This window comes from Pseudarthrobacter sp. NamE2 (assembly GCF_005796205.1).
In the GTDB taxonomy this organism is placed as follows: Bacteria; Actinomycetota; Actinomycetes; order Actinomycetales; family Micrococcaceae; genus Arthrobacter.
Window position 1 is genome coordinate 171,972 of the sequence record NZ_VAHN01000006.1, and the last position, 55,610, is coordinate 227,581.

A 55,610-nucleotide genomic window follows, 5' to 3' on the forward strand; every position below is an offset into this window, starting at 1 on the left:
CAGGCGTTCGCTGAAGGTTTTGTCGTTGGGATCGTATCGAGTGGACAGTGGCACGGCTTGGCCAGTGCCGCGGGCCCGCCGTTGAACATCGACAAGGATCTTGACCAGTTCAGGGGACATGGGGATTAGTCGCTCCTGGTCAGTCTTGGACGGCACGATGTGCAGGAGCGGCACGATGGTGTTGGTCGTGGGGGCCACATAATGGCGGAGCGACAGTTGGGTCAGCTCCAGTAATTCTTCGATCCTGACGCCGGTTTCCTTCAGGGTTGACGCCACCGCCCAGCCCCAAAAGCTGTCGGCCTCGACAGAGGTGACGTCGGCTCGTTTCCCCACAGGGACAGGTGGTCTGGAACCTGCCTCGGCGCTTATCACCTCCGCCCAAATCCTGGCGCGAGTGTTCGCCTTGGTCCGAACGGGCGGGTCGTGGCGCCGATAGGTCACCCCGTCAACGGCGTAGGTCTCCAGATGTGTGGCTGCCACAGTGCGTTCGAGTAGCCGGTGGCCTTTTTCCTTCAGGTCCTCTGCGGAGCGCATGAATGCCGGCAAGAGAGGTGTGAGGGATCGGGTGCGTTGCTGCATGCGTGCCTCGACTTGGCGTCGGCGCTTGGAGGAGGCCTTGGATTCGGCGCGTGGAAGTGGAATTGGTGCAACCCAGATGGCCCAGCGCTCGGGTTGCTCGTGCGACCACTCGGCGATGTCCCGGTAGAGGGCCCTTACGGCGAAGAACGTTGAGGCTGTTTCGTTGCGTGGTGTTCCCTCCAACGTGGTCTTGACACGCTCGCGCCATTTAACAGCGACGTCAGGAGCAAGATGCAGGTTCTGCTGGGCGGGGTTGATGTCGAGTACCTCGGCCCAAAAAAGCCGGATCAGTCTGTAGGAAAGGCTTTCGAGCGAGCCGTAATCCATGCTGGGTTTGAGCTCTTCGAGGTAATCGATGAGCAGGTTCCTGACTCCTGATTCCGGAATCCCGTACCGTCGTACCAAAGTTTCAACGGTGTGTCTGCGGTTCACCACGTTTGCGTGCCAGGCTGCCCGCAGCGTCGCGGGTTCTCCGGCGAGGGGCCCGAGACTAACAAGCAGTTCCCATGCCAGGTGCTCTTTCGCGTGCCGGGTGCTGGTACGAGCGGTGTGTGAATATGCCAGGATGTCTTCTCCGGTCAGCTGACCCAAACGTTTGCCCGTTCTCACCATCACCCTTGCAATGGCGTTCTCAGCGTTGCGGCGCACGAGGTGATGCGCGGCCATGTATTGGGGAAGGCTACGCATGCGCGGCGTCTCCACTGGTTCGGCAGCGTCGAGGAAGCTGACAGCTCCCTGGCTGAGGTTCCACTGCTTCGAAGAGAACATCCACTCATAGGATGGGCGGACGAGCCGGGCCCGAACGATGCTCGTAATGCCCAGGCTAATCTCCTTCCTCGGTCGTTCCAGTCGTTCACTGAGTCCACTCAGGCCAGTTCTCGGCGACTGGTCCAGCCCGGACGCGAACCAGCGTTCTTCCCATGTCTCCCCCGGAAAGAGCAGCAGCCATTCCAAAACGTCGCGGGTAGCACGGCTGGTGGATCTTGCACGCTTTGGACTCCTCCCGTAGGCGCCGTTACAGCTATCAACCCATGCGAGGGTTTCCTCAGCTCCAAGCGACTGGAGATGCCGGAACTCCCAATGTTCGTCCTGCGGACCCAGAATGCCGGCGTCGTACGCTGGACGGGGCATTGCCTTATTCCGTGCCGTAAAAGTACTGTCCGCCTGCAGCCGCAACTCGTTGACCCGGGCAGAGGTCTGGGCTGCGGCGACCTGGGCCGGGGACCGCAAGTCCTGCCTAACGGCTTCGCCGGTCATTCCTGCAGCCCCAGCAGTTCGCGCAACGCCGCGCCGTCGTACTCCGGTTCGATGCCCGGCGCCTCTTGCGGAGGTCTGGCGTAGTGCTCCAGGACTTTCTGCAACACGTCTTCCATCCGGGGCTGGGTGTAGATGCTTGTTGTCGTGACGTTTACGTGGCGAAGCACGGTTTGCACGTCGACAAGAGTGAAGGCGGGATCGGCGATCATCCGCTCCGCGGCCGTGTGCCGCAGATCGTGGAGGGTCCAGTTCGACCCCAACTTTTTCTGCGCTCTGGCAAACATCTGCCGCGCGGCCGCGTACTCAAGCGGTCGCCGGTTCTTGGGGTGCAGCGTCCACCAGACGCGGTCCCCGGGAGAGGCCGGCTGACCTTCGCGCATGTACAGCGCTAACCACACGAAAGCATCAGCGCTGGCAGGAATGAGATCGCGATTGCGGGTTCCCTTGCTCGTCACCACCAGCGTGTGTTCCCCGAAATCGTAATCCCCGTGGCGCAAGCCCAGCAGTTCCTCCGCGCGGGCACCGCTGCTAAGCCAAAAGGACAACATGGCCCTGTCCCGATGACTCGTCAGTCCGTTGAAGATAGACGCCATAGCGGCGTCCGGAATGCCCCGCCAGGCTGGTTTTGGAACACGTTGCCGGTATGTCCCCCGCCGGCTCGGCCGAAACTGCTCCATTGGGTTGTGATGCGCGTAAACCCTTGCCCCCGAGACCCGCTGCCGGGGCACCGGATTAACCAGTGGACCCAGATTCATCTCGAGGGCGAAGTCGTAAAAACTGGATAAGACCGTGAGCTGATGATTGATGGAATTGGCTGAGAACGTGGTCCCTGGTCCTCGTTTTCGGGTCACAGCATTGGTAGTGACGGTCTGATCGCTCCCCCTTCGCAGACTGTTAGCTGTGGGGGAAGCCCGCATGTGTTCTACCAACGCCCTGACATCGAGTCGTTCAGCCCGTTCCCAAGGCACGAACCGGTCATGAAGAAATCGGAACCAGCGCAACAAGTCATAGGCATAACTGCGCAAGGTGGCAGGAGAACAGTCGGAAGCCGACAGGTCACGCAGGAACGACGAAGCAGCCAAGTGTTCCGTGTCCGGGAAAATCAGCCTGTACGGAAGACCAGCATCTGCCTTCATCACCTTGCCCATATTGCCTGTCACAGGTTCCAGCCTTCCTGATGAGGGTTTCCAAGAGACCAACACAAGGTGCAGTTAACATGCCGATGTGTTGCCGTAACGGGCGACCGGGGGGCCACGCTGTGGTCCCGGCAAGGGAAGGATCTTACCGGGTACTTCCCTGAACTGTCGGCTGCGGTCGCTTCGGCCGTTCCCCCGGGATGCGTGATCGACGGCGAAGCCGTGATCTGGACACAGGGCCGGCTGAACTTCACCGCCCTGCAGCAACGCCTGGGCGCCGGACCAAAAACCCTCCCCGGGCTGGTCGCCGCGACGCCGGCCAGCTACGCAGCGTTCGATGTCCTGGCCGTCGCCGGGCACGACGCCCGGGACCTGCCGCTCAGCGACCGGCGGGCACTTCTGGAAGAACTGGCAGCCGGCTGGGAACCGCCGCTGTCCCTCTCCCCCGCCACCACCGACCGGGACGTGGCCCAACAATGGCTGGAAGACATGCCGCGCACCGGTATCGAAGGGCTGGTCATCAAAGGGACAAACCAGCCATACACCCCTGGCGTCCGGTCCTGGCTGAAGCTCAAACACAGGGAAACCCTGGAAATCATCTGCGCGGCTGTGATCGGGCCGATCACCCAACCCTCAGAAGTCGTCGCCGGCCTCGTCCTGGATGGCGAGCTGCGGATCGTTGGCCGGTCCACGCCACTGAAGACGAGGGAGAGCCGGGAACTGGCGCGGTGGCTTCATCCACCAAAAGGTGAGCATCCGTGGCCGGCCACCATCAAAGGTACGGCCCTGGACAGGTTCAACCGGGACAAGGAGCCCGTGGCCCTGACACTCGTGGAACCCGTGGTTGTTGAGGTTTCCGCCGACACTGCCTGGTCTGGGAGGTCCTTCCGGCATCCGCTGCGGGTGCTCCGGGCACGGCCGGAACTGTCCCCTGCCGATGTCGTCCTGCCGGACCGGCTTCAGGCAGGTTAGCGGTCCGTGCGGATTGTTATGGGGTTTTGGCTCTCTTCGAGGAGCGCGTAGAGGTTTTCCCGTGCTTCTTCGTAGGTGTCGCCTTCTGCCTCGAGGTGCCCGTAGCTGCCGTCCGGGTGAGTGATGGTGCCGGTGAGTATCACCCCCTGAGCCTATGTGGCTGCAGGTTCCGCGGGCTCGATGAGTTCCGGCCCGTTGTTCCTCACGCTGTTGACCCGAGGGCTGACAATCCTTGGCGTCAGGGTCGGCTCCGGCAGGGAGTCCAGCAGGTGTTGGATGTCGTCCTTGGCGGTCAGGTCCGGGTCCAGCCACTCCGCGAAGCGGTCCCGCGGGATGATGACGGGAGACCGGTCATGGACGTGCCCCAACGCGTCCTGCGTCGTCGTAGTGAGCACGGTGCAGCTCAGCAGCCACCTCTCCGGGTCGTCTTCGGGCAGAGCGGGGTCGGCCCACCACTCGTACAGCCCGGCGAAGCCCAGCAACGGCTCCTTCTCGGAGTACAGGTAGTTCGGGATCTTCTTCCCGTCCTCGGTCTTTTGCCACTCGTAATAGCCCTCGGCCGGGACGATGGCGCGGCGCTTCGCAGCGGCCTTTCGGAAGGACGGTTTCTCCAGGATGGACTCACTGCGGGCGTTGATCAGCCTGGAGCCGATCTTGATGTCCTTCGCCCAGGACGGGACCAAGCCCCAGCGGGCTATCAGCAAATGCCGGTCAATGGTCCCTTCATCCAGGCGTTCAGCAACGATCGGCACACTCTGGGTAGGTGCCACGTTCCAGCTCGGCGGTGGCGGGCTGCCCTCGACCTCCTTGGCCTCAAAGTGGCTCAAAAGATCGCCCGTGGCTTTGGACATCACGTATCTGCCGCACATGAAGCCATTCTGCCCGACAAGGGCGACAGCACCCGACCTGTCCTGGTGATGCTTCCCCTACGGGCAGGCCAAAGGCCCGGACGGCTCGTCCGGGCCTTTGAACCAGAGCATGGTTAGCGGCGGGTGTCGTCGATTCCGTCGGTATCGATGTTTTCCTTGCGGACTTCCTCGTTGACGGTGACGTTCTCGGTCACGGTGTCCTTGTCCAGACGAACCCGTTCGACCGGGACGGCTTCCTTCTCGACGACGGGTCGTTCTTCATGGAGGACGACCTCGTGTTCTTCTTCACTGATCGCCGGACCGTCCATCGCCGCACCGATGTTCGCGTCAGTGATGGGTTCGCGTTCGATTCTGACTTCTTCGCGCTGCACGGGAACCGTCGTGGTGACGTTCTCGGTGGTGACGTACTTGCGAAGCCTGGCCCGGCCAGCGGCCTGCTTTTCCGTTCCGACGTGGAGCTGCTCTTCGGAGCGGGTCATGGCGTCATCGGTGTTGGGACCGGAGGTGTCGTGTCCGACCGTGCCGGCCCGTTCGCCGGTGTCGGCTGTGCCGGTCCCGGAGGTGGTGCCGGTGTATGAGGTGCCGCCACCGAGGTTGTAGTGGGCGTACAGCCGGTCTTCTTCAGCCGGTTCGAGGTGGCCGTCTTCGGCGACGCGGGGTGCGTCCTTGACCTGGTCCTTGCTGTAGGGAACAACGATGTCATTGCCCTCGGTCCGTGCTCCTTCAAGCGGAACGAACGATTCGGACGTGCCGAAGAGCCCGGTTTTCACCGTGACGAAGGTGGGCTGGCCCGTCTCATCATCGGCGTAGACCTGGCCGATGGAACCAATCTTGTCCCCATCAGCGCTCAGGACGTTGCCGTCGGCGTTGAGCAGGGTGTCAATGTTTTCCTTGGCGAACATGTACCGTCTCCTTGGATTGGTTTTTCTGAGGCCTTTTGGCTTCCCCCAAGACCAATACTAAGCACGCTTACTATCGTTCTGGCAAGGCACCTTGGTCGGCATCCGGGCAGTCCTGTGTCGATGCCAGGCATACAGGGGCCATGTTTGGCCCGGTTTCAAGAGGACCGGAGGCGCAGCGGATACAGCCTAGAACTCGACGTCGACGGTGAACTCAGCACGGGATCTGCCAGTGTGCTGCGCGGCCGCGGTTTGCACGACGTCGAGGATTTCGCCCACGTTCCGCGCCACAGCCCTGAGTCCGGGCAGTTCAACAACTCCCAGAACCAGCTGCTGGTCGGCAGCTGTGATGATGTAGGCCGTGAGCTGCACGAGCATTTCCTTCCAGCGGGAACTAGAGGCTACCGGACGGCGGGGACGGCTGTGGCGCACTTGGACGCTGTTACTGCCCGGAACCCTTTTCGTGTGGGGACTCGCAGGGCTGGTCGGATGCGTAGCGGAGCCAGCCCGGCAGCGCGGCGATGAACGCTTCCTTCACCGCCGGGGTGTTCGTGACGGTCCAGTCCACCCTGCCCTGGACTTCGACCTCATTCTTGTCCCATTCGAACCAGTTGATCATTTTCAGCTGCGGGAACTGCTGGACAGTTCCGGGTTTGAACAGCTGCTCCCACCATGCTTCCTTGATGGCCAGTTCGGGCTCGCCTCCGGTGCCGGGGGAGAAGAGGGCTGCGGTTTCGGGGATGGCCACGGGCTTGCGGTGCTGTTCCCCGTAGATCTGGTAGAAGTCCGGCAGTGCGCTGTCATCACCGTTAGCTCCGGCGTAGGTGCCGGTGAGCTGGTCAGCGAACTTGTCCGGTTCGGGCAGTTCGTTTTCGCCCCACGGGTAGTCGCTTCCCCAGTGGTACAGGGACATTCCCACCCAATCCACCGCATCGTCCCCGGGATAGTACGGGGCGTAGGCGTCATCGTTCATCGTCAACGCACCGTCACCGTCGGTGTCCAGGGCGGTGAACGCTGCGGTGCCGGGTTTTTGGCTTCGAACGCACCGCCGGCGAACGGGTAGCCGCCGCCGTAGTTCGGCGCCCACATCATCGCTGACCCCGGAGCGTAGGCATGGATCGCCGCGGCGAGGGTGCGGAACGCGGAAATGTAAGCCTCGGGCTGCTGGGACCAGGCGTACCAGGAGCCGTTCATCTCATGGGCGAACCGGACGATGACCGGGACCCCGTCTTCGTTGAACTCGGACAGGAGCTTGGCCAAAGCCTCAGCAGTTTCGGGGGTGACAGTGCCCAGTCCGTTGGCAGGTTCCAGGGTCAGCAGCAGCATGTGCCCGTCGACCCGGATCTGCTGAACCGCCCGTTGCAGATCGCCCTCTTCCAACGGTGTCGCGGAAAACCGGTGAAGGAGACGCTCACCGCGGGTTTTTGGCCCAGGTCTTTGGCATAGGTGGCGAGGGGTTTGGCATGCCAGTCCAGGTTCACCCCAAACAGCGCACCCTCAGCGGGAGCAAGGGACTCACGCCCCAGCACCTGGCACCTTGGCAGCGACGGGGTCACCGCCACTGATGCCTGTGTCCGTTCATCCTTCCGCCGTTCGTCCGCCGTGCTGCTGTAGATACCAGCTGCTCCGACGCCGGCCGCGATTAGACCAATGACAACGGGAAGGGCGAAGGCCCTGATGATTTCTGATAAATTCTCGCGCCGGACCCGGCGGCTCCCTTCAGGAGCTTCCCCCACAACGACACCCTTCTGACCTGCAGTTACACCCATCGTAAGCATGCCTGTGACCCTCCAGTACCGGAGGCAGGAGCCTCGGAACGGAAGCGGGAGCCAGTGCTCCCGGGGCATCGTCTCGCGCGGACGCTGAGAAATTCGAGTACTCACTACTCGGGTGCTCTCCTTCCCCCTTCCCGTAGGGTCGTGAAAAGGCTTCCCAGGGGGCTTTCGTGTGTTTTCGGGCTGTCAGGGGGGACAGGGTATGGGCTTGGAACTGCGGGCGCGCAGAGCCGTACACCATCAGACGGGGGCCGGTGACGGCGGCAGCAGTACAGCGCGGTACCGCGGGCAGTCACCGGCCCCAACATCAGCACAAGCCCACAAACCCATCCACATGCCTGGCAGGGGAACCGTCAGGGAAACGGAAACCCGCGATGCGGCTTCGGACCTGGTAGGTGCAGCGTCACCCGATGTTCTTTTGGACATCAGGGCAGACACCAGCGAAGCCTCCCTGACCCTGCTGGCTCAAGCGGCGGCCGCCGAAGTGGCTGAGGTAGCCGGATGTGCCCTTGACTGCACCGTCTCGCTCCCCCGCCCTAAGCGGCGGCCATTGACTGTGGGTACCAGCGACTCCGCCCTGGCACTGGCCCAGGTTGACCAGGACAGCGGCCACGGTCCAGTGACCCAGGCACTTGCCGGGAACCCTGCGGTCATTGCCAATAACTACTCGGCCGAGCCGCGGTGGCCGAATTATTGGCGTTTTCTCCAGGAAGCGGGCTACCGGTCCATAGCGTCGGTGCCGTTGACCCTGGAACCCGGATGTTCCGGGGCCCTGACGCTCATGGCCGGCGGGGATGACGTGTTCACTGGGTCCGTCCTTACCGCCCTCACAGACTTTGGTGACAGGGCAGGCCGAAGCTATGTGATGGCCGAAGAATTCAGGACAACCCGGGCCGCTGCTGATCAGTTGCATGCGGCACTGGAAAGCCGGACCATGATCGATGCTGCGTGCGGTGTGATCATGGCGCAAAGCAGGTGCTCGTACGAGGAGGCTTTTCAGATCATCGCCAAGGCCTCAAGCCACCGAAACATCAAAGTCCGGGTGATTGCTGAGACCATCCTGGCGAACGTCCCGGGCGGGCCGGCCTCCACCCGATTCCAGTCATGAAGTCTCCTGCCCGACCTGCACCCATGACCCAAGAAAACGGCTTTACCCTCCCCATCCTGGATAAGGCCGTGCTCGACAGGCTCCGGGATGAACTTGAAGACGATGAAGGCATTTGGAGATTGTTCGTTCAGGACTTCATCACGCAGTTGCCCCGCCGGACCGAAAGACTGCGTGCGGCCCTAACCGGCGGTGATATGGCTGAAGCCGTGGATGCAGTGCTTAGTCTTCGCACCTCCAGTCAGATGGTCGGCGCCGAACGGCTGGCGGCCATTGCCCTCCACGTCGAGGAAGCCCTGCGCCAAGCCACCGGCGCTGACCCGGCCGACGCTCTCCCCCGACTCGCTGCCACTTATCAACGGCGCATCAACCAATGCGGCGAGCAAACCCGCAATCTCCTGAAAGCACTCCTCCGGGACCGGCCAAACAAGACTTCCTAAAAGCTGACCCCTGCGCGTAATGCCCCTTGACCAGCACTTCCTTCCATAGACCGGACTCGTACTGGTCATGGCCTTTCCTCATGAAGGATCGTCCGGCAGGTAGATTGTGACGACCAGTCACAGACCGTTTGGGGGCGGACTCAGTGGAACCAGTAACCGTTAAGGGCGGCAAAGGCACCGTGGTGCTTTCTGACGGGGTGATTCATCTTCTGTGGAATCCCAAAGTTCGAATTGAAGCTGCCGACGCCCGCGCCGCGATGGCAACCGTTAATGCCGTTGCGGCCGGAGTGGAATATCCGATGTTGGTGGACATGACTACCACCGAATCTTTGAGCCGGCAGGCACGCTCCGTTTTTACCATCCGGTGCGCCGCCTCCCGCATCGCACTGCTCGGCAGAAGCCCAGTGGACCGGATAATCGCCAACTGGTCTTTGGGTGTGCAAACCCTCCCCTGCCCCACCCGCTTCTTCAACTCCAAAACCGAAGCCGTGACATGGCTGATAAACAAAGGCGCGGCAGAAGCTGGGACAGACAGCAGGAGTGATTCCTCATGACTTGCCCCTCCCCGAACGACACAGCAGCGCATGTAGCTGCGGCGCCCTCTCGGTCGATCACGTCCCGGTAGAGGATCCTTACCGGACACTGTTTCGTGAGCCAGCCTGGCTGTTTTCGCGTCTGGTCTTCCTACAAGATGGAACTATGCATCTTATTCGCCCACATTGTTGACTCGGTCAACCGCTACTGGGCTGACGAGGTGCAGTCTCGGCAGGTGACGGTGCCGGGGTGCGTCTGACGGTTGACTCTGCGCCAGGCAATCCGCTCATCGAAGCGTTGCTCGGTGATTTCCGCGTGATTTCCGCGTCAACTTCGCGTCGGGCACCGCCGGCGTTCACTACCAAGTAATTCCTCCGGTCATCGAGTCGGGCCCACAGAGTCCACCCTGGACATGAAGTTGGGAAAAAACCCGAATTGGGTCCACTGGTTATATGCGGTGCGCATCGGGACCGCGACGTCAATGGTCTAGGGGCAGGTTGTGCCGTTGATGGCGTGAAGTCTGTCCGGTGGTACGGTGACGCCTATGCACCTGAAGGCTTACCAGCGAAGCCCCAAACCCCGCCGCCGGAGACGGAACGCAGGCCTGGTGCTTGCCGGTTACAGCCGGTCCGTTGCAGCCTTCCAGTACCAGCAGCTGTCTACCCTGCAAAGGCTCGTCCGCCGCCTGATCCCGCGGCACCCGGCGCAGCTGATCGTTCTGGGCTTCGTGCTTGCCATCGCGGCCGGGACCGGGCTGCTGATGCTGCCGGTTGCTAGCAGCGGGGATGGCGGCGCTCCTTTGCTGGAAGCTCTGTTCACCGCGACCTCAGCGGTGTGCGTTACGGGACTGATTACCGTTGACACCCCGGTGTACTGGAGCGGGTTCGGGCAGGCCGTGATCCTGGGGCTCATCCAGGTGGGCGGCTTTGGGGTGATGTCCTTCGGCACGCTCCTGGGCGTGCTCACCGCGCGGCGCCTGGGCCTGCGCTCCAAGATGCTGGCGGCCGCTGAGACCAAAAGCCGAGGCTTCGGGGATGTCCGAAGGGTGCTGCTGGGCGTCTTCCTAATCTCTGTTTTAGTGGAGACCCTCCTGGCCGTGGTCCTGATGCTGCGGTTCCAGCTGGGCTACGGGTACTCCCCCGGCCAGGCACTTTGGCACGGCGTCTTCCACTCCATCTCCGCCTTCAACAACGCGGGGTTCGCCCTGTACTCGGACAACCTCATGGGCTTTGTCAGCGACCCCTGGGTGTGCCTGCCGATTTCCCTCGGCGTGATTATCGGCGGGCTCGGCTTTCCCGTGCTCTTCGAACTCCGCCGCCAATACCGCCGGCCCATCTTCTGGAGCATGAACACCAAGTTGGTGCTCCTGGGCACGGTCGTCCTCCTGGCCGGCGGAACTGCCTTCTTGACGGCAGCCGAGTGGACCAACAGGGCCACCTTGGGCGGTCTGGCTCCGGGCGAGCGGATCCTGGCCGGGTATTTCCAGTCCGTGATCACCCGTACCGCGGGCTTCAACAGCATAGACATCGGCCAGATGCACCCGGTGTCCTGGATGGGCATGGACATCCTGATGTTCATCGGTGGCGGCCCCGCCGGAACCGCAGGCGGGCTGAAAATCACCACGTTCGCCGTCCTGTTCTTTATCCTTGCCACCGAGCTACGGGGCGGCACCGCGGTGAACGTCTTTGGCAAACGGCTATCCCGCGCCGTGCACCGCCAGGCCATCACCGTCGTCCTGCTGGCGATTGCCCTGATCGTGGGTTCGACCATGTTCCTGATGCTCATCACCGACTTCGGGCAGGAACGGATCCTCTTCGAAGTGGTCTCCGCGTTCGCCACCGTGGGCCTGTCCACCGGGATCACCGCCGGGATGCCGCCGGCCGGTCAGGTGGTGCTGATCCTGCTGATGTTCATCGGCCGGCTTGGCCCGGTCACCCTTGGCACGGCCCTGGCTGTGCGCAGCCGCCCCATCATGTACGAATACCCGAAGGAAAGGCCGCTCATTGGCTAAAGACATGTTCTCGCGCAGATCCGGGCGCATTGCGCAGGCCGACTCCGTCGCGGTGATCGGCCTGGGCCGGTTCGGCGGCGCGCTGGCCCTTGAGCTCGAAGAGCAGGGAACGGAGGTGCTGGGCATCGACAGCGACGAGGAAATCGTGCAGTCCTACAACGGCAGGCTGACCCACGTGGTCCGGGCCGACTCGACCAAAGAAGAAGTACTGAGGCAGCTTTCCGTGCACGAGTTCGACCGGGTAGTAGTCGGGATTGGCACCGACCTTGAGGCCAGCATCCTCACCACCTCGAGGCTGCTCACCTTCAAGCACCCGCAAATCTGGGCAAAGGCCATCAGCGAACCCCACGCCGAAATCCTGGGCCAGCTCGGCGTCGAAAACGTCATCCGCCCCGAGCACGACATGGGCAGGCGCGTCGCACACCTGGTCCGCGGCTCCATCCTGGACTACGTGGAATTCGAGGACGACTTCGTGATGATCCGCACCCGGCCCCCGGCCGAGGCTCAGGACCGCCCGCTCGGTGTCCTGGGGCTTCGGGACCAGTACGGCATCACCATCGTAGCCGTGAAAAGGCCCGGCGGCACCTGGACACACACCACCGCCCAGACGGTCCTGTATGACGACGACCAGATCATCGTGCAAGGACCCAAAAACCTGGCGGAGAGCTTCAGCACACTCCCATGAGCTTATCCCCGGGTCTAAGAAACGGACGATTTTGCCGCGTTACCAATCGGCGCTGGAAGCGGGACTGGGCGCGGGTGCTTTTCTGTCTGGAGCACAGGCCCGGCTTCTGGCCGTTTCGCATGGAGTTCTTTGTCGGGTGGGTGGGGCCGGAGTTGCCGCAGGGCCCAAGGGAACAGGTAGTTCTTTGCCCATTGCAGGTCCCCGGTCCGGGCTTGACGCCAGCTGTTTTCGGGCAGGTCCTTGGGTTCCATCGGTTGTGCCGATCTCGTTAGGCAGGGTCGGCTTCGTCTCGATCGCCTCGGGGTGTATGTACTCGAAGAGCTCGATGCGGCCGTTACCGTCTGGGGTCTGAAGCAAGGCGATGTTGGCATGGTTACCGTCGAGGCCGACGGCGGTGTCGGTCCACTCTCCACTGACCGTGTCACGTCCGAGGACGGTGAGCCCGAGGTCGGTGAAGAAGGCTATTGTCGCTTCGAGACTGCGGACCGCGATGCCGACGTTCTCGAGTTTGATGGGCATGCGTCACACGTTACCCAAGCAGCGCCCGTAAGCCGGTCGCTCATCGTGCGCTCCAGACCGCAGATTCGACTCAAGCGAGCACCGGCAGGGCTCGTCCGGCATACCTCGCCCGAGGCGAGGGCCAGCGATGCAGGTGGGGCTAAGGGGCTTGCCACAGTATGGTGAGCGGCCGAAACGCGCGTGTACTCGGCGTCCTGAGCCGTCACGGGCACCCGGTCGCCCCCCCGCGGCCGGCCACGTCGAGGAGGGCACCGACGAGTTCGGGACCCAGCCCCAGTGCTGCATCGTTGTGGTCCGCCGCCGCTACCTCCACCTCGATGACGTAGTTTCCGGCGTCCCTGGCCGCCTGAGCCACGTCCCGGCTCTGCTGTGCGGGCACGATAGTGTCCGCGCTCCCGTAGACCACGGCGATCGGGATGTCCGCTCGCACTACGTTCTCGCGTACCGGGTAGTGATCGCGAAGCATCCAGCCCACCGGCACGCCGTAGGCTGCCCGGCCGACGTCGGCGAGCGAGGTAAAAGGTGAGCGCAGCAGCATCGCGGCTGGAGGGTGCTCGGTGGCGAGCTCCGTAACCACCCCGGCGCCGATGCTCTCCCCGAAATAGACAAGCGAGCCCGCCGGTACTCCTGCCGCACCTGTCAGGAACTCGCGAGCGGCGCGGACATCGCGCGCGAGACCGTCCTCGGACGGGTGCCCGGGATTCGTCGCGTAACCGCGATAGTCGAAGAGCAGCACGCCGAACCCAAGCTCGCTGATCGCTCGTCCCAGCCCTGCCCGATAAGCCCGGTTGCCGCCGTTGCCCGGTGCGACGAGCACCGTCGCGCGGCAAGCGACTGCGGCTGGCAAATACCAGGCACCGAGCTCGAGGCCGTCACTCGTCGTGAGCGTGACTTCCTGGGCTCCGGGCAACAGCTCGGCGGCCGGGCGTGGCTGGCCGCGGTCGGGAAAATAAATGAGCGAGCGTTGGAAGAACCACGGCATGCCAACCAAGAGCCCGACGACGACGAACACGGTCACGATCGGCACGATCCTTCCCACCGTCAACCTTCTCGCCACCGTCTTATGATCGCAGCGCGGTTCCCGCCGCACATGGCACGTGACCCACGACCTGATCACCGACCGCTGACGCACGCCGTCGAGCATGCCAAGACCAGACCGAGAATCATGATGCACTCGAGATACTTCCGATGGCGAGGCCTTGGCCCTTACTTAATCCTTATCTTGGCCCTTACCTAATCCTTAAATGTTGCATCCTTCAGGTCCGAAGCGGCAAACAGCAGAGGAGCAGTGACTTCAAATGAGCCGTAAGCTTTCGACATAAGCGAACCGCAGGTTTCCGTTACAAAATCTGCCCCCTAGGGTTGCCCCGGAGCTGACCACAAGCACGGCCGCTCACTCCCCACCGTCCAGTAAGTGATTACGCTGCAAGCATCAGGGCATCTCACGGCAACAGCGGGAGCTTAACCAGTTGCCGGGTACAACTACCGAAGGGAATCGGCATGCGCACCGTCATTGTTAGCAACATCGTTTCTTTGGACGGCTTTTATGCCGCCCCTAATGGCAGTCCACTCGTACTGAACATGGATGAAGCCTTTGACGAATACAACCGTGAACGAATTGAAGCCGCAGATATTGTTCTCCTGGGCCGGAACTCATTCGAGGGATTCAGCGCCTACTGGCCTAACGTGGCCAATGCCCCGGCAGACCCCGGCAACCGCGCACTCAGTGAGAACAACCGGCGAATTAGCAGCGCGTACAACTCCCTTTGCAAAGTGGTCGTCTCAGATAACCTCAAAATCTCACCCGACAACCCATGGGCAAAAAGCACCACAGTCATCCCGAGAACGGCCACTGCTGCATGGCTCGAGGCAGCCCAGAACGAAGGTGACCGGGACATCCTCATCTTTGCAAGCCGGATCATGTGGAACGGCTTGCTCAGCCGAGACCTGATCGACGAGCTGCATCTTATGGTGAGTCCGGCAGCGCTCGTCGAAGGCGTGCCCATCTTTGACGTCCCTGCATCGCTCAACCTGATGGATAGCCGCAGGTTCCCAAACTCGAACAATGTGCTCCTTCGTTATTCAACAAGGGGACACCTCACTTGAGTTCCGGTAGCTGGCCTACAAGTGAATTATGTACGGGCGGAACATTTTGTAGGGGACGCCCACTGTCTCATCTATGGATCCTTCACCAAGACCGAAACGGCCTGGTTGCCAGGAGCCTTCGGAGCCCTGCATTCCAGCGTTCAGCGAACCCTTCATCGTCTCAACAATGTGTCTCCTCTGGTCGATTCTCAATAAAAGGGAAAGTGGCCTTGGATGAGCCAAGGTAGGCGCTTTGGGGAGTATCTGATGTCACCCATTTGCCACGCTCGCACTTGCCATCTCAGCGAAGGCACCAGGGCCTAACTGTCCTGGCGCGCCAGAGCTCGCGTCAAGGACGAAACGCTTACGCTGAGCCGCTCAGCAGTTTCCTTCAAAGTCTTCCCTTCACTGCGCAACTGCCGGGCCGTTTCCAGTTTCCCTGGCGTCATCGAACGGGGTCGCCCTCCGAGCCGGCCCCGCGCTTTCGCTGCAGCCAGCCCGGCCTTTGTTCTTTCCGACAGCCGAGATCGTTCGTATTCGGCAAGGGAAGCGAACATGTCAAAGATGAGCTTTCCATGGGCACTGGTTGTATCCAACCAGGGTTCAGCTAGGGAACGAAAGCCTATCCCCCGCTGACCCAGCACCGTGACGATGTCAGCAAGATCGGAGGTACTACGGCCTAGTCTGGTCAGGTCCGCGACCAACAGCACATTTCCCGGCTGCAGATAATCCAAGCAATCCTTCCACCGGGCCCTTGCCTGAGTGGCGCCGGATGCGTACTCCTGGAAGACGCGAACTGCTCCGGCTGCCACCAGCGCGTCCACCTGCGAATCGAGCGACTGACCACGAGTACTGACCCTTGCATAGCCGATTATGTTCCTGGACACGTCAAAAACCCTCCCATCAGCCTTTTGACCGGTTTTCTTTTCGGCAACCAGTTTTGACTAAGACTAGGAGCGCTTTTTTCAACTTTTTCGAAGGCTTGCCGACGGCAAGTCAGAAACGGTCGTTATTGGCCTCTCCGGATCCTTCTGCAACAGCTGAAGACTGCGCTCACTCCTGCCTACCCCTCCCCCACTGCGCCACTCAGCGTTGGCAGTGCCAGCGAACGACCGATTCGCGGGAAAGTCGAACGGAGGTGCGCGGGCACCATGCCAGCCCAGAGGCCGCTTCATCAGTTAGCCCGTTAACGGCCACCGTGTGGCACCCGCCGGTACAAGGCGGCCCGCTTGAGCTTGCTGGGCTAGGAATACAGTGAATGTGGTGTTCCCAGGCCGCCCAGCAAAGAGGCTCCCTAACGGCCCCCAAGCGGCATGCGGCGTTTGGGGGTAGGGGCCAATCTCCCGCTTCCACTATCGGGCCACAGGAAGCGCACGGTTTGATCTAAGTGACATGTCTGGGTTAAATCAGTCGCTTCCCCGCAGCCACAGCGGTCTCTGCCGCAGATAAACTACGAGTCCATGCGTAAACTGCCGCTTCCGTGTTCTCGCTATGTCATTTGCTGTACCAAGATCATCGAGCTTCACGCCATAACACATGCCATAGGTCTTATTGGATCAGACATAAGCAGACTTGTTGCTGCGCGAGCAGTACGTCGGGCGCGGCCTCTCATACGGTGACAGGCAGGGCGACGGCCATAAGCTTTATTGCCATAACCTACGCCATAAGCCCTACTGGATAGAGGATAGGCAGCCTTGTTGCTAGGTAGGTAGTGTGGCATGCGCGGCCCGCGATAGGAAGGCAAGCATATCGGAACGCCACAGCCGCCATAGGAAGCTAAGTAGATAAAAAAGCCGTATCCACAATGGGATCACGAGCGATTAAACAAGCGGGATAGACCACTAGACCGCAGATTGGCATAACCATGGGAGTCAACGCTAGGTCCACCGCGGGAATCGCTGTTGCTTCTTCCACGTCAACACACATAGGAGGGAAAGTATCGAAGCCAGTCATCTTCATAACGCGGATTACCGCCATTCCCACTGCATAGCAACAAATGCCCACTCCTATCCGTGTCACTGCCAGCATTCGTAGACGACAGCACATAGCGTTGAAGGCAGAAGAACATGCACCACATTAAGTAGGAGACTCGTCGGCCGATGGCACGATCGCTGCAAACCCCAGTACCCCCGAAACCACAGGCAACACGCGCAATTGAACGTGTCATCTCCCTAGCGAACGGCAAAGGCGGAGTCGGCAAGACGACCACCGCAGCCAACGTTGGCGGGTACGTTGCGCTGGCAGGCTCCCGTGTGCTGCTGATTGACCTTGACCCCCAGGGCGACTTGGCCCGCGATCTCGGATACGACAGGCAGACCGGGAGGGAATTCTTTCAGGCCCTGATCGCCGGCACGCCGCCGATGATCCTGCGCGACGTGCGGGAAAACCTCGACGTCATCCCTGGCGGCCAAGACCTCGAAGACATCCAGGGACTGATGGTGTCCCGCTCCAGCCGCTCGGACGCCGGCGACTTCGGCGACATGCTCTATTCCGTTCTGGCCCCGCTGGCGGACGATTACGACTTGATCCTGATCGACACCCCACCAGGGGAGCGGATCCTCGTAGAAGGCGCCTTCGCGATCTCCAGTGCAGTCGTTATTCCTACGCGTTCTGATGATGCGAGCATCGACGGTGTGGAACGCGTCGCACGCCGCTTCATGGCTGTACGTGATCGGAATCCCTCCCTGCAATTGGCGGGCATCGTCCTGTTCGGTGTCGGCCCGCGTTCCATGCGTCTCGAACGAAGCGTTCGAGAGACCTTGGAAGAAATGCTCGGCACCGTCGCCCCGGTTTTCGCAACCCGCATTAGGAACCTGGAGAGCGCAAGCGCGGACGCCCGCCGCAAAGGCCTGCTCTTTCACGAACTTGAAGGTGCCGTTACCGACGCTCAGAAAAACCGCCTGAAGGCGCTCCGGGCGGGGGAGAAGCCGGCAGAAGGCTTCTTCTCACGCAATGCGGGGGGACTCGCTGAAGAGTACGAACAGCTGACCGGCGAGATCCTCGCCCGACTCAACGAGATCGAAAGCGGGAACGAAGCATGAGCGGCCGACAAAACCTTGCCGCGGCATTCGCACCTGCAGCGCCTGCTCGCGGTGCAGCACTGCAAGGGTTGCTGCCTTCGAAGCGGGGGAGGGGCACCCGCGAATTGGAGCCGAAAACGGACGACTCAATGCAGGCATCGACCCAGAATGTCCGGATGCCCGCATCAGCAAAATCCGAGCCCGCTGACACGCACGTACCTACTAAGCCACAAGCAGATAATTCACCCACTGAGCAGGAAATAGTCGAAGAGGCGCCCCTTGAAGCGGCGGGAGAGCGGGCGGAACCCACACCTACGTTTATCAAGCCCGCAAAGGCCACCACGCGGCACCAGCCTGCTGCCAAGAAAGCCGCTAACGCAAACAAAGCCTCCGAACTAGTTCCCGGAGCGCTACGCAACGTCGGAGTGTACCTGCCGCCGGAGCTCCTGGCGCAGGTCAAAGATTCCGTCTACAAGGAACGCACGACCTACTCGGACCTGTTAATCGACGCTTTCGAAGCCGTTGACGACGAGCAGATCGCCAAGGAGTTCACTCCCGAAACCACGGTGACAAAATCCGGGATGCCCCGCCGGGCACCGCGTAAAAGGGGAGAAGCCGGCATTCAGATCCAGCTGCGTCTCGATGGGATGCAGGTCGCTTGGCTAGACGAGAAGGTCACCGAGTTCAGCGCTCCATCACGCAGCGCACTCGTATCGGTCGTTTTCAAGCTTCATATGAAGGCGGCACAGTCGGCCGAGTAATGCCCGCCTCTTGATTTAACCATAGCTTGTCTTCCTATAGTGCTTATGGCATGCCTTATGGCACAAAGGCGAGTGTCAACGTTTCTGACGAGTGGCAGCCCAGCCTTGTCAGCCTGCTGAGAAGTGCCGACTGAGCCTATGGGTAAAATCAACTCGCAGGCCCTTAGCACCGATGTCATCCAACTCTGCTGAAGGCCATGTCGGACAGTGACCATTCATCTGGTGGCCCCTCGAACATCTCCCAGGGATAATCTTCGTCGGGGGAGAGGAGCTCCGGAACGGTATTGACGTTTCTGGCCAGCCATTCGCGCCAGATAATCCGATCGTTACGGTAACGCTGTAACTGAAGGGCAACCGCTTCGAGTACCCCGAATTGTTCGGCAAGCTGTCTCAATGATGTCTCGGCCACGATTGACCAGGCCCGGCCGGGACTGCGGACAACCAGGTTCCAAGCGGCAAGAACTTCCAGTGCTTCGTGGACGGCGGAACGAGACAGGCGCGTAATGCGCACAATCTCGACTGTGGACATGGCGGGGGAGTGCTCTAGTGCTTCGTAAACGAAAGCGGCCGGCAGCCCCAGCACACGGAAAACCGGGCGAAGGGCGTGAACTTTACCCTTCTGCCATCTAACGTCTTCAGCTGCTGCCTTAAGCTCTTCCGGAATAGTCAGCATGTAGAGGTCACCCTTGGTCCCCCGTCCCTCCTCAACAAGAGTGACCAGGGGATCCTTCTCGGCACGCAGCTCTCGCAGATGCATGGCGACGGTCGTGTGGTCCAATCCCGTGGCGACTGCAATGGAACGGACACCGAACTCAACAAATCTGGAGCCTGTCATATGGGCTGCCTCCCCCAGTGACCGTAGAACCATCCTCCTAGCCAGACCAGTCTTGGATTGCTGATATTTCGCCTCCCTGATCCGCAGAGCATTTCGCCAGGTACGGATGTGCCGATGCTCCGCATCGGGGTTCGAAATTTCAGTTATGCCCTGTAGTGCGGGGGGCTGTGTAGTTGGTTGGCTTGTGGGGGATCTGCGGACATTGTTATTTCCATCCCTGCTGGTCTCGTTTTTGCTTAGGTATTTGATGGCGTTCTGCCAGTCACGACGCAGTGAGGCCAGCCTGTGTTTGGCTGAGTAGCGCACATAGAAGGAGGCCAGCCCGGGCCACGTTCCTTGGAGCATCCGGCGCTCAACATCCGTGAGATGTAGGCCGGCGGCTGCAGCCGACAGGATGACGGCCTGGCGCGCCTCCGAGTCGGAGGCGTACTTGTTGGTGTCATAGATGCCGGTCTGAGCGAGCACCTGCATGCTCCGGGACATGCGTCCAGCGGGCTGGTGGATGGCGAGTGTGTCCGCGGTCGCCGGGGTGAAGAACTCCTCCTGTCGGAGCGCCCGGACTGCCTTGATTTCGGCGGCTAGGTCTTTGGTCATGGCGGCCCAGACAGTGGGGCTGTTGGGGCGGCGGGCGATGTCGTAGGCCATGGATAGGCTCATTGCCAGTTCCTGGTGGCCGCCGCGCTTGTGCGGTGAGCCGGGAGTTCGCATGCAGCCGTGGAGCAGGTTTTGGTGAGGGGCCTTGTCTAGGGTCCGGTACCGGGTGCCCAGCGCCTCGACAAGATCCCGCGCTTCAGAGAACGTGATCCGCCGCGCTAATGGGACGTAGACGTGACGGCCGCCGTTCGGAGAGTAGTCCTCGATCCAGCGGGCACCGACCGAATGCAGCCAGGTCTGAACGGCGCGAACGTCGGCTTGGACCCAATCCGTACCTGCTACCGAGGAGTCGAAGTCGAGGAAGATTGCCGCGCACGTGCCGTCCTTGCCGAAGATCCTCACCGCCGCGGGTAACGAGGGAAGTGCTTCCGTTAGGTTTCGTTCGTACTTCTGCGGATATGTCTTACCTGCGTCGCGCGAAAGCCGCATCCTAGGCTGGCCTGCTAGCAGGGGGGCCAAGGCTGACCAGACAGTAGCCGGGGTGTCCCGTTGGTTTGACACGCCTGAATCCGGGCATGCTGGAAGCACGGAGATGTGCTGATGTACGATGTGAGTAATCCTTCCGGGGATTGAGGTAACCAAAAAGGGCCGATCCTGCCAGATCGGTTTCATAGCAACACAAGGGATGGGCTCTTATGGCCCTCCACGACTTACAATCTGATCCGCCGGCAAGCAATCCAGATGGTAAGTCTCAAGCTTCGAAGGCCCGTCTTAGTACGGGCCTTCTTTGTATTATGAGGCGATGCGAATGGGCAGCTCCTGCTGGTAGTCGTCCTGGTCAAGTGCAGCCAGGTCTTCTTTCAGTCGTGGCTCAACAACGGACAGAAGGTATTCCGTAACGGTCAGGCCCTTGTGCGCTGCCACTTTGGCGATACCGTCAGCGGTAGGTTCAGGTGAGCGAAAACCAATGAACTTACGCAGCCCTTTGCTAGGACGCCCGCCGCCTCGATTTACTGCTACTGCCGTCATTTGCTGTGTCCTTTGATTTTGTAGCCGCCGCCAAAGCCGCTACAGCTTCATCGTTGTGATACCCGCCCCGCTGAATCACAGAATGATCCTTTGCGACTGCTCCGAAACTATCACCGGCCCAGTAGGCCTCCGGGGATTTGTTTTCAGAAAACGGCAGCGTGTCGTCTTTGTGACGTGTCGCCGTTTGGCGTCCTACGACTCTTCGACATGCAATGCCCCCTGTTGCATCCCATCAAGCTTGTTGGGACGTCCTTCCGCGCGGTCTATCAGGGCGCCTACGTACTCTCCGAAGGACATGGTGTACCGCTGCGTCGCTTTCCAGGCGGCGTAATGCTGATCAGGTTGCACAAGGCAGTTCAGCGGCACCTTCTTGCCGAGCGGCTTGGGTGGACGGTATTCCTCCATGTCACTCACCCTCACTTCGGTTCCAGAGAACCTGTAGACGTACAGAGTCTGCCGCGGCGGCATTCGATGCTCCTCTAAAAGAGCAAGCAAGCGAAAGACTACATACATGCTTCGCACATGCACAACTCACTGCCTGTACCCTATGGTAGGTGTCAGGTAGCATTCTGTTAGCTGCCCGCCTGCTCTGTGTGGCGGCCTATACAAGAGGCTGAGCTTGGCTAAGGAGCTTTATAAATGGCAAATGGGGGCCGCAGCGTGTTTCTCACGCAGCAACAAAAGAAAGAGCGGCTGGCGGATCGCATGGGCATTCTGGTGGATATCTGGGAGTCCGATCACAACACTGCGCTCACGTACCCTCATGTGGAAGAAGCACTTTCGGCCCACGGAATCCACCTGTCTCGGACGCGGTGGTCCTACTTGATCAACGGCACCGGCAGCCTGGTGACCGATCAGGAACTGCTAAAGGGCATAGCAGAGTACGTTTTTGCCATACCCGCCAGTTATTTGTGTGATCTCAACAGTGAGACTCCCCCTGAGGTGGAAGCGCGCATGGAGTTCCTTGTGCAGATGCGCAAGCTCAAGGTAAAGAACTTTGCGGCAAGAAACCTGGGCGCCACCTCGCCTGAGATGCTGCGGACGATTACCAGGATCATCGATGCGTCGATGAACGGCGAAGAGGAAGACTGAATGGGCCTCCCACCGGTCGCAGAAAAGGTCCGGGAGTTATGCGGAGACGGCACGACGTCAATGGTAGAGGTCCTCGAACGTCTGGCCGTCATCTGCGAAAAGCCGATTAAGCTGATCGAGCAGGAGGGGTCTTGGGGAACTCTGACAGCCTTCAAATTGGACTTTGAAGATCACTTCAAGATCTATGTCCCGCCGCAAAACTCGACGCAGTACAAGCTGCACTGCATCTATCACGAGCTCGGGCACATATATCTGGAAAGCTTCCAAGGCCACTTAGTTCTGCCCGATTTCTCTGAAGAGATGCTGAAGGAGGCTGCCCGCGCGAAAAGCATGAGCTGCTGTTCTGTTCCGAATCATCCCGTAGAACGCTGGGTGGAGGATTTTGCATTCGAGATGTCAAAGAAGACCCGCGCGAGCAGCTCCTCCGAGACTGATCCTTTCCTCTGATAGACCATGAAACAGTTACTCTTTGCGCTGCTGAGTGCCCTATGCATCCTTCGGATCCCCTCGGTAGTCAAGGTGGCGGAAGCCCGGGCCTCGTGGGTGGCTTCGATGTTCGGCCTGGCGGCGCTTTTTGTCCTGGGAACGGTTACGCCGCTGGCGTCCATCGACAGCTACCTCGGTGGCGTCAACGTGACGAATCTTCTTCAAGCCATCTTCGCGCTGTTGGCGATCTTCTTCTTCAACGACAGTGTGCGGCGGTTAGCAAACGTACCAGTCAGGTGGACTTACTATGCTCCTTTGCTAAGCATTCCCATCATGATTGTCAGCTTCGCCCTCATTGAGGACAAAGGTCCAACCTCTGCGGACTTCATTGATAACCGCATGGACCAACTCGCAACTGCCACTTACAGCGGCACGTACATGTTCGCGTTACTCTTCACCGTGCTTAGGATCATTTACATGCTTCGGCACAAGGGCAGGGGCCTGTACGCAACATTCTCAGCGGGCTTGGTCGTGGTCGCGGCGGCCGTCTCGTGCCACATTGCATATGTGCTGCTATTCCACTTCACGTCCTGGGATGCCTTCGCAGAGGCGATCGGAGTCTGGTTTGACCGCCTTTTCTATGCCGGCCTCTCGGTGACAGCTGCGGGATGGCTGATTCTTTTCCTGTCCAAGCAGCTGCCGAGGTTGCGGCTCTGGATGATTGATGCGCTTTGGCTTACTGCGCTGAGGATCCGAGTACATGCAGATCAGTCCCGGGTTAGTCCGGCCTGGGACCTGTTCAATGAAACGCTGGAGAATGGGGTCTACAAAAGCCTCATTGTTCTGCACAACTACCAGCGGGGGAACATGAGCACATTCCCGGAGTCTGTTCAGGGCAGGATCAGCCATATCGAGGCCAAGCTGGACGCGCGGGTCTAGCCTGCGGTCAGCATTGTTTTGTTGATCCAATTTGTGAGTTCGTTGGTGAAGGTTTGAGGCGACACATTCCACTCCTGCGTGTGGTGCGCCGCAGGTAAGGGAACCAGGGTGACGGTGTCGGGGTTCGCGCGTTGGAACGCTGCCGAGATTTCCCAGGGAACCGTCTGATCCGCGCTCGAGTGCAGGACCAGGGTCGGGACCGACACCCGATTAGGTATGTCGACCCATTCAAGGGCATCGAAGTTGATCGGTTCCTCCAGCCCGAGCATCTTCGCGAAAGGGGGAGCCTGCAGCAAGGACATGACAAGGCCGGCACCTAGCGCAGGCACGCCGGCGGCCTCCGCTCCCGCCGTGATGGTTTTACGCCAGCTCGTGACCGGTCCTACCAGGACGATCCCGGCTATCCGGTCACGGTAGGCGCTGCATTCCGCTGTAAGCAGGGCAATCGTCCCACCCATTGACCAGCCCGAGAGGATGATTCGCTGCGCGCCGTGAGCCACGGCGTAGGCCAAAGCGCTTTCCACGTCTCGCCATTCCGTTTGACCAAGGTGGCTCGATTCGGCCTGTAGGGGGCTGACCTCCAGGTCGCTGCGGAATGAGGGCACCAAGGAGGTGAATCCCAAGGAACTGAAGGCGTGGACGTCACGGAACATGATAGAGCGGTCGGTCCAGCTGCCATGGATGTGGATCACCCATGTGTCCGCGGTCTTACCTTCGAATAGCCATGCCGGCGCCGCACCGTAGGCGGTGGGGATGTGTACCTCTTCAAACCGCCCGGCCACGGCAGAAGGTTCGAAGAACACGTCGGGTGTCCAGTCGACCAGGGGCCCCAAAGTCATCGGCCCAGACCCGGTCGGATGAATTCGACGCTCCACAAATTTTTGATCCTCGTCGATCAGGGTGACCTCTCCGACCCTGGTGTAACGCCCGGCCGCAGGGTCGAAGACGGCGAAGTCGCCGTGGGCTTTGGTGTAGTCATCCAAGTCGATGCGGACTCTACGGCCATCATCTGTCAGTTCGGCGCGACGGTAATCCTTTGGGCCCCGTCTAACGATCTTGCGCGCCATGACGACCGCGAATCCGAATAGTGAGCTTGCGGGTACGAGGAACGCCAGGCAGGCGAGGCCACGCCTTGTCGTCAGCATCATGTCCCGCCCTCCAGCGCCGATCCGGGAAGAGTATCGGAGCCCAATCATCGTAAGCGTTCCTCTCGCCTTAGATATGTACGAAGCAGGCCCACTACAGGCGTTGCACATGTTCACCACACGCAAGTATTCTTGGTGAGGGCACGTTGGGGGCTCAAAGGGGGATTTGCATGCAGCGGAAGTCACTTGGTCTCGTGGCGCTGATCGTGGTTCCCGGCATCTTGATAGGGCTGGTCTTTTCCATGCTCTTACTCCTTGCCCCGGCAAAGCCCGCGGCTGCCGACTGCGGCCCGACCGTGTCAGTGTTTATCAACGGCGACCCAAAGTTTGAGGGCTACACCGAGGAACAGCTGAAGAACGCCGCGACGATCATGGGTGCCGGTAAGGCCCTAAACCTGTCCGTGAAGGGCCAAATGATCAGCGTCATGGTGTCCCTGGGAGAGTCCGGCCTGCGAGTTCTTGACTACGGCGACGGACCGGGCCCTGACTCCCGTGGCTTGTTCCAGCAGCGCGATAACGGTGGGTGGGGCTCCTACGCGGACCGCATGGACCCGACCATCAGCGCCACGAACTTCATCGAGGCCCTGCAGAAGGTCGAAGGCTGGGAGCTGCTGGAACCGACCCTGGCCGGCAACAAGGTCCAGCGCAACGCCGATCCGTATCACTACCAGAAGTACTGGCCTGAGGCAGTCAAGATCGTCCAGGCACTCTCGGACGGAAAATTCTCCCTAGAAGGCAGCGACTGCGCCATTCCGGGCCAGTCCGGTGCCGGGGACGATTACCCGTGGAAAAACTCTCCGACCTGGTTGCAGGTGGGTACAGCCGGCAGCATTTCACCGTTCAACTTCTACTACCGCGAGTGTGTGGACTTCGCTATGTGGCGGGTGAACCAGCAGATGGGGTCCGCCGGTGAACCGTTCAAGTTCCTCAACGGCAACTTTCGCCCGGACGGCCAGCGCCTGGGCTCGGCCCTGACGTGGAAGGCCGGGTGGGACGCCAAGGGCTGGGCCACCGGCAGCACCCCCAAGGTGGGCGCGGTCGTTTGGTACGCGCCCGGCGTCGGGGGAGCGGACCCGACCTTTGGTCACGTCGCGGTGGTCAAGGAAGTCAAAGACGACGGGAGCTACGTCGAAGAGGGCTACAACGGCAACCCGCCCCCGGATGACCACAACTACTACACCCGGACCGTCAGCAGCGATGTCCCTTCCGCGTTCCTGTACCTGCCCACCCAAGAGGAGAAGTAATGAAGAAGCCCTCGGCCCTCATCGCAGTAGCCCTGCTCTGCGCCGCGTGCGCACCGGCAGCGAACACCACGCCTGCACCGGCAGAATCGATCGCCACGCCTTCCGCGCCGGTTTCGCTGAGCGCCAGCAGCGGACCACAGGCTCCCGGTGGCACGGTCCCGGCCACGATCGGCATCACCTGGGATCAGGCCAGCAAGGATGCGGCAGTGGACGTCGCTGAGAAGGCCATGGCGGACTTTGCCCGCCCCGGCGTGGAGGAGCAGCGATGGGCCAACGATCTTGCCCGCTGGCTGACGCCACAGGCCACCGCTGATTACTCGGCCGTGGACCCGGCCAACATCCCTGCAGACCATGTCACCGGCCCGGCCGCGCTGAACGTCGATGAAACCAACGGCTACGGGGTCATGGCGGCGGTTCCGACCAACGCCGGGACCTACACGGTGCAGCTGCTCCGCACGGGCAAGGAAGCCCCGTGGAAGGTCAACCGCTTCACACCTCCCTCGTCCTAAGCGCCGGAACCCTCCATCTCACACACGTAAGGAAGAAGCCCATGAGCACCACATCAACCGAGGTCCTGGCCTTTCCAAACATCCGGGCCATCGTCCGTGACAACGGAACCGCTGAGGTCGTAGTTGCGGGTAACTCCCGCATCGTCCCTGCAGGGGAGTCCGTGCAGGATCTTCGGAACAACGCCCTGGCCCTCGTCGTGGGCGAGGCCCAGACGCTGAACCGTCCCGTCAGGGTCCAGATCGAAGATCCCGAAGGGCACGGCGAACTCATCGTGCACCCGGACAACAGGATTGAATCCGTCTCCTACGAGGCACGCCCCGCCCGACGCCGGGCACCGGAACCCGCGCCGGAAAGTGCAGTTCCCACAGTCATTGACACCGTCCAAGCCCCTGCGCCTCAGCCTGTGGCTGCTCCGGCAGAGCCCACTGCTGCCGCCGTCGCTGCCGTGGACCGCCAGCCGTGGCCGCCGAATCCCGTGTCGTCAGAGACGACGGACAAGCCGGCTACCTCGGTGCTGGAGACGGCAGAGGTCACGGAAGAAGCCCCGCCGACCCGGCGCAGCTTGAAGGAAACCTCCTTCCTGGTCAGCGCCCCGGTCCTGGAGCCGGCCACACAGGGCTGGCGGGGTGCGCTCACCCGCCTTGGCTTCCGGCTGGACCCCTCCGCCAAAGAACTCTCCGAGCGCGAGGATATCCGCACGGTCAGCCAGCACTGGCCCGGTCCCCGAACCATCGCCGTGGTCAACCGCAAAGGCGGGGCGAACAAGACCCCCACGGTGGTTATGCTCTCGGCCATCCTCGCCCGCTACAGCGGGGCCGCTACCGTCGCCTGGGACAACAACGAGTCCCAAGGCACCCTGGGCTGGCGGACGGAAAAGGGCGCCCATGACCGGAGCGTCCTGGACCTAATCGATTCCTCGACCGAGCTGCTCTCCCCGTCAACGAACGCTGCCGACATCGCCAAGTTCGTTCACCACCAGACCGCGGACAAGTTCGACGTCCTGCGCTCGGATGAGAACGAAGAAGGCGACCACGAAGTCACTGCGGAGGAAGTCGACATCGCCCACCAGGTCCTCACCCGGTACTACCGGTTGGTGGTCATGGACTCGGGCAACACCGCCCGGGCGGCGAACTGGCGCCGGATGATCCACCACACCAACCAACTCGTCGTTCCCGTAACGGCCATCGAGGACCGCGCCGAAGCCGCCCGGCTGACGCTGCAGACCCTCCAATCCCGTGGCGGCCACGATGCAGCGCTGGCCCGCAACGCCGTCGTCATCGTCTCTGAATCCACCGACGCCAAGCGCGCCATGTCAGGGGACGCGTTGAAGCGGGCCAAAGACGAGGCCCAGCGCATCGCGGACGGCTTCGAACCGTTCGTCCGGGCTGTCGTCCGGATTCCCTACGATCCGGCACTGGTCAACGGGCCCATCCGCTATGAAGCCCTGCAGCCTGCCACCCAGCGGGCATGGCTGGCGGCCGCGGCCGCCGTCGCCAAAGGCTTCTAAACCCACCCGTCATTCGGACTTTCGAAAGGAGGAACCATGCAACAGTCCCTGAATCCCTGGATCACCAGCCCCACCGCCGACACCCCGGACCAGGAAACAACGGATACGTATATGCCGCCGGCGGCCGTCATCAGTGCCCCACTAAAGGGGATGGTGGAGCCCGCCGCAACGGACCGGCTCGCCCGCCGCACCATGACCGGTTCCGCCGCGTTGTGGATCATCGGCGCACATGGGGGAGCGGGAGAAAGCAGAATCGCGGACCTCCTCTGTGGACATGCCACCGACCACTGCTGGCCCGTCCTCAATGACGGAAGCGAGCCGCAGGTGCTGTTGGTCTGCCGTGCGGACATGCGTGGCCTGACAGCCGCCAGGAGTGCCCTGACCCAATGGGTATCAGGTGCCGCACCGAAAGCTGACCTGCTCGGCCTCGCGATCCTGGCGGACGCACCGGGGAAGACTCCCAAAGCACTGCGTGACTTCTCCACCATCGTCGGCGGGGGAGCGCCCCGGTTCTGGGCCCTGCCTTGGGTAGAAGCCTGGCGGCACGGGGACACCACCGCGCAGCCGTCCTGCGAATACCAACGCTTCATTACTGACATAGCCACCCTGGCTGCCGACACATCAAACACCGCTCACTGAAAGGTCTCACCATGAACTACTTCTCCGCACTTGCAACCGGCGTCATCCCCAACCCCACTCCGACGATCCCGGCAGAGGCAGACGGGCTGCTCCTGGTTCTGAACTGGGCCTCCGGTATCGGTCTGGTTCTCGGCGTCCTGGGCGTGATCATCGTCGGCATCGGCATGGTCATCCAGCTCCAGCGAGGCGAAGGCGCACAGGCCATCGGCAAGCTCGGCTGGGTCCTCCTTGGCTGCATCATCATCACCGGTGCCGCCGGCATTGTCCGCGCGTTCGTCTAAGCCAGCACCAACAACGGGAGGTTCACCATGAGCCAGTCAACAGAGAGCACCACCGAAAGCAATCCGTTCACCAGACCCGGGTTCATCATTGCGGCCGCGCTGGTGGTCGCGCTGATCGCATCAACCATCGTGATCTTCCTTCTCCCCAAAGGACAGGGCAACGCACAGCCCGCCCCTGCCCCCGCTGAATCCAGCAGCACAGCCGAGGCCAGTCTCGATGCTTCAGCTGCTGCCGGTGAGAGCGTCTGCGGGCTGCCCGCTTCTTCGGAAACAACGCTGGGAACTGCACCAAAATCAAACTGGGAGCTTGTAGGACGCATAGCCACGCCCTCCGATCCAGAAACATTCGGCCCGGGCACAACCGACGAAAGTGGTTTTCGATCCTGCTTTTCGCATTCGCCCACCGGGGCCTTATACGCAGCAATGAATGTCGCAGCGCTTGGCTCATCCGGCTCCACGGAGTTGCAGCAGAAGCTCGCTGACAAACTGCTTGTCCCCGGCACTGGTAGGGACGCAGCAATGCGTGAAGTAGCCGCCGATACCAAGACGACGGCTCCCACTACACCTATTCAGGTGCGCGGATTCCTCATGAGGTCCTATTCGCCTAGCGAGGCGAATATCGATCTTGCTTTCGAAACGGACAAAGGCGCACTGGGCCGACTCACAGTGTCCATGCGCTGGATGGACGGGGATTGGAAAGTGAAACCAGCAGATGACGGTGTCACTTTCACGGGAGCTACCCAAATCAGCGACCTCAGCGGCCTAATCCTCTGGTCTGGTGTCTGATATGGCCGAGTGCGACTTTGGGGACTTCGGATGTGGCCTGGGCAATGTAATTTCTGGCATCGCTGATGACGCTATTGGGAACTTAGCGAAGGCCATCATGGAGGGCATGAGTCAGATGGTGACGACTCTGTCTACCTTCTGGGTTTCGATGCCGACCGTGAACCTGGCCAGTGAGGACGGCAGCACACCAAGCCCTGTTGTTTCTGACGTCAATAGTGAGTTGCTGCCCTGGACCTTGGCGTTGGCAGTTCTCGCCGTGATCCTTGGAGGGATCCGGATGATCTGGGAACAGCGTGGAGCACCGTTGAAGGACCTGCTCCGTTCGCTGCTCACCCTCACTCTCGTGTCGGGGCTGGGCCTGGGCGTCATCTCGATCCTGGTGATCGCCGCGGATGCCTTTGCTGTTGCCATCATCGAGCGTTCCACCGACGGTAAGGGGTTCGCCGAGGCTTTTCAGAAAATAGCGGTTATCCAGCAAACCGACGCCGTCTTCATTCTCATCATCCTTGGTTTGATCGGATTGATTGCCTCACTGGTCCAGATTGTTCTGATGGTGGTCCGGAGCGGCATGTTGGTAATCCTGGCAGGCATCCTTCCCACCACTGCCGCGTTCACCAACACTGAGATGGGCAGGCAGTGGTTCCAGAGGGCCGTTGGCTGGACGATTGCGTTCATTCTTTACAAGCCCGCGGCAGCCGTTGTTTACTCGGTCGCGTTCCTTCTGATGGGTAATAGCAGTGGGCAGGACGCCCTGGTTGGTTCGATCACGGGCTTCACCCTGATGATTGTTGCCTTGTTCGCGCTGCCGGCGTTGATGCGGTTCGTAACGCCGATGGTTGGTGCCGTCGCCGCAGGCAGTGGAGCAGCAGCCGGGGCTGCCGTTGGTGCGATGGCTACGGGAGCCGTGTCCCTGGGCCGTGGCGGCAGCGGGCGAAGCAATGCCGCACCAATCCCCGCTACGACAAGCACTACGGCCAGTACGCAGAGCACTTCTACCGGCGCTTCGCCGAAGGGCAGTGAAGGAGCGTCTGGTCCCCGTGGCGGGGGAGGGCAACCAACCCCCGGTGTTACGGGTCCGGGCGGAGCCGCTGGCGCTGCGGCCGCAGGCAAGGCAGGCTCCGCAGGAGCAGCGGCAGGGGCAAGTGGCGGGGCAGCAGCTGCTGGCCCGGCCGGGATGGCTCTAGCCGCCGGGGCACAGGTGGCAACCAAGACGTCGCAGGCAATCGAGAAGACCGCGCAGGATTCAACCGGGGAGGGCCCCAGTGGCAGCAGTTAACACCGAATACAAGGAACCGTCCTACGGCAACTGGCGCGTACCGCGCTCCGCCGGTCTGGGCAACCTCGGCGCCATTGGCACCGGTATTGTCATGGCCGGACTGTTGGTGGGCATTACCACTTTCGCTATCTGGGGCCTGTTCCCGGGCCTCGCTGTCCTCGCCCTTGCCGGGGCCAGCGCCCTGTTGCTCACGGTCAAGGACAAGCACGGCCAGTCCGTTGTAGACCGTTTCGGCACCCGCATGAGCTTCCGGCTCTCCAAGTCCACTGGAACGAACCTTTACCGCTCCGGCCCTTTGGGTGTAACGGAGTGGGGCATGTACCAGCTTCCAGGGCTGGCCGCGAAGTCGACCCTGTACGAGTTCGCTGACTCCTACAAGCGCCCGTTCGCCATGCTGCACGTGCCAGCGACCAGCCACTTCACGGTCATATTCTCCACCGAACCTGACGGAGCCTCCCTGGTGGACCCTGAGCAGGTCGACGCATGGGTGGCCAACTGGGGCGGTTGGCTCGCCGGCCTTGCCGACGAAGCAGGCCTCGACGCCGCGGCCGTCACCGTCGAGACCGCCCCCGACTCCGGGTACAGGCTCCGCAACGAAGTCGAGATGAACATCGACCCCAACGCACCCGAATTCGCACAGGCCATTCTCCGCGAGGTCGTAGAGACCTACCCGGAAGGATCGGCAACGGTCCGTGCCTGGGTGTCCCTGACCTTCAACGCCTCCCTGCGGTCCGGGTCAAAGAAGCGCACCCCCGAGGATGTTGCCCGGGACTTGGCCTCGCGGATTCCCGGCCTGTCAGCCCGGTTGCAGTCCACCGGTGCCGGTATCGCCCGTCCGATGTCGGCGCAGGAGCTCTGTGAAGTCGTCCGTATCGCCTACGATCCCCCTGCCGCGCTGATTATTGATGAGGCCCATGCAGCCGGTTCCCCCGTTGCCTTGGCCTGGGGTGAGGTCGGACCCACCGCGACGCAGGCGAACTGGGAGGACTACCGGCACGACAGTGCGTTCTCTGTCTCCTGGACGATGACCGGCGCACCCCGCGGCTCTGTGAACTCGTCGGTCCTGTCCCGGCTGCTGGCTCCGCACGGGGATATTGACCGCAAACGGGTTTCCCTGCTGTACCGTCCGATGGATTCGGCGAAGGCCGCGAGTGTCGTGGAGCGGGACCAGAACAATGCCAACGTCCGCATCACCTCCGGGACCCGGCCCAGTGCCCGCGCCCTGGTTGATGCCCGCTCAGCCGTGCAGACCGCCCAGGAAGAAGCCCGCGGCGCCGGCCTGGTGAACTTCGGCATGGTCGTTACCGCCACGGTGACCGACAGGGAACGGCTGCCTGATGCCGTGGCCGCCATCGAACAGACTTCCGGCACGGCCCGGGTGCTCCTGCGCCGCGCCTACGGCGCGCAGGACACAGCCTTTGCCGCCTCGCTGCCGCTGGGGCTTGTCCTACCCAAGCACAGCATGGTCCCCTCCGAAATCAAGGATGCACTCTGATGGCATTTAAGGACCTACTGACGTCAATGACAGCAAAGACAGTAATGCCAGCAAAGAAGGCGCCAAAGGACAAAACCGGGAAGCAGCCGCGCGAGGCCGGCCCTGGTGCCCGCGGCTGGTCCGGACGTGGCGGCGGCATGGCCCAGCTCGTCCCGACCGTGAAGGAGTACCGGGGAACCACCGTCCAGGTTTGCGGCCTGTGGCCGTTTTCCTCCGGCGCGTCCTCGCCCATGATCGGCGTCCCGCTCGGCCGGCACGAGGAAACCCAAGCCACGGTCTGCTGCGACCCGATCAGCTGGTTCCAGCGCGCCCGCCTCATCTCCAACCCTTCAGCATTCATCCTCGGCAAACCCGGGCTCGGCAAGTCCACCCTGGTCCGGCGCATGTTCCTGGGCCTTGCCGCGCAGGGCGTCAACCCGCTCGTGCTCGGGGACCTGAAAGGTGAGCACGTCAAAGCTGTTGAGGCTTTGGGCGGGCAGGTCATCAAGCTCGGCCGCGGTGTCGGGTACTTGAACATCCTTGATCCGGGCCAGGCCGTCGAGGTCGCCCAGCTCCTGGAGGACCACGGCCGCCATGATGCCGCGACCCGGGTCCGGGCCGATGCCCACGGCCGCCGGCTGAACATGGTCGTCTCCCTCATCACCATCAGCCGGAACAGCCCACCCACCGACCAGGAACAAACGATCCTCGACCGGGCCCTGCGGGTCCTAGATGACCGGTCCGACGGCATCCCGGTCCTGAAAGACCTCCTCGACGTCATCGTCTCCGCCCCGGACGAGCTGCGGCAGGTCGCGCTGGACCGCGGCGACATGACCATCTACCTGCAGGAGACCCGGGCACTGGAAGCAACCCTGCTGGGCCTGACCGGGGGAGGGAAGCTGGGAGAAATCTTCTCCCGGCAGACCACCAGCCCGATGAAGCGGGACCGCGCTGTGGTCTTCGACGTCTCCAGCATCGACGAAACCGAAACGGATTTGCAGGCCGCCGTGCTGCTGGCGTGCTGGTCCTACGGATTCGGTACGGTCAACGTCGCCAACACCCTGGCGGACGCGGGTCTGGAGCCGCGGCGGAACTACTTCGTGGTTCTGGATGAGCTGTGGCGGGCGCTGCGGTCCGGTAAGGGCATGGTGGATCGTGTGGACGCCTTGACCCGTTTGAACAGGTCTGTGGGCGTTGGTCAGATCATGATTTCCCACACGATGTCCGATCTGCTGGCACTGCCGGCCGAAGAGGAACGAATGAAAGCCCGGGGCTTCGTTGAACGTTCCGGCATGGTGATCTGCGGCGGGCTGCCGGCTTCGGAGATGCCGCTGTTGACCTCAGCGATTCCGCTCTCCCGGCAGGAGCAGCAGAAACTCATCTCCTGGCAGGACCCACCCGCCTGGGACTCACGCGGCCTCGACGTCGAACCCCCGGGCCGGGGCAAGTTCCTGATCAAGGTCGGCGGCCGTCCCGGCATTCCCGTCCAGATCGGCCTGACCTCGATCGAGAAAAACGACGGCCTGAACGACACCGACACCCGCTGGCACGTACCGGCGAAAACGCTCATGGACCCGGCAGCACCTGCACTGCCGGCCAAAGGAGGCTCACTGTGAGCGCACCGAACCGCAAAGGAATGGGCCTTGAAGATGCCCTGCTGGTCTGGCTGGCCATCGTCGCCATCGTCGTCTTCGGCGGCGGCACCTACGCCGGCGCGCACCTCGGCTCATGGATGGCCGGCATCGCCGCACCCCCGGCCCACCCCATCGACCTGATCGCCGGACTTATAAAGGGCAATGTGCCCTGGCCAACCCAGTCCACCGTCGTGGTCTGCGGCATGGCCGGCCTGATACTGGCACTGGCAATCGTCGTACTCGTGGCCTGGCGGAAAGGCGCATCCAAACGTGCCCGGGTCGACAAGGCCGCCCGCTACTTGGGCCGCGGCAAGTCACTCGCCGCGTTCTCCGAGAAGGGTGCACAAGCCAAAGCTGAACGTCTCGGTATCGAGGACAACCCCGGGATCGTCGTCGGCAAGGTGGTCTCCACCGGCCAGAAGTTCGTTCAGTCATGGGAAGACCTCAGCCTCGACATCTGGGGACCTCGAACGGGTAAGTCCACCTCGCGGGTGATGCCCGCGATCCTGGACGCTCCCGGCGCCGTTGTCTCGACCTCTAACAAGCGTGACGTCGTGGATGGCACCCGCGGCGTCCGCGAGGCCACGGCCCCGGTGTGGGTGTTCGATCCGCAGAAGATCGCTCAGGAGGAACCGGACTGGTGGTGGAACCCGCTCTCCTACGTCACTGACGAGGAGAAGGCGTACAAGCTCACCCAACACTTCGCTGTCGGCTCGCGGGTCCCGGGGTCAAAGCCGGACGCCTACTTCGACCCCAAAGCCGAAGACATTCTCTCTTCCTACTTCCTCGCGGCCGCACTGGGGGATTTGCCGATCACGCGGGTCTATCTCTGGGTGACTGAGCAGGTCAGCCAGGAACCCATTGAGATCCTCCGGGAGCATGACTACGAGCTGCAGTACAAGGGCTTGGAGTCCACGCTGAAGCTGGCTGACAAGCAGCGCGATGGCATTTTCGGTACCGCTGAGAAGATGATCCAGTGCCTCAAGAGCCGGAACACGCTCCGCTGGGTCGCCCCGACCGGCGGCGCAAGCGTCGCCAACGAGGCCCGCCGGCAGTTCAACCCGCACGCCTTCGCTGCCTCCCAAGAGACGATTTACATCCTCTCCAAGGAAGGCGCCGCTTCCGCCGCCCCACTCACCACCGCACTGACCGTCGCCATCGCTGAAGCCATGGAAGAGCGAGCCGAACGCAGCGGCGGCCGCCTGCCCAAACCTGCCCTGTTCGCCCTCGACGAGCTCGCCAACGTCGTCCGCTGGGCCGGCCTGCCGGACCAGTTCAGCCACTACGGCTCTAAGGGCCTGATCGTCATGGGCATCCTGCAGTCCTGGTCCCAGGGCGTCGAACTCTGGGGTGAAGCGAACATGCGGAAGATCTGGTCGGCCGCGAACGTCAAGGTCTACGGCGGCGGCGTCGCCGAAGAAGGATTCCTCCGCGCCCTCTCTGACCTGATCGGGGACTACAGCTACATCAACGTCTCCGTCTCCTCCGGGAAGTCCGGGTCCAGCCGCTCACGCCAGGAGGCCAAGGAACGCATCTTCGACGTCTCCAATCTCGCCGAGCTCGACCGCGGCCGCGCCGTCATCCTCGCCTCCGGCGCACCCGCCACACTGGTCCGCACCATGCCCTGGTACACCGGTCCACACAAGGACGCTGTGGAAGCGTCCATCAAAAAGTACAGCCCGCAGCCAGAGAAAGAACCAGTACCAGCAGCAGCCGCGCCGGCAGCAAATCCATGGGTGACCGGGTAGGGGAGTAGGGCATGACAATCGAGATCGGCCGGTTCAGTGAAGCTCCCAGCCCGGACGCAGAAGAAACCGGCGCTGGGGCCGGCGAACAACAAAAACCCCCGCAGCTGGTCTACGGCTCAGCCGAAGAATTCCTGCACGAGCAGCTGCTCCCCACCTACGTCCGTGACGTTGACGGTCGCGCAGCGAAATGGTGCCTCGAATGGTACTTCCACCCGGAAGCCGTCTCCCGTGTGGAAGCGCTGTGGCGGGCCTGGGAACACCTGAGGCTCGATGGAGCCACCGGCATCAGCGTCTGGTTCAGAGACCATGCGGACCACCACATGAGCGTCCTCCTCGACCCACGCGGACCCTTCTACAAATGCGACATGCAAAAGCACCGCGACCCCGAACACCTCGAACCAAAGAAAGCCCCGGAAGGCTGGTTCCCGGACGTCCGAAATATCCCCGGATAATGCTGGGGGTAGAAGTAGCTTGCACAACAAAATCAGGGCCGAAAAGTTCAATAACTTCCGGCCCTGATTCTAATTTTTTACTGGTCTTAGTGCGCTGCTTCGTACTTCTCTACGACTTCCGCCTGAATCCGCCCACGGGTGTTCACCGGGATGCCATTCTCAGCCGCCCACATCCGCACCGCCTTGGCGTCAGGTACACCCTGGGAAGACTTAGTACTAGTACGGGCCGCCGGACGGCCTCGTCCGCCGGAGACCTTACGGCCGGCGCTAGTGAAGCGGGTCAGGGCTTCACGCAGTTCATTTGCATGTCCCTCGTTGAGATCAATTTCGTATTCACTGCCGTCAATAGCGAAAGATACCGTTTCCTTAGCTTCGGAGCCGTCAATATCATCTTCCAGCAGCACGACTGTCTTTTTTGCCATAAAACAAGACTATCAGTTTGCTGACTATGCGGTACGCCGCCCCAAACAAGCAATAACTGCCGAGCTAACACGGCCGATGACATGACGCCTCTGTTGAAATAAGTGGCAATAAGGGAAGAGAGGGCATCTCATAGCGGCACCAGAAAACCAGTAGTCCACGGTTGGGGTCGATCCGGGTTATCCACGGCTGGAAATAGGGAGCCATCGGGGCAGCTCCCTTAGCAGCGGTAGCGGTGGATAACCCATCAGGATTGTCCCCGGCTGTGGGCAGCGGAACCAACTGTCCAGACAGCCTCTGGACAATAGCGCCTGCATAATTTCCCAACTAGCCTCATGCTGCTGTTTTCTCGGCGGGTGGCAGCCATCGCCTCGTAAGCCTCCAGGCTGAGGATGCTTGCCTTAGCGAACGATTAGGCTGAGGTCATGACGTTGGGGGACGCGGCGGAGCCGCTTGTGCACATCAAAGATTTCCGGATGGATTTCGGGGAAACCTTCGGCTTCCTGGGATCGAACGGGTCCGGCAAGACCACCACGTTGCGGGCCCTGCTGGGTATCTATCAGCCCACCGCCGGGACTTTGCATATCGGCGGGAAGGATTTTGAACCACGGGACGGGGCCCTGCTCGCGTATCTGCCGGAGGAGCGTGGCCGGTATGAGAAGGAAGCGGTCCTGGACCTGATGGTTTACTTTGGCCGGCTCAAGGGCCTGTCCAAGACCGCGGCCAGGGCATGGTCGCTGGGCTACCTGGAGCGGGTCGGGCTGGCCGACAAGGCCGCGGTGCGGCTGGACAAGCTCTCCGGCGGCCAGCAGCAGAAAGTCCAGCTGGGCGTGACCACCATAAACGACCCGGAGCTCCTCATCCTGGACGAGCCAACCAAGAGGTTTGACCCGGTGAACCGGCGCCTGCTGATGGACATCATCGAGGAGCAGAAGCTGGCCGGCGCCACGGTCATCATGCACCCACCAGATGGAGGAAGTGGAGCGGCTCTGCGACCAGGTCATCCTGCTCAAGGACGGCACCGCCCGCGCCTACGGGACCGTCGCCGAGGTGCAGGAGCAATTCGGCGGCAACGTCTACCGGGTGAGTTACGAGGGGATCCTCCCCGCTTCCGGCCTCTACGACATTGTCACCGACGCCTGTGGGAAGGCCAAGGCCGGCCTGGAGCAGATGCGCGGCAAACTCGGGGAGCTGACCGCCAAACGCAACGAGCTTGTCAACCGGGCCCGCGTTGCCGCCACCCAGTTCCAGGTGCACGATGCCCTCAAGGCCTGGACGCCTGTGACCCGACGTGGGCGATCGGCCGGTACGAGGAGAAGATCCGCCGCGAGGAGGCCACCGTCCGCGGTCAATAGGAACTCGCGGCATTATCCCTGGAGGCCCAGTTCGCCTCGCTGGAGGACCTCGGCGAGCAGACCGAAGTGGAAGCCGGCTTGCCGCGCTGAAGTCCATTGGCCGGAAGGCCACCGACTCCTAAAAGACCGTTCGCGGAGGCCCTGCACCAACACGGGTCCGGGGGCCTTTGGCGCTCCTCGGGTGGGACACCAGGAATGTTCTTCGCTACGAAACTTTTTCGGGCCCGTGACACACGGCTCCTGCGTGGGTAGCTTTGACCTACTCGTGGTTGAGCAGTCAGCCGGGATGGCACTTTAAGAGAGCCCGATCTTGAACGGCACTGACTGCTCCCACTCCAAAGACACAACATTCGGTCTAACCTCATCTGGCAAAATCTTCAGGTCCTTCCACCACTGGTCTGCGGTGCCCGTATCCGACCTTCTCCGGCTACGGCACGCGCTTGGGCGCGCGCCCGCAGTGACGTCAGCGACACACGCGCTCCTCCAGCTCGTCGACGCAGAACTTGCACGCCGCTCGTCATCACTTGGCGGCATCATCCCGCCACCACCACAGGACCATCCCCCGGAAGCGGGCTAAACCCCCTGTTGCTCCAACGATGCGGCAGCAGGGAAGGCGGTCCAGGAAAGTGGGGCCGCCGCCGTGGGCCGGTGCCAGCCGTTTGGGGGACCGGCCCACGGTCGTGCATGGGGACATCACCGAGAAGGTGCCGCATGCCGGATCAGCAGCGTGCGGCATACCTTCTTGGATTCCGTCACCAGCGGTGGGCAACGTCCACTATCAGCCGGGAGCCTGACCCTGGCCCGTCCAGAGTGAAGACCCTGAAGGGCAGCCGGGCACGGACGCCCAGGCCCATGCTGGTGGAACCTTCGAAGCTTCCGGCGTAAACCACCTGACGGAAGGTCTGGTAGCCGGCCACGTTGGACAGCTCGGCCTTCGCTGCCGGGTTGTAGGTGAGGTTGCCGTTGCTGTCATACGAGGGTGCGTTCACGGTGATCTGCAGCCGTGCGTTGCCGTACACCGGGATCCTAAAGCCGGAGCCGTCCTGGATGATTTCCGGGACGTAGCCGACCGTGTAGCCCTTCACGGGGCCGTTGAGATCAACCACAAGCCGGTCGAAGCAGGGTTGCTGCCCGGTGCGGACGTTGGTGACAGATGCAGTGCTCATCCCGGGCGCGGTTTTAGCCAGGGATCCCCATTCGAGACCGCAATACGAGGTGGCAGCCGAAGCGGGCCCCGGTGCCACGATGCCCAGCCCAACGACTGCGAGGAGCGCCGTGAGCCAGAGTAGGAGTTTTTTCATTGGTGCCATCCAAGTGGGAGTGGTGCGGTTGGACAGCTCAAGATTAGGGAGTGTCAGGCACCCGAAACGACGGTTGTTGCTGCTTCTAGGCGGAACCGTAAAGAACCCACCGCCGGGTCACATGCCAGTAAATTGCAGGGCTTTTTGCCTTCGCATTTAATCGTTCCGGTGCCGTTTCTGGATCCCGCCGTTATCCGCGATAACGACGCCGGGACAGCGCCGGGCGCACCGCGGCTGGAGCCAAACCGGGAGCAACCAACAGTCAACGCCTGCACGACAGTTCCTCCTGAAGCCGGCTGTGGTCTTCCTGTGGTGAATGTCAGGTGGGACCATGCTGATATGAGTGATGATCCCGATCCCGACCCGAGAGGCCCTAGCCCGCAACAACGCAGGGACGCTGCGCCGACGACGCAGCAAATGCGAACTGTCGGCGAACGCCGGCGCGACGCAGAGCAGAAACTGAATCAACACCTCGATGAAGCCCGCCACCAAAATGAACAGTCCCCTGATGACCCTGCGCCAGCCGCCGGGAGAGCTTTTGGCGGTGAAGTGGGCGCCGCCGATATTGCCGCTATCCAGAGCGATGACAGCATCACCCCGGCAGACCGCGTCGATCTAATTGCCAATCAAGCCATTCCGGAGACGGAAAGCAAAGACATCCGGACAGACAAGGGCGACACCTGAAGTTGAAAGGCCTCGCCAGCGGATCTGACCCTATCCGGGGCAGGTCGTTAAGACTCCGGTTTCTTCTCCGCTTGGAACAGTTCGCGGAGCTGATTTCCTACAACCTGCGCTTCCTGGAAGTGCGCGCCCATGTCGCTGTCTCCGACGATTTGGGCAGCGGCTGCCCTTAGCTCGTTCTGGAGATCGAGTATTTCCGCGTGCAGTTCGGCGTTGGACCGCAGCCATGCACAGTCCTTGGACGCCACCCGGGTAAGGCCGCTAAGAATTTGCGATGCCCGGTTCATCTTTTGGGCGGTTACGTCGGTCAGTTCATTCATCAGATCCCCCCTGCTGATGTGCACGGTACCCTACCGATTCGGCGCTGTATTGGCCAATGTTTGCATTCGGGCCAACTCGTAGGCCGCGTTTCGGCTCTCAGCCAGCCCCGGTGAACCCGCCCTACGCCCGGCAAGCCCTCCGAAAGGACGAACAGCTTGAGACAACTGTGACGGGAACGCTCTTTGCAACCAGCACCGGGTTTAGCGCGGCGCCCTTGGCTGCGTGGGCAAATGGCTGAAGGGCTGCGGGATCAGCTGGGCCATGCGGGACCCACCCTGCGCACGGTTTCTACCTACTGGGGATTCCGGGCGTCGTCGCCCAGTTGCTTCCGTAGATAGCCAATCTGCACCTCCACAGCTCGTTCCTCGTCCGCGCTGACAGGAGCCGTTGCTGGCCGGTTCGTTGCGGAGACCACGGACCAGTGCGGTCTTGGTTTGAACGTTTCGGCCGCCCTCCATGAGGAGTTGGAGTATTTCAAATTGGGTTCGGCTGAGGTGGACGGCCTTGCCGTTGAGGGTGACGCGACGGGAGTCGTCCAAGCTAAGGCCGTTGTGCGAGTAGTCAAAAACTTGCTCGCGGTCCACTGGGACAGGGACAGGGAAACCACGGTCAAAATGCGGAACGGTGTCATCCTTCTCCCCAAGGGGTTCAAAGTGACGCCCCGCCAGCACCGGCGCACCACTGACAGCCTCCTTGTGATGACCCCCGGCCTCTAAGGGTTAGCGCCAGCTACACCATTCGCATCGGCCCGAAGCGCGCCTGCAACTCGGGAACCCATGTGCGGTCCAAGACCAGGCCGTACTGATGACACAACTCAATCACGTCTTGCTCGGTGGACGGACCTGGCCTCGCAAGCAGCGCACCGCACTCCTCGAAGAACCGCTCGAAGCCGCCAGGCGAGATGATTTCCACGATGAGCGCTGGCTCCGGCCCGGGGTTCCAGAACGTGTGTATAACCTGACGCGGTTTCCACACGTAAGTGCCTGCTGGTGCCTGAATTTCCTGATCGCCAACCCGGGCCCAAATGGTGCCGCTGACTACATAGGAGAACTCGTCCTCGTGCTGGTGCGTGTGCGGTTCAACGAGGACTCCCGGCTCAATGGGGTGCTCGACGACCGCGAAGTTTCCTCCGGTCTGTTCGCCGTAGACCTTGAATCGAACGCCCAAACCACCGAGGTCGACCAGCCGGCCATGCTCGGTGCTCAGAAAGTACTCATCGTCCATGCCGGACTGATACATCCCACCTTTGGCGTTCATGGAGACCATGTTCCGCCCCGCGCATGCCAGTAGGAAAGGTTGGGGTGCCCCCTCTCTTGCGCGGCGGGATAGTAGGGGGTTTGGCAGGCTTTTTCTCTTTCGGGAGCCGCAGCCCGGCACGGCATAGACGATGCGGCAAGCTGCACCGAAATGCTGCACCAGGCAACCAGGATCTGCGATATTGGTGCAACCAGACACGGGGAGGATGATCGATGGGCGCATGGGGCTACCTGCCGTTGAGAACGACGACGCACTGGACTGGCTGGACGGAGCTCAAAGGCGGCGCGCGGACGTTGTCTGCGGCACACTGGAGAAGGCACGCAACGGTTACGTAGAGGCGCCCCAGGGAAGCGTCGCCATCGCGGCCGTCTACATCACTGCGGTTGTCACGGCAACCCGGCCGGGGAGCTACCTGAGAATGTCACCGACTGGGTGACCGCCCACGGGGCCGAGATCACAGCCGAGGATGCCGAGCCCGCCCTTGAAGCAGTGGAACGGGTCGCGGGGGAGAGAAGTCTGAACTGGCCGTGCTCTGGGATGACGCCGACGGACCCGAGTGGCGTGAATCCCTCTCGAAGACCTTTCGGAGCGGCTTCGCGCAGCGCTGCGGTAGGCTCTTAGCCGCCCGGCGACTGGCGGGACCTATAGGAGAGACTGATCAATATGAGCCAGGTGGACATCAAAGGCAAAGGAACGATGGAGCTGTCTGACGGTGTCCTGCACATGCGCTGGAAGCGAGGGGCTTACATTGCCATCGACGTAGCCAGGGCCGGGATCGCTGCTATCTCCGCCCTTGCCCAGGGCGCCCGGGTGTGACCCACTCCGCGGCCGCTCGAAAGGTCTTTCCCGGACCGTCCAACATCTCGCGCATTGCGGTTCTGGGGTCCTCCCCCGTTGATCGGGCAATCAACATGTTCCGGCTGACCCTATTGCCGACCCAATACCCGATGAGGTATTTCACATCTCGGGACAAGGCAATGACGTGGCTGCGGGAGTCTTCGGGAGTGGGCGACATCCGGTAGCCGCCACAGTTATTCACTCCGGAACTCGTCTCCCAGTCTTCATCGGTTCGTTAGGGTCATTGCCTATGAGCGATAAAAGCACTGCCCGCCCGACTCATGCCCTTCAGCGCGTCATCATCGTTCACGGATACGAGGCGGCACCGGACGCCCACTGGTTCCCTTGGCTCCAAAACACCCTCGAGGGTGAGGGCGTTAGCGTCACTGCCGTCCCCCTCCCGGACCCAGACGTTCCTGAAACGACAGCATGGGAGAGCGCTGTTGGTGCAACTCTTGGAGTACCGGACGCGGGGACGGTGATAGTTGCGCATTCCCTCGGTGCAATTACTGCTCTACGCGTGCTGGCCGCCCTGCCAGAGCCGTGGGAGTTGGGCGGCATTGTCCTCGTGGCCGGCTTCATTGAGCCACTGGAGTCATTGCCGGAACTGGACCGCTACCTCTCAACTGGAGTTGACGTGGAACGCCTGGCAAAAAGCATCCGAACACGAACAGTGATCCGGTCTGAGACGGACCCGTTTGTTCCGCCCGCAGCATCGGATAATCTCGCTAGGCGCCTCAATGCACAAGTGCAGGTCCACCCGGAAGCCGGCCAGGGTGACAAAGTTTCCGGCAGTGCTCGACGTACTACGGTCTCGCTAAGGAAAGAGCGCCGCAGCAGACTGAATGTCAGATTGACATCTATGACTGCTCACCGGGCATGTGGAAGAACTGGTTTTCGACTCTATTCTGACGGTCTTTTCACCACTGCCTGACGTCAGTTTGGGGTGTGCTCCAAGCGGACATGTGGTTCGCCGCGGCCCCGGCACCTCTGGTTGGAACGGGGCGCGAACAACACTAAAAGATAGGTCGAACCATCCGGAATTGGCGTTCTTACTACCTGCTGTTGGCAGGACCATGGATGAACAGCACCCGCTGTTCCCTAATCAAGGAGCCTCTCATGAAACTCCAAGTAGCCATGGACCTTCTGTCGGTGGAAGACGCCCTCAAGCTGGCTGGCAAAGTCGCCAAGTACGTGGACATCATCGAGCTCGGAACCCCTCTGATCAAGACGGAGGGACTTTCCGTTATCACTGCAGTGAAGGAAGCCCACCCTGACAAGCTTGTTTTCGCCGACATGAAAACAATGGACGCCGGTGAACTAGAAGCTGAGATCGCTTTCGAGGCCGGCGCCGATCTGGTCACCGTACTCGGAGCCGCCGATGACTCCACGATCGCCGGGGCCGTGAAAGCAGCCAAGCTACGCAGCAAGGGCGTTGTCGTTGACCTAATCGGCGTTGAGGACAAGGTCACGCGTGCCAAGGAAGTCCGCGCCCTCGGTGCCAAGTTCGTCGAAATGCACGCCGGCCTGGACGAGCAGGCCAAGCCCGGCTTCGACCTCAACGGCCTGCTCCGGGCCGGAGTGGAGGCCGGCGTTCCTTTCTCAGTCGCCGGTGGCGTCAAGCCGAGCACCATTGATGCGGTTCAGCAAGCTGGCGCTGATGTCGCCGTGGTTGGCGCGGCTATTTATGGGGCAGCCGATCCCACGCAGGCAGCTAAGGAACTTCGTTCTGCCATAATGTGGCGGCCCGCCGCCTAGTGCACAACTTCCTAACAAATCGTAGAGGCCACTGCTTGGTCGGTTTTCGCCGGACGAGTGCGCTCTCGCTGTTACCAGTGGAACTGTTCCGGCATCCAATCGAGAAATTTTTCAGCTGTAGCTCCTACAAAACTTTGCATCTTTTAGCAGGTGTGGATTAGGCGGCTCCGCCACATGGAAAGGCAGTACGATGCGACAAATTTCAGATTCTTGGCTTGATACGTGGGTTGGCCGGGAGGCCCTCGCCGAGGCCATGATTCCGGTGATCGGCCGGCTGTACCGCGAAAACAACGTGGTGACCAGCATCCATGGCCGGAGCCTGATCAATAAGTCCACCATGAACATCCTCAAGGCGCACCGCTTCGCGCGCCGGATGAGCAAGGACGAGCTGCTGCTGGAGGAGACCGCGCCGCTGTTGAACACCCTGGCGGAGCTGGAGCTGGGTGCGGCGGCGATTGACATCGCCCGGCTGAACCAGAAGTTCAAGGAGGAGGGCAACGGCGCCACCCTCGAGGAGTTCCTGCGTTCCGAGCTCGCCGACATCGTGGGCAAGCGCGGTGCTGACGACCGCACCAGCACCGACGTCGTGCTCTACGGCTTCGGCCGGATTGGCCGGCTCCTGGCCCGCCTGCTGATCGAAAAGGCAGGCGGCGGCCACGGCCTGCGCCTGCGCGCCATCGTGGTCCGGCGCGGATCGGACAACGACCTGCTCAAGCGTGCCAGCCTGCTGCGCCGCGACTCGGTGCACGGGTCCTTCGAAGGCACTATCCGGGTGGATGAGGAAGCCAACACCATTACGGCCAACGGCGTCCGGATCCAGGTCATCTACTCGAACGACCCCGCCACCATCGACTACACCGCCTACGGGATCAAGGACGCACTGGTGGTGGACAACACCGGCCGCTGGCGCGACGCCGAGGGACTGTCCCAGCACCTGCAGAGCAAGGGCGTGGCCCGGGTGCTGCTGACCGCTCCGGGCAAGGGCGAGCTGAAGAACATCGTGCACGGCATCAACCACGGCACTATCGAGGACACGGACAAGATCGTCTCCGCAGCGTCCTGCACCACGAACGCCATCACCCCGGTCCTGAAGGCCCTCAACGACAGGTTCGGTGTGGTCCACGGCCACGTGGAGACCGTCCACTCCTTCACCAATGACCAGAACCTGATCGACAACTTCCACAAGGGCGACCGCCGCGGCCGTTCGGCTGCGCTGAACATGGTGATCACCGAGACCGGCGCGGCGAAGGCCGTGGCAAAGGCCCTGCCGGAACTGCTGGGCAAGCTCACCGGCAGCTCCATCCGGGTCCCCACCCCGGACGTTTCCCTGGCCATCCTGAACCTGAGCCTGGAAAACGGAACCACCAAGGACGAGGTCAACAACTACCTGCGCGGCATGTCCCTGCACTCGGACCTGCGCAAGCAGATCGACTACATCGATTCGCCCGAAGTTGTTTCCACCGATTTCGTCGGGTCCCGCCGTGCCGGGATCGTGGACGGCCTCGCGACCGTCTCCACGGATAAGAACCTTGTGGTCTACGTCTGGTACGACAACGAATTCGGCTACAGCTGCCAGGTCATCCGCGTCATGGAAGAAATGGCAGGCATTGACCGGCCTTCCTACCCCACGACAGACGTAGTAAAGGAAGCCATCTCGGTACTTGCCGCCCTCGGATAACTTCAACTGAACGCCCCGTGGGACACATGTCCACAACCGGCTTTAGGCAATCAGCTTGCATCCATACTCCGGCCTCCCTGAGCTTTCAAGGCCACGTGAGCTGGTGCTGGCACTGCCGGCACCTACCTACGATTTGAGCCAAAATTATGAAAATTGGAATCCTTACCAGTGGTGGCGACTGCCCCGGTTTGAACGCGGTGATCCGCGGCGCCGTCCTGAAAGGCATCGCCATCCACGGCCACGAGTTCGTCGGATTCCTCGACGGCTGGCGCGGCGTTGTTGAAGGCGACATCATCGACATCCCCCGCACCATGGTCCGCGGCATCGCGAAACAGGGCGGCACCATCCTGGGCACCTCCCGCACCAACCCGTTCGAAAACGGCGGAGGCCCCGAAGTCATCAAGGCTCACATGGACCGTCTGGGCATTGACGCGATCATCGCCATCGGCGGCGAAGGCACCCTCGCCGCCGCCAAACGCCTCACCGACGCCGGCCTCAAGATCGTCGGCGTCCCCAAAACCGTTGACAACGACCTTGACGCCACCGACTACACCTTCGGCTTCGACACCGCAGTGCAGATCGCCACCGAAGCCATTGACCGGCTCCGGACCACCGGCGAGTCCCACCACCGCTGCATGATCGCCGAAGTCATGGGCCGGCACGTCGGCTGGATCGCCCTGCACGCCGGCATGGCCGCCGGCGCCCACGCCATCCTCATCCCGGAACAAAAAGTCAGCATCGACCAGGTCACCCAGTGGGTCAAGGAAGCCCACGCCCGCGGCCGCACACCCCTGGTGGTCGTCGCCGAAGGCTTCGTCCCCGCCCACATGGAAACCGCGCACTCCGAACGCGGTCTGGACACCTTCGGCCGTCCCCGCCTCGGCGGCATCGCTGACCAGCTCGCCCCCGAACTCGAGGCCCGCACCGGCATCGAAACGCGCTCCACCATCCTTGGCCACATCCAGCGCGGCGGCGTCCCCTCCGCCTACGACCGGGTCCTGGCCACCCGTCTGGGCATGGCCGCCATCGACTCCGTGGTTGAAGGCTACTGGGGCACCATGGTGGCCCTTAAAGGCACCGACATCCAGCACGTCGGATTCCAGGAAGCCCTCGGCCAGCTCAAAACCGTCCCGGTGAAGCGGTACGGCGAAGCCGCAGCTTTGTTTGGATGAGGTGATCGCGTATGGTTCCGGTGCCCCTGATCCTCGTTGAACTGGGAGGTGTTGTATTCTGCCTCGGCCTCTTGGCCCGGCTGGCCAACCGCGTCGGAATGTCACCTATCCCGCTGTACCTGCTGGGCGGACTTGCCTTCGGTGTTGGTGGCATAGTGAAGCTAGAAGGGATGCACGAGTTCGCCCACCTTTCGGGGGAAATCGGCGTCATTCTGCTGTTGCTGATGCTCGGCTTGGAGTATACGGCGGCAGAACTCTTCAGAGGGCTGCGGCAGTCGTGGCAGGCCGGGGTGCTGGACCTTGTCTTGAACTTCCTCCCGGGTGCCACAATGGCGTTCTTTCTAGGCTGGGGTACCGTCGGGGCGCTGGTGTTGGGTGGGGTGACTTACATCTCCTCTTCAGGCATTGCGGCAAAGATCATCGCTGATATGGGTGCGTTCGGTAACCGCGAAACACCCGTGGTGCTGTCTCTCTTGGTGTTCGAGGACATGGCCATGGCCGTTTACCTTCCTCTCCTCACAGCTACCCTCGCAGGTGCCAGTTTCCTGGGTGGGCTCACTGCTGTAGGTGTCGCCCTGGCGGTTATGACCTTGGTGTTCGTTGTGGCCTTGCGGCATGGGCGCCACGTCTCCTTGGCGGTTCATAGCGAAAACTCCGAGGTGTTCCTGCTGACGGTTTTGGGTGCTGCAGTACTGGTGGCGGGCCTGGCATCAGCCTTGCAGATTTCCGCTGCTGTGGGTGCCTTCATGCTGGGCATCGCCATCTCAGGTGCAACGGCCCGTAATGCCACCCGGATCCTCGAGCCATTGCGTGACCTCTTCGCCGCAATCTTCTTCGTGGCGTTTGGACTTAATATTGACCCGTCGTCTATTCCCCCAGTCCTGGGTTGGGCAGTGCTGCTGTCGATCGTCACGGCCGCGAGCAAAATGGTGACAGGGTTTTGGGCCACGAAGCGGATGGGCATCGCTTTACCGGGACGTTTACGCGCTGGAGCTACTCTCATAGCCCGCGGAGAGTTCTCGGTAGTCATCGCCGGGTTGGCCGTGTCTTCGGGGGCAGTGCCGGATAAGCTCGCTGCCTTGGCCACCGCTTATGTTTTGATCATGGCAGCGGTCGGCCCCCTGGCCGGACGATCCATCGAGTTCTTCCTGAGATTTGTGCCAGAAAATAAATCTGTCCGGACAGAAGGCTAAGTTCCGATGCCACCTTGCGGACCCACTTATGACGGCCAACCCGCAACCCCTAAGTTCTCAAGTCCCGGGCAGGCAGCGTGGGCTCGGGACCCATGAGGTTTTTGCGGAACTCGTCCGACATCTAGAAGGTCTTTCCGGCCGAGCCGAGCTGCTTGGTGGCTTCCACTACGCGGGCTGCCAGCCCGGCTTCGGCGGAGGCGCCCCAGACGCGGGGGTCGTAGGTCTTCTTGTTGCCTACTTCGCCGTCGACCTTCAGGACGCCGTCGTAGTTCTTGAACATGTGGTCGGCCGCCGGGCGCGTGTAGGCGTACTGGGTGTCGGTGTCGATGTTCATCTTGATGGTGCCGTAGGAGACGGCGTCGGCGATTTCCTGGTCCGAGGAGCCGGAGCCGCCGTGGAACACCAGGTCGAACGGGTTTTCCTTGCCGATCCTGGCTCCCACCTGGGCCTGGATGTCCTTCAGGATCTCCGGGCGGAGCTTCACGCCGCCGGGCTTGTACACGCCGTGGAAGTTGCCGAAGGTCAGGGCAGTGATGTAGCGGCCGTTCTCGCCGGCGCCGAGGGCCTCGACGGTGGCCAGGGCGTCTTCAACGGTGGTGTACAGCTTTTCGTTGATTTCGTTCTCAACGCCGTCCTCTTCGCCGCCCACGGTGCCGATCTCAACCTCGAGGATCATCTTGGCGGCAGCGGTGCGCTCCAGCAGTTCGCGGGCGATGCGCAGGTTCTCCTGCAGGGTCTCCGCGGAACCGTCCCACATGTGGGAGTTTTGGGAGTTGAACAGCGGGTTGCGGCCGGCCTTGACCTCAGCCTCGGAAGCGGCCAGCAGCGGCAGGACAAAACCGTCCAGCTTGTCCTTGGGGCAGTGGTCGGTGTGCAGGGCGATGTTCACGCCGTAGTTCTTGGCCACCTCGCGGGCGAAGGCTGCAAAGCCCAGGGAACCGGCAACCATGTCCTTGGTGGAGGCGCCGGACCAGTAGGCGGCACCGCCGGTGGAAACCTGGACGATGCCGTCGGACTCAGCCTCGGCGAAACCGCGCAGTGCGGCGTTCAAGTCTGCGAGGAAGTCACGTTCACGGCCGGGTAAGCGAAGCCGCCTGCCTTCGCGCGGTCGATCATTTCGGAGTAGATCTCTGGGGTTGCAATGGGCATGCTGACTCCTATGCTGAGTTTCGCCGGGGAACTCCTATTGCTTGTGCAAGGCCGTGCACGTCATCAAAAAGCGCCGGGCCGGGCGATATGCCCCAGCCCGACGCCGCCGTACACCGGCTCCGTGCCGTGACCACTGCGGGTACGGCGCGGACAGCAAGCTCCTCCGGTCAGTGGTTTTGGGGATCGCCTATTCGATGATCTCGCCGGTGGTTTCGAATGTGGTGATTTTGCCGATGCGGCGTTCGTGGCGTTCGGCGTTGGTGAATGGTTCTGCCAGGAATGCCTTCACCAGTTCGGTGGCCTCCTCGGCGCTGTGCTGCCGGCCGCCGAGGGCTACGACGTTAGCGTCGTTGTGTTGGCGGGCCAGCTTGGCCGTGTCCAGGTTCCAGGCAAGGGCCGCGCGGACGCCTTTGACCTTGTTCGCGGCGATCTGTTCACCGTTGCCGGAGCCGCCCAGCACGATCCCGAGTGCGTCCACGCCCGCGGCCTGATCGGCCACGACGGCCGTGGCGGCGTTGATGCAGAATGCAGGGTAGTCGTCCTCGGCGTCGTAGACGGCCGGCCCGTGGTCCACCATTTCGTAGCCGCTGGCTGAGAGCGCGGTGATGAGGTGGGAGCTGAGCTCCATGCCGGCGTGGTCGGTTGCGATGTGAACGCGCATAGGTGGTCCTTATTTTGACGTGGTCGGGTTGCTAGGCGAAGGCGAGTTGGCCGTTCGTTCGCAGTGATTCGATGGCGTCTGCCGGTGAGGGTTTGCCGTACACGGCAGAGCCGGCGACGAAGACGTTGGCCCCGGCTTCAGCGGCGCGGATGATGGTTTTTTCCGTGATGCCGCCGTCGACCTGGATCGCTACGTTCACTCCGGAACCGTCGACGGCGGCGCGGGCGCGGCGGATCTTGGGCAGCATCACGTCCAGGAAGGCTTGGCCGCCAAAGCCCGGCTCGACAGTCATGATCAGCAGCATGTCCAGTTCGGGCAGCATGTCCAGGTATGGTTCCACCGGGGTGGCGGGGCGCAGGGCCATGCCGGCTTTGGAGCCGCGGGCCCGGAGCTCGCGGGCAAGTTTGATCGGGGCGATTGATGCTTCTACGTGGAAGGTGACCGAAGCCAGCCCGGCGTCAGCGAACTTGGGTGCCCAGGTATCGGCATTGGAGATCATCAGGTGGGCGTCCAGCGGCACGGGACTGACCTTCTGGATCCGTTCCACGACGGGCAGGCCGATGGTCAGGTTCGGGACGAAGTGGTTATCCATGACGTCCACGTGCACGGCGTCGGCGTTGCTGATCCGCGCCAGGTCTGCTTCGAGGTTGACGAAGTCGGCCGACAGGATGCTGGGATTGATACAGCAATTCAGGGGTGGCTTGGACACAGTGTCCGCCTTTCTGGGCTTTGCGGCCACTGCACGGGACCCAAAAGGGGGTCCCGTGCAGTGGCCGCACTCAATGGGTCAGGATGCCTTCGCGGCGGTGGCGAGGGCGCCTTCGACGTCGGCCAGCAGTTCCTTCCAGCTGGCCACGAACTTCTCCAGGCCTTCGGATTCCAGGAGTGCGACGACCTCGTTGTAGGAGACGCCTAGGCCTTCGAGCGCGTTGAGCACCTGTTGAGCTTCCCCGTACGTACCGCTGATCGTGTCACCGGTAACCACTCCATGGTCGAAGGTGGCGTCCAGCGTCTTCTCCGGCATGGTGTTCACCACGTCGGGGGCGACGAGTTCGGTGACGTAGAGGGTGTCCGGGTAGGCGGGGTCTTTCACGCCGGTGGAGGCCCACAGCGGCCGCTGGGGACGGGCGCCGGCTTTGGCCAGGACTGCCCAGCGCTCGGTGGAGAAGAGTTCCTCGTAGACCTGGTAGGCAAGCCGGGCGTTGGCGACGCCGGCTTTGCCTTTGAGAGCCTTGGCTTCGTCGGTGCCGATCGCGTCCAGCCGCTTGTCGATCTCGGTGTCCACACGGGAGACGAAGAACGAGGCCACGGAGTGGATCCTGGAGAGATCGTGGCCGTTCTCCTTGGCCTGCTTGAGGCCGGCCTGGAAGGCGTTGATGACTGCCCGGTAACGTTCCAGGGAGAAGATCAGGGTCACGTTGACGCTGATGCCCTCGGCCAGGACGGCCGTGATCGCCTCAAGGCCCTCGAGGGTGGCGGGGATCTTGATCAGGACGTTGTCCTTGTCCACCTTCTTGAACAGCTGCTTGGCCTCGGCGATGGTGCCGGCGGTGTCCCAGGCAAGGCGGGGGTCCACTTCGATGGACACCCGGCCGTCAACACCGTTGGTGGCAGCCGCGATCGGGGCGAAGAGGTCGCAGGCGTCGGCGACGTCGGTGGTGGTGATCTCGAAGATCGTCTCCTCCACGCTGGCGCCCCGGGCGGCAAGCCCGGCGATAGCAGCGTCGTAGTCGGTGCCGGACGTGATGGCGGCCTGGAAGATGGACGGGTTGGTGGTCACACCGACCACGTTCTTCTGGTCGATGAGCCTTTGCAGCCCGCCGCTGGAGAGCCGGCCACGGGAGAGGTCGTCCAGCCAGATGGAAAGACCGGCGTCGGAGAGCTGTTGGGTGGGAGTAGTCATAGTCGTTATCTCCTGATTTGGTCGTTAGGCCTGGAGGGCGGCGAGGGAGTCCTTGGCGGCCGCGGCCACTGCTTCCGCCGTGATGCCGAACTCCTGGAAGAGGCGCTTGTAGTCGGCCGAAGCACCGTAGTGCTCAAGGCTGACGGAGCGGCCGGCGTCACCGACGAATTCCTTCCAGCCCAGGGCAAGTCCTGCTTCAACGGACACGCGGGCCTTGACGGCGGCCGGCAGGACGGCTTCGCGGTAGGCGGCGTCCTGCTTGTTGAACCACTCAACACAGGGCATGGACACCACACGGGCGGCGATGCCTTCGGCCTGCAGCGCTTCGCGGGCCTGCACGGCCAGCTGGACTTCCGAGCCGGTAGCGATCAGGATCACATCAGACGGGACAGTGGCCCCGTCCTTGGCGGCCTCGGCCAGTACATACCCGCCCCGGGCAACACTGGCCGGGGAAGCGAAGGTGTCCCCCTCGGCTGCCCCTTCACCGCGGGCGAAGGTAGGAACGTTCTGGCGGGTCAGCACAATGCCTGCCGGGTTCTCATGGTTCTCCAGGATGGTCTTCCACGCGATGCCCACCTCATTCGCGTCGGCCGGGCGAACAACGTCCAGGCCCACGATGGCGCGCAGGGTGGCGAGCTGCTCCACCGGCTGGTGGGTGGGCCCGTCCTCGCCCAGACCGATCGAATCGTGCGACCACACATAAATGGAGGGCACGCCCATCAGAGCGGAGAGCCGGATAGCAGGCTTCTGGTAGTCACTGAAGATCAGGAACGTGCCGGAGAACGCCCGGGTCCTGCCGTGCAGGCTGATGCCGTTCACGATCGAGGCCGCCGCGTGCTCGCGGATGCCGAAGTGCAGCACCCGGCCGTACGGGTTGCCCTTCCACGCCTCCGTCGACCGGGAGGCCGGGATGAAGGACGGGGAACCTTCGATGGTGGTGTTGTTCGACTCGGCCAGGTCCGCCGAGCCGCCCCACAGCTCAGGCATGACCGGGCCAATCGCGTTCAGGACCTTGCCGGACGCGGCGCGGGTGGAGACATCCTTGCCGGCTTCGAAGACCGGCAGGGCGGCGTCGATTTCGGCGGGCAGCCGGCGGGCTTCAACGCGCTCCAGGAGGGCGGCACCCTCGGGGTTGGCTACCTGCCAGGCATTGAAGGACTCTTCCCACTCCTGCCGGGCGGCCGCGCCCCGGTCCACGACCTGGCGGGCGTGGGCGAGAACGTCAGGGTCAACCTCGAAGGACTTGGCCGGGTCAAAACCCAGGACTTCCTTCAGTGCTGCGACTTCCTCGGCGCCGAGCGCGGAACCGTGGATCTTGCCGGTGTTCTGCTTCTTCGGAGCCGGGTAGCCGATGATGGTGCGCAGCGAGATGATGGAAGGCCTGGACGTTTCGGCCTTGGCCGCCAGCAGTGCCGAGTACAACTGCTGGACATCTTCGATGTATTCACCGGTTTCGGTCCAGTCCACCCGCTGGGTGTGCCAGCCGTAGGCCTCGTAGCGCTTCAGGACGTCTTCGGTGAAGGCGATGTCGGTGTCATCCTCGATGGAGATGTGGTTCTCATCGTAGACAACAACAAGGTTGCCCAATTCCTGGTGCCCCGCCAGCGAGGAAGCCTCGGACGTGACGCCTTCCTGGATGTCGCCGTCGGACGCGATGACCCAGATGGTGTGGTCAAACGGGCTGGTGCCCGGCGCGGCGTCGGCGTCGAACAGACCGCGCTGGCGGCGCTGCGAGTAGGCAAAGCCCACTGAGGAGGCCAGGCCCTGACCCAGCGGCCCGGTGGTGATTTCGACGCCGGGAGTGTGCTTGTACTCGGGGTGGCCGGGAGTGAGCGCACCCCAGGTGCGCAGCGCCTGCAGGTCCTCCAGCTCCAGGCCATAGCCGGAGAGGAACAGCTGGCTGTACAGTGTCAGCGACGAGTGCCCCGGGGACAGGATAAACCGGTCGCGACCGATCCAGTCCGGGTCGCGGGGGTCGTGGCGCATCAGCTTCTGGAACAGCAGGTACGCAGCCGGAGCGAGGCTCATCGCGGTGCCGGGGTGGCCGTTGCCGACCTTCTCCACCGCGTCCGCGGCCAAAACCCGGAGTGTGTCCACTGCCCGCTGGTCCTCGGACGTCCAGTCCAGTACCGCAGTATCAGGATCCAACGAGGTACGCACTGCATTTGCTGTCGGATTCATAATTAATCCCCTTTGATTGGTGATCAGCCAAAATATGACTGACCGAAAATTTGTACTGATACCCATAATTCCGAAGCATGGCGGGTAGGGGTAATCATGTTTTCTGACTGTTCTAACTACTCTTAAGAGTTGCTTTCTAGGTTTGCGTGAATATGCAATTTATTGTTGGAACTATTGGTGACGCGACCTTGGCTGGTAAGTGCAAGGGCGCGACTACATCCGGGATAAAAGCAAGGGGACGAGAGAGCTACGTCGTTGACCTTTGGTGCTCATCGTGTCTTTACGAAGGCTAGGCAGAGTGTCCAGGTGCATTGTCACTGGAGTCCGTGACTATGCGCGAGAGCAATGGCTTCGGTACGTGAGCCGACCTGCAGCTTCCGGAACAGGTTCCGCACGTGGAATTTCACTGTGTTCTCGCTGATGCTCATCGCTGAGGCGATGGTGCGGTTGCGGTGGCCGCGAACAAGGTGCTGAAGTACTTCGAGTTCACGGGCAGCGAGGTCCCAGCCGGCCACGTCCCCAACCGGCCGTGCCGGCAAGTCCAGAGGGAGTGAAACGAAGACGTCTGCACCCCAGCCTGCCATCACGTCCATTCTGAGGTTTCCTTTAAGCGCCTGCACCCGACGGTCCAAACGACCGATACTTGGTGCATCGGCGGCAAGCGCACCTCGGCCGTCATCGCGCACGTTGATCAGCAGATTTTCGCCGTCGCAGTCCCATTGGGTCCGGATCCTGCTGACGTCGGGTTGTTCCGACATGGCCAGTACAAGTCCGCGGACAATAGCCCGTGCCGCGTGCGCAACTTCGCCCGGTAATGCCCTTCCGTTTAGTGGTGGTTCGATGAAGTCGATCTCAATGCCGCTAAAACGTGTAAGGGGGCGCAGGTCTTCCCGCAGGCGTTCAAAGGCCTTAGCGACGGGCTCTTCCACCAGTTCTGCTGTGCGGTGGCTGATGGTACGGAGAGCGACCAGGGCTTTAGCAGTGAGGTCAGTGGCGGCTGAACGCGCTGTTGCATCGTTCAGGGAGGGGGAGCGCAGCGCCGCCACAATGGTCTCCAGAGTCGTGGAATGCAGATCGGTCAGTTCCGCGGTTACTCGGACCCGTTCAGCCGAGGCCGCCCGTGATTCCAACAGGTATGACGGCGGCGCATCAGCCACTTTTTCCTGGATTCGTCGGGCAGCTATGTGCCATAGATAGGTAACCACGTCGAGATCTGCGTTGTGACCTCGGCTGGACAGTTCAGGATCAGTGAGAACGAGGAGAGCGTGGCTGGCAGCGTGTTTGAACGTGAGCACTGATCGCATCCGTCCAGCAAGTTCAACCTCCCCGAACCAGGGTGCCTCATCTGAAAGGGCCGCGCGAAGCGGGTCAAGGTCGGCGATGGACACAAGAGAAGTGATTGCCTCCTCGCCCGCCGTTTTTTGGGGGCGCCCGGTGCAGTCTTCCGTGAAGATGACAAGGGCGCTGCTTTGCACATAAGGGAGC

At 62.0% G+C, this 55,610-nt stretch carries 56 protein-coding genes and 3 pseudogenes (2 of these 59 cut by a window edge); 34 read left to right on the forward strand and 25 right to left on the reverse strand.

The window, feature by feature from the left end; all coding sequences use genetic code 11:
* Together FDW83_RS09420 and FDW83_RS09425 are read right to left on the reverse strand one after the other, a co-directional pair.
* A protein-coding gene (locus tag FDW83_RS09420) for a site-specific integrase (RefSeq protein WP_138137775.1) crosses the window boundary here: on the reverse strand, nt 1-1,836 show its 5' portion. Its footprint begins 726 nt before the window's first position; the window shows 1,836 of its 2,562 coding nt (coding positions 1-1,836); it begins with the start codon at nt 1,834-1,836; the stop codon falls past the left edge of the window.
* The gene (locus tag FDW83_RS09425; RefSeq protein ID WP_205754664.1) at nt 1,833-2,996 is read right to left on the reverse strand and encodes a site-specific integrase; all 1,164 of its coding nucleotides are present in this window, start codon (nt 2,994-2,996) and stop codon (nt 1,833-1,835) included. The genes FDW83_RS09420 and FDW83_RS09425 overlap by 4 nt, the downstream gene beginning before the upstream one ends.
* A 45-nt stretch (nt 2,997-3,041) precedes the next feature.
* Here FDW83_RS09425 and FDW83_RS09430 point away from each other — a divergent pair, with 45 nt between their 5' ends.
* Nucleotides 3,042-3,944, forward strand: a complete 903-nt coding sequence (locus tag FDW83_RS09430) for an ATP-dependent DNA ligase (RefSeq protein ID WP_138137777.1) — start codon at nt 3,042-3,044, stop codon at nt 3,942-3,944.
* On the opposite strand, the gene FDW83_RS19140 is transcribed toward FDW83_RS09430, so the two are convergent.
* From FDW83_RS19140 to FDW83_RS19480, 6 genes are all read right to left on the reverse strand, one after another.
* Nucleotides 3,941-4,087 carry a hypothetical protein gene (locus FDW83_RS19140; protein WP_171027498.1) on the reverse strand — a complete coding sequence of 49 codons (147 nt, stop codon included), beginning with the start codon at nt 4,085-4,087 and terminating at the stop codon, nt 3,941-3,943. The genes FDW83_RS09430 and FDW83_RS19140 overlap by 4 nt on opposite strands.
* Nucleotides 4,088-4,096: 9 nt before the next feature.
* A complete protein-coding gene (locus tag FDW83_RS09435) occupies nt 4,097-4,813 on the reverse strand; it encodes an SOS response-associated peptidase (RefSeq protein ID WP_138137779.1) in 717 nt (238 codons plus the stop codon).
* A 113-nt stretch (nt 4,814-4,926) separates the two neighbouring features.
* Nucleotides 4,927-5,715, reverse strand: a complete 789-nt coding sequence (locus tag FDW83_RS09440) for a DUF2382 domain-containing protein (protein ID WP_138137781.1) — start codon at nt 5,713-5,715, stop codon at nt 4,927-4,929.
* A gap of 186 nt (nt 5,716-5,901) precedes the next feature.
* Nucleotides 5,902-6,084 (reverse strand): hypothetical protein, encoded by a 183-nt coding sequence (locus tag FDW83_RS09445; RefSeq protein ID WP_138137783.1) that lies wholly within the window; start codon nt 6,082-6,084, stop codon nt 5,902-5,904.
* Nucleotides 6,085-6,154: 70 nt separating this feature from the next.
* Complete coding sequence (locus tag FDW83_RS19475) at nt 6,155-6,685, reverse strand: hypothetical protein (protein WP_240720929.1); 531 nt, start codon at nt 6,683-6,685, stop codon at nt 6,155-6,157.
* A 2-nt stretch (nt 6,686-6,687) separates the two neighbouring features.
* The gene (locus FDW83_RS19480) at nt 6,688-7,092 is read right to left on the reverse strand and encodes a glycosyl hydrolase (RefSeq protein WP_240720930.1); all 405 of its coding nucleotides are present in this window, start codon (nt 7,090-7,092) and stop codon (nt 6,688-6,690) included.
* A 729-nt stretch (nt 7,093-7,821) separates the two neighbouring features.
* Here FDW83_RS19480 and FDW83_RS09455 point away from each other — a divergent pair.
* The 5 genes from FDW83_RS09455 (at nt 7,822) to FDW83_RS09475 (ending at nt 12,262) form a co-directional block, all read left to right on the forward strand.
* The gene (locus FDW83_RS09455) at nt 7,822-8,595 is read left to right on the forward strand and encodes a GAF and ANTAR domain-containing protein (protein ID WP_171027515.1); all 774 of its coding nucleotides are present in this window, start codon (nt 7,822-7,824) and stop codon (nt 8,593-8,595) included.
* Between the two features lie 23 nt (nt 8,596-8,618).
* The gene (locus FDW83_RS09460) at nt 8,619-9,032 is read left to right on the forward strand and encodes an Hpt domain-containing protein (protein ID WP_138137787.1); all 414 of its coding nucleotides are present in this window, start codon (nt 8,619-8,621) and stop codon (nt 9,030-9,032) included.
* A gap of 143 nt (nt 9,033-9,175) precedes the next feature.
* Nucleotides 9,176-9,586, forward strand: a complete 411-nt coding sequence (locus tag FDW83_RS09465) for an STAS/SEC14 domain-containing protein (protein WP_138137789.1) — start codon at nt 9,176-9,178, stop codon at nt 9,584-9,586.
* A 524-nt stretch (nt 9,587-10,110) separates the two neighbouring features.
* Nucleotides 10,111-11,577 (forward strand): TrkH family potassium uptake protein, encoded by a 1,467-nt coding sequence (locus FDW83_RS09470; protein ID WP_171027516.1) that lies wholly within the window; start codon nt 10,111-10,113, stop codon nt 11,575-11,577.
* Nucleotides 11,578-11,581: 4 nt separating this feature from the next.
* Nucleotides 11,582-12,262 carry a TrkA family potassium uptake protein gene (locus FDW83_RS09475; protein WP_138137791.1) on the forward strand — a complete coding sequence of 227 codons (681 nt, stop codon included), beginning with the start codon at nt 11,582-11,584 and terminating at the stop codon, nt 12,260-12,262.
* A gap of 39 nt (nt 12,263-12,301) precedes the next feature.
* Here the strand turns inward: FDW83_RS09475 and FDW83_RS19485 are convergent, their stop codons facing one another.
* The gene (locus FDW83_RS19485; RefSeq protein WP_240720931.1) at nt 12,302-12,781 is read right to left on the reverse strand and encodes a hypothetical protein; all 480 of its coding nucleotides are present in this window, start codon (nt 12,779-12,781) and stop codon (nt 12,302-12,304) included.
* 202 nt (nt 12,782-12,983) lie between these two features.
* Nucleotides 12,984-13,799, reverse strand: a complete 816-nt coding sequence (locus tag FDW83_RS09485; RefSeq protein WP_240720932.1) for an alpha/beta hydrolase — start codon at nt 13,797-13,799, stop codon at nt 12,984-12,986.
* 482 nt (nt 13,800-14,281) lie between these two features.
* Between FDW83_RS09485 and FDW83_RS09490 the strand changes: the two genes are divergently transcribed.
* Nucleotides 14,282-14,887, forward strand: coding sequence for a dihydrofolate reductase family protein (locus FDW83_RS09490; protein WP_138137793.1), 606 nt, complete (start codon nt 14,282-14,284; stop codon nt 14,885-14,887).
* Between the two features lie 299 nt (nt 14,888-15,186).
* Here the strand turns inward: FDW83_RS09490 and FDW83_RS09495 are convergent, their stop codons facing one another.
* A complete protein-coding gene (locus FDW83_RS09495) occupies nt 15,187-15,753 on the reverse strand; it encodes a recombinase family protein (protein ID WP_138137795.1) in 567 nt (188 codons plus the stop codon).
* 1,212 nt (nt 15,754-16,965) lie between these two features.
* Here FDW83_RS09495 and FDW83_RS09500 point away from each other — a divergent pair.
* Together FDW83_RS09500 and FDW83_RS09505 are read left to right on the forward strand one after the other, a co-directional pair.
* Nucleotides 16,966-17,907 (forward strand): ParA family protein, encoded by a 942-nt coding sequence (locus FDW83_RS09500; protein ID WP_138137797.1) that lies wholly within the window; start codon nt 16,966-16,968, stop codon nt 17,905-17,907.
* A 155-nt stretch (nt 17,908-18,062) separates the two neighbouring features.
* Nucleotides 18,063-18,647, forward strand: a complete 585-nt coding sequence (locus FDW83_RS09505) for a hypothetical protein (protein ID WP_240720933.1) — start codon at nt 18,063-18,065, stop codon at nt 18,645-18,647.
* Between the two features lie 175 nt (nt 18,648-18,822).
* Here the strand turns inward: FDW83_RS09505 and FDW83_RS09510 are convergent, their stop codons facing one another.
* The 3 genes from FDW83_RS09510 to FDW83_RS09520 all read right to left on the reverse strand — a co-directional run bounded on the left by FDW83_RS09510 (nt 18,823) and on the right by FDW83_RS09520 (nt 21,510).
* Nucleotides 18,823-20,565 carry a MarR family transcriptional regulator gene (locus tag FDW83_RS09510; protein WP_240720934.1) on the reverse strand — a complete coding sequence of 581 codons (1,743 nt, stop codon included), beginning with the start codon at nt 20,563-20,565 and terminating at the stop codon, nt 18,823-18,825.
* 303 nt (nt 20,566-20,868) lie between these two features.
* The gene (locus tag FDW83_RS09515; protein ID WP_011776892.1) at nt 20,869-21,105 is read right to left on the reverse strand and encodes a hypothetical protein; all 237 of its coding nucleotides are present in this window, start codon (nt 21,103-21,105) and stop codon (nt 20,869-20,871) included.
* A 192-nt stretch (nt 21,106-21,297) separates the two neighbouring features.
* Nucleotides 21,298-21,510: a hypothetical protein gene (locus FDW83_RS09520; protein WP_138137803.1), complete on the reverse strand. Its 213-nt coding sequence runs from the start codon at nt 21,508-21,510 to the stop codon at nt 21,298-21,300.
* Nucleotides 21,511-21,744: 234 nt separating this feature from the next.
* Here FDW83_RS09520 and FDW83_RS09525 point away from each other — a divergent pair, with 234 nt between their 5' ends.
* The 3 genes from FDW83_RS09525 to FDW83_RS09535 are packed head-to-tail and all read left to right on the forward strand — an operon-like array spanning nt 21,745 to nt 23,562.
* Nucleotides 21,745-22,197, forward strand: a complete 453-nt coding sequence (locus FDW83_RS09525; RefSeq protein ID WP_138137805.1) for a hypothetical protein — start codon at nt 21,745-21,747, stop codon at nt 22,195-22,197.
* Nucleotides 22,198-22,644 (forward strand): hypothetical protein, encoded by a 447-nt coding sequence (locus FDW83_RS09530; RefSeq protein ID WP_138137807.1) that lies wholly within the window; start codon nt 22,198-22,200, stop codon nt 22,642-22,644.
* Nucleotides 22,645-22,650: 6 nt separating this feature from the next.
* On the forward strand, nt 22,651-23,562 hold the full coding sequence (locus FDW83_RS09535) for a hypothetical protein (RefSeq protein ID WP_138137809.1): 912 nt from the start codon (nt 22,651-22,653) through the stop codon (nt 23,560-23,562).
* Here the strand turns inward: FDW83_RS09535 and FDW83_RS09540 are convergent.
* Nucleotides 23,559-24,545 (reverse strand): alpha/beta fold hydrolase, encoded by a 987-nt coding sequence (locus FDW83_RS09540; protein ID WP_240720935.1) that lies wholly within the window; start codon nt 24,543-24,545, stop codon nt 23,559-23,561. The genes FDW83_RS09535 and FDW83_RS09540 overlap by 4 nt on opposite strands.
* Before the next feature lie 332 nt (nt 24,546-24,877).
* On the opposite strand from FDW83_RS09540, the gene FDW83_RS09545 reads away from it, so the two are divergent.
* From FDW83_RS09545 to FDW83_RS09600, 11 genes are all read left to right on the forward strand, one after another.
* The gene (locus FDW83_RS09545; RefSeq protein ID WP_138137811.1) at nt 24,878-25,951 is read left to right on the forward strand and encodes a CHAP domain-containing protein; all 1,074 of its coding nucleotides are present in this window, start codon (nt 24,878-24,880) and stop codon (nt 25,949-25,951) included.
* Entirely contained in the window at nt 25,951-26,460 is a 510-nt protein-coding gene (locus FDW83_RS09550; protein ID WP_138137813.1) for a hypothetical protein, read from the forward strand. The genes FDW83_RS09545 and FDW83_RS09550 overlap by 1 nt, the downstream gene beginning before the upstream one ends.
* A gap of 41 nt (nt 26,461-26,501) precedes the next feature.
* On the forward strand, nt 26,502-27,968 hold the full coding sequence (locus tag FDW83_RS09555) for a chromosome partitioning protein ParA (protein ID WP_138137815.1): 1,467 nt from the start codon (nt 26,502-26,504) through the stop codon (nt 27,966-27,968).
* A gap of 36 nt (nt 27,969-28,004) precedes the next feature.
* The gene (locus FDW83_RS09560; RefSeq protein ID WP_138137817.1) at nt 28,005-28,607 is read left to right on the forward strand and encodes a DUF6668 family protein; all 603 of its coding nucleotides are present in this window, start codon (nt 28,005-28,007) and stop codon (nt 28,605-28,607) included.
* 11 nt (nt 28,608-28,618) lie between these two features.
* Nucleotides 28,619-28,888 (forward strand): hypothetical protein, encoded by a 270-nt coding sequence (locus FDW83_RS09565; protein ID WP_012623549.1) that lies wholly within the window; start codon nt 28,619-28,621, stop codon nt 28,886-28,888.
* A 27-nt stretch (nt 28,889-28,915) separates the two neighbouring features.
* Nucleotides 28,916-29,674, forward strand: a complete 759-nt coding sequence (locus FDW83_RS09570) for a hypothetical protein (RefSeq protein WP_138137819.1) — start codon at nt 28,916-28,918, stop codon at nt 29,672-29,674.
* A gap of 148 nt (nt 29,675-29,822) precedes the next feature.
* A complete protein-coding gene (locus tag FDW83_RS19285) occupies nt 29,823-30,950 on the forward strand; it encodes a hypothetical protein (RefSeq protein WP_240720936.1) in 1,128 nt (375 codons plus the stop codon).
* A complete protein-coding gene (locus FDW83_RS09585; RefSeq protein WP_138137823.1) occupies nt 30,937-32,445 on the forward strand; it encodes an SCO6880 family protein in 1,509 nt (502 codons plus the stop codon). The genes FDW83_RS19285 and FDW83_RS09585 overlap by 14 nt, the downstream gene beginning before the upstream one ends.
* 26 nt (nt 32,446-32,471) lie before the next feature.
* Complete coding sequence (locus tag FDW83_RS09590; RefSeq protein WP_240720937.1) at nt 32,472-34,040, forward strand: helicase HerA domain-containing protein; 1,569 nt, start codon at nt 32,472-32,474, stop codon at nt 34,038-34,040.
* Entirely contained in the window at nt 34,037-35,806 is a 1,770-nt protein-coding gene (locus tag FDW83_RS09595; protein ID WP_138137827.1) for a type IV secretory system conjugative DNA transfer family protein, read from the forward strand. The genes FDW83_RS09590 and FDW83_RS09595 overlap by 4 nt, the downstream gene beginning before the upstream one ends.
* A gap of 11 nt (nt 35,807-35,817) precedes the next feature.
* Nucleotides 35,818-36,258, forward strand: coding sequence for a DUF4913 domain-containing protein (locus FDW83_RS09600; RefSeq protein ID WP_138137829.1), 441 nt, complete (start codon nt 35,818-35,820; stop codon nt 36,256-36,258).
* Nucleotides 36,259-36,344: 86 nt separating this feature from the next.
* On the opposite strand, the gene FDW83_RS09605 is transcribed toward FDW83_RS09600, so the two are convergent.
* Nucleotides 36,345-36,680 carry an Lsr2 family protein gene (locus FDW83_RS09605; RefSeq protein ID WP_138137831.1) on the reverse strand — a complete coding sequence of 112 codons (336 nt, stop codon included), beginning with the start codon at nt 36,678-36,680 and terminating at the stop codon, nt 36,345-36,347.
* A 423-nt stretch (nt 36,681-37,103) separates the two neighbouring features.
* Here FDW83_RS09605 and FDW83_RS09610 point away from each other — a divergent pair.
* Both FDW83_RS09610 and FDW83_RS19290 read left to right on the forward strand, forming a co-directional pair.
* Nucleotides 37,104-37,833, forward strand: a pseudogene (locus FDW83_RS09610) (ABC transporter ATP-binding protein); the annotation flags it as partial.
* A pseudogene (locus FDW83_RS19290) lies at nt 37,825-38,155 on the forward strand (PspA/IM30 family protein); the annotation flags it as partial. The pseudogenes FDW83_RS09610 and FDW83_RS19290, both read left to right, overlap by 9 nt.
* 630 nt (nt 38,156-38,785) lie before the next feature.
* On the opposite strand, the gene FDW83_RS09620 reads toward FDW83_RS19290, so the two are convergent.
* Nucleotides 38,786-39,334, reverse strand: a complete 549-nt coding sequence (locus FDW83_RS09620; protein WP_138137833.1) for a hypothetical protein — start codon at nt 39,332-39,334, stop codon at nt 38,786-38,788.
* A gap of 339 nt (nt 39,335-39,673) precedes the next feature.
* On the opposite strand from FDW83_RS09620, the gene FDW83_RS09625 reads away from it, so the two are divergent.
* Nucleotides 39,674-40,018 carry a hypothetical protein gene (locus FDW83_RS09625; protein ID WP_138137835.1) on the forward strand — a complete coding sequence of 115 codons (345 nt, stop codon included), beginning with the start codon at nt 39,674-39,676 and terminating at the stop codon, nt 40,016-40,018.
* Between the two features lie 47 nt (nt 40,019-40,065).
* Here the strand turns inward: FDW83_RS09625 and FDW83_RS09630 are convergent, their stop codons facing one another.
* Nucleotides 40,066-40,335 (reverse strand): hypothetical protein, encoded by a 270-nt coding sequence (locus FDW83_RS09630; protein WP_138137837.1) that lies wholly within the window; start codon nt 40,333-40,335, stop codon nt 40,066-40,068.
* Between the two features lie 435 nt (nt 40,336-40,770).
* On the opposite strand from FDW83_RS09630, the gene FDW83_RS09635 reads away from it, so the two are divergent.
* Nucleotides 40,771-41,052, forward strand: a complete 282-nt coding sequence (locus FDW83_RS09635) for a hypothetical protein (RefSeq protein WP_138137839.1) — start codon at nt 40,771-40,773, stop codon at nt 41,050-41,052.
* A gap of 13 nt (nt 41,053-41,065) precedes the next feature.
* Here FDW83_RS09635 and FDW83_RS09640 read toward each other — a convergent pair whose 3' ends face one another.
* On the reverse strand, nt 41,066-41,593 hold the full coding sequence (locus FDW83_RS09640; protein WP_171027518.1) for a cupin domain-containing protein: 528 nt from the start codon (nt 41,591-41,593) through the stop codon (nt 41,066-41,068).
* 220 nt (nt 41,594-41,813) lie between these two features.
* Here FDW83_RS09640 and FDW83_RS09645 point away from each other — a divergent pair, with 220 nt between their 5' ends.
* The 7 genes from FDW83_RS09645 (at nt 41,814) to FDW83_RS09670 (ending at nt 48,231) form a co-directional block, all read left to right on the forward strand.
* Nucleotides 41,814-42,029 (forward strand): DUF4259 domain-containing protein, encoded by a 216-nt coding sequence (locus FDW83_RS09645; RefSeq protein ID WP_171027519.1) that lies wholly within the window; start codon nt 41,814-41,816, stop codon nt 42,027-42,029.
* Between the two features lie 227 nt (nt 42,030-42,256).
* Nucleotides 42,257-42,409, forward strand: a complete 153-nt coding sequence (locus FDW83_RS19145) for a hypothetical protein (protein WP_171027520.1) — start codon at nt 42,257-42,259, stop codon at nt 42,407-42,409.
* 271 nt (nt 42,410-42,680) lie between these two features.
* Entirely contained in the window at nt 42,681-43,364 is a 684-nt protein-coding gene (locus tag FDW83_RS09650; protein ID WP_240720938.1) for an alpha/beta hydrolase, read from the forward strand.
* Nucleotides 43,365-43,549: 185 nt separating this feature from the next.
* On the forward strand, nt 43,550-44,188 hold the full coding sequence (gene hxlA, locus FDW83_RS09655; protein ID WP_138137845.1) for a 3-hexulose-6-phosphate synthase: 639 nt from the start codon (nt 43,550-43,552) through the stop codon (nt 44,186-44,188).
* Nucleotides 44,189-44,378: 190 nt separating this feature from the next.
* Nucleotides 44,379-45,866: a glyceraldehyde-3-phosphate dehydrogenase gene (locus FDW83_RS09660; protein ID WP_138137847.1), complete on the forward strand. Its 1,488-nt coding sequence runs from the start codon at nt 44,379-44,381 to the stop codon at nt 45,864-45,866.
* 146 nt (nt 45,867-46,012) lie between these two features.
* Nucleotides 46,013-47,038: an ATP-dependent 6-phosphofructokinase gene (locus FDW83_RS09665; protein WP_138137849.1), complete on the forward strand. Its 1,026-nt coding sequence runs from the start codon at nt 46,013-46,015 to the stop codon at nt 47,036-47,038.
* An 11-nt stretch (nt 47,039-47,049) separates the two neighbouring features.
* Nucleotides 47,050-48,231, forward strand: a complete 1,182-nt coding sequence (locus FDW83_RS09670; RefSeq protein ID WP_138137850.1) for a cation:proton antiporter — start codon at nt 47,050-47,052, stop codon at nt 48,229-48,231.
* 121 nt (nt 48,232-48,352) lie between these two features.
* On the opposite strand, the pseudogene fbaA reads toward FDW83_RS09670, so the two are convergent.
* The 6 genes and pseudogenes from fbaA to FDW83_RS09700 all read right to left on the reverse strand — a co-directional run.
* A pseudogene (fbaA, locus tag FDW83_RS09675) lies at nt 48,353-49,380 on the reverse strand (class II fructose-bisphosphate aldolase).
* Between the two features lie 187 nt (nt 49,381-49,567).
* The gene (locus tag FDW83_RS09680; RefSeq protein ID WP_138137852.1) at nt 49,568-50,041 is read right to left on the reverse strand and encodes a ribose-5-phosphate isomerase; all 474 of its coding nucleotides are present in this window, start codon (nt 50,039-50,041) and stop codon (nt 49,568-49,570) included.
* A gap of 31 nt (nt 50,042-50,072) precedes the next feature.
* Nucleotides 50,073-50,750 carry a ribulose-phosphate 3-epimerase gene (gene rpe / locus FDW83_RS09685; protein WP_171027521.1) on the reverse strand — a complete coding sequence of 226 codons (678 nt, stop codon included), beginning with the start codon at nt 50,748-50,750 and terminating at the stop codon, nt 50,073-50,075.
* A 78-nt stretch (nt 50,751-50,828) separates the two neighbouring features.
* Entirely contained in the window at nt 50,829-51,944 is a 1,116-nt protein-coding gene (gene tal / locus FDW83_RS09690; RefSeq protein ID WP_138137854.1) for a transaldolase, read from the reverse strand.
* 24 nt (nt 51,945-51,968) lie between these two features.
* Entirely contained in the window at nt 51,969-54,125 is a 2,157-nt protein-coding gene (gene tkt / locus FDW83_RS09695) for a transketolase (protein ID WP_138137856.1), read from the reverse strand.
* A gap of 314 nt (nt 54,126-54,439) precedes the next feature.
* A protein-coding gene (locus tag FDW83_RS09700) for a LuxR C-terminal-related transcriptional regulator (protein ID WP_370281201.1) crosses the window boundary here: on the reverse strand, nt 54,440-55,610 show its 3' portion. Its footprint extends 98 nt past the window's final position; 1,171 of the gene's 1,269 nt are visible here — the last part of the coding sequence; its start codon lies off the right edge, out of view — the gene reads right to left on this strand; it ends in the stop codon at nt 54,440-54,442.

Excerpts from the sequence above, each read along its gene's own strand:
- FDW83_RS09435 (WP_138137779.1), bottom strand. The coding sequence starts at position 4,813 with ATGTGCGGCAGATACGTGATGTCCAAAGCCACGGGCGATCTTTTGAGC.
- FDW83_RS09565 (WP_012623549.1), top strand. The coding sequence starts at position 28,619 with ATGAACTACTTCTCCGCACTTGCAACCGGCGTCATCCCCAACCCCACT.
- FDW83_RS09530 (WP_138137807.1), top strand. The coding sequence starts at position 22,198 with ATGGGCCTCCCACCGGTCGCAGAAAAGGTCCGGGAGTTATGCGGAGAC.
- FDW83_RS09515 (WP_011776892.1), bottom strand. The coding sequence starts at position 21,105 with ATGACGGCAGTAGCAGTAAATCGAGGCGGCGGGCGTCCTAGCAAAGGG.
- FDW83_RS09625 (WP_138137835.1), top strand. The coding sequence starts at position 39,674 with ATGAGTGATGATCCCGATCCCGACCCGAGAGGCCCTAGCCCGCAACAA.
- tkt (WP_138137856.1), bottom strand. The coding sequence starts at position 54,125 with ATGAATCCGACAGCAAATGCAGTGCGTACCTCGTTGGATCCTGATACT.
- FDW83_RS09535 (WP_138137809.1), top strand. The coding sequence starts at position 22,651 with ATGAAACAGTTACTCTTTGCGCTGCTGAGTGCCCTATGCATCCTTCGG.
- tal (WP_138137854.1), bottom strand. The coding sequence starts at position 51,944 with ATGACTACTCCCACCCAACAGCTCTCCGACGCCGGTCTTTCCATCTGG.
- FDW83_RS09605 (WP_138137831.1), bottom strand. The coding sequence starts at position 36,680 with ATGGCAAAAAAGACAGTCGTGCTGCTGGAAGATGATATTGACGGCTCC.
- FDW83_RS19145 (WP_171027520.1), top strand. The coding sequence starts at position 42,257 with ATGAGCCAGGTGGACATCAAAGGCAAAGGAACGATGGAGCTGTCTGAC.
- FDW83_RS09660 (WP_138137847.1), top strand. The coding sequence starts at position 44,379 with ATGCGACAAATTTCAGATTCTTGGCTTGATACGTGGGTTGGCCGGGAG.
- FDW83_RS09665 (WP_138137849.1), top strand. The coding sequence starts at position 46,013 with ATGAAAATTGGAATCCTTACCAGTGGTGGCGACTGCCCCGGTTTGAAC.
- FDW83_RS09680 (WP_138137852.1), bottom strand. The coding sequence starts at position 50,041 with ATGCGCGTTCACATCGCAACCGACCACGCCGGCATGGAGCTCAGCTCC.
- FDW83_RS09550 (WP_138137813.1), top strand. The coding sequence starts at position 25,951 with ATGAAGAAGCCCTCGGCCCTCATCGCAGTAGCCCTGCTCTGCGCCGCG.
- FDW83_RS09630 (WP_138137837.1), bottom strand. The coding sequence starts at position 40,335 with ATGAATGAACTGACCGACGTAACCGCCCAAAAGATGAACCGGGCATCG.
- FDW83_RS09505 (WP_240720933.1), top strand. The coding sequence starts at position 18,063 with ATGCCCGCATCAGCAAAATCCGAGCCCGCTGACACGCACGTACCTACT.
- FDW83_RS09560 (WP_138137817.1), top strand. The coding sequence starts at position 28,005 with ATGCAACAGTCCCTGAATCCCTGGATCACCAGCCCCACCGCCGACACC.
- FDW83_RS09545 (WP_138137811.1), top strand. The coding sequence starts at position 24,878 with ATGCAGCGGAAGTCACTTGGTCTCGTGGCGCTGATCGTGGTTCCCGGC.
- FDW83_RS09590 (WP_240720937.1), top strand. The coding sequence starts at position 32,472 with ATGACAGCAAAGACAGTAATGCCAGCAAAGAAGGCGCCAAAGGACAAA.
- FDW83_RS09490 (WP_138137793.1), top strand. The coding sequence starts at position 14,282 with ATGCGCACCGTCATTGTTAGCAACATCGTTTCTTTGGACGGCTTTTAT.
- hxlA (WP_138137845.1), top strand. The coding sequence starts at position 43,550 with ATGAAACTCCAAGTAGCCATGGACCTTCTGTCGGTGGAAGACGCCCTC.
- FDW83_RS09555 (WP_138137815.1), top strand. The coding sequence starts at position 26,502 with ATGAGCACCACATCAACCGAGGTCCTGGCCTTTCCAAACATCCGGGCC.
- FDW83_RS19475 (WP_240720929.1), bottom strand. The coding sequence starts at position 6,685 with ATGAACGATGACGCCTACGCCCCGTACTATCCCGGGGACGATGCGGTG.
- FDW83_RS09460 (WP_138137787.1), top strand. The coding sequence starts at position 8,619 with ATGACCCAAGAAAACGGCTTTACCCTCCCCATCCTGGATAAGGCCGTG.
- FDW83_RS09620 (WP_138137833.1), bottom strand. The coding sequence starts at position 39,334 with ATGAAAAAACTCCTACTCTGGCTCACGGCGCTCCTCGCAGTCGTTGGG.
- FDW83_RS09525 (WP_138137805.1), top strand. The coding sequence starts at position 21,745 with ATGGCAAATGGGGGCCGCAGCGTGTTTCTCACGCAGCAACAAAAGAAA.
- FDW83_RS09500 (WP_138137797.1), top strand. The coding sequence starts at position 16,966 with ATGGCACGATCGCTGCAAACCCCAGTACCCCCGAAACCACAGGCAACA.
- FDW83_RS09520 (WP_138137803.1), bottom strand. The coding sequence starts at position 21,510 with ATGGAGGAATACCGTCCACCCAAGCCGCTCGGCAAGAAGGTGCCGCTG.
- FDW83_RS09645 (WP_171027519.1), top strand. The coding sequence starts at position 41,814 with ATGGGGCTACCTGCCGTTGAGAACGACGACGCACTGGACTGGCTGGAC.
- FDW83_RS09470 (WP_171027516.1), top strand. The coding sequence starts at position 10,111 with ATGCACCTGAAGGCTTACCAGCGAAGCCCCAAACCCCGCCGCCGGAGA.
- FDW83_RS09670 (WP_138137850.1), top strand. The coding sequence starts at position 47,050 with ATGGTTCCGGTGCCCCTGATCCTCGTTGAACTGGGAGGTGTTGTATTC.
- FDW83_RS09455 (WP_171027515.1), top strand. The coding sequence starts at position 7,822 with ATGCCTGGCAGGGGAACCGTCAGGGAAACGGAAACCCGCGATGCGGCT.
- FDW83_RS09440 (WP_138137781.1), bottom strand. The coding sequence starts at position 5,715 with ATGTTCGCCAAGGAAAACATTGACACCCTGCTCAACGCCGACGGCAAC.
- FDW83_RS09510 (WP_240720934.1), bottom strand. The coding sequence starts at position 20,565 with ATGCGGCTTTCGCGCGACGCAGGTAAGACATATCCGCAGAAGTACGAA.
- FDW83_RS09650 (WP_240720938.1), top strand. The coding sequence starts at position 42,681 with ATGAGCGATAAAAGCACTGCCCGCCCGACTCATGCCCTTCAGCGCGTC.
- FDW83_RS19285 (WP_240720936.1), top strand. The coding sequence starts at position 29,823 with ATGCCGACCGTGAACCTGGCCAGTGAGGACGGCAGCACACCAAGCCCT.
- FDW83_RS09570 (WP_138137819.1), top strand. The coding sequence starts at position 28,916 with ATGAGCCAGTCAACAGAGAGCACCACCGAAAGCAATCCGTTCACCAGA.
- FDW83_RS09475 (WP_138137791.1), top strand. The coding sequence starts at position 11,582 with ATGTTCTCGCGCAGATCCGGGCGCATTGCGCAGGCCGACTCCGTCGCG.
- FDW83_RS19485 (WP_240720931.1), bottom strand. The coding sequence starts at position 12,781 with ATGCCCATCAAACTCGAGAACGTCGGCATCGCGGTCCGCAGTCTCGAA.
- FDW83_RS09600 (WP_138137829.1), top strand. The coding sequence starts at position 35,818 with ATGACAATCGAGATCGGCCGGTTCAGTGAAGCTCCCAGCCCGGACGCA.
- FDW83_RS09640 (WP_171027518.1), bottom strand. The coding sequence starts at position 41,593 with ATGAACGCCAAAGGTGGGATGTATCAGTCCGGCATGGACGATGAGTAC.